We start from the raw sequence: 57671 nt of genomic DNA, 5'->3' as shown, positions 1-57671 counted from the left end.
CGTTGCGCGTGCCGAGAGTGAGGGCAAGCTCGGTCGCAAACTCGCGACGAAGGGCGCCAGCCACACCTCGCAGACCGATCCGTTGCTCGGTGAACTCGCCTATGAGCTGACCGGGATCGAGCCGCTGTCGCCGAAGATCGGTTTCTACAGCTCGGTCGACCGTGAGGCGTACTACCGTCCAGGTCACGCTCCGGTGCACGCGGTGGAGTACTGGACCAAGGGATTGCGGCACAGCGTCTGGTTCTCCCAGGCGGTGTCGAAGTCCGTCGAAAATGGTCATACCACCTTCCTGGAACTGTCGCCGAACCCGGCGGTGCTGATATCTGTTGCTGCGGTGACGTTCTCGGCCGGCATTCACGACGCAGAGCTCATCGAGACGCTGCGTCGGAAGGAAGACGAGAGCTACGGCGTGATCAACGCGCTCATGAAGCTCTATGTCCACGGGCATGCTGTCGATGTCGGAACCCTGTTCGGGCAGGGCGATTTCGCCCAGGTGCCGCGTACTCGCTTCGAGCGCAAGCCGTATTGGCTCACCGCGTCGATCTCGGGTGGTTCGGGCGAAGGCAGGATCCCAGGATCGCATGTGTCACTGCCCGACGGCCGCCACGTGTGGCAGGTGGCGGCGTCCGCGGCCACCGATCTGACCGAACTGGTCAAAGCTGCCGCCGGACAAGTTCTCACCGATGTACAGATCACTGCCATCGCGCCGCACGGCGAAGCGCTCGGCGCGACGACGTTCACCACGACCCTCGCCCCCCATCCGGGCGGTGGCGCCTTGCAGGTCCATGCCGCGCAAGGTGATTCGTTCCGGTTGCTGCTCGATGCCGTGGTCACGTCCGGTGCGGCGACGGCTCCTGCTGCGCCCGACTCGGCTGCGACCCGATCCGGCGCGGAGAAGTCCGGTTTCGTCGACAACTCTTTGACCACCGACCCGGAGGTGTCCGATGAGATCGGTGCCCGCTGGGATCCGGCGTCCGGTGAGAGCGTCGATGATCGACTGGCCACCATCGTCGCGGAGTCGATGGGTTACGAACCCGAGGATCTGCCTCGCGAGATCCCGTTGATCGAACTGGGCCTCGATTCCCTGATGGCGATGCGCATCAAGAACCGTGCCGAGTGGGAGTTCGACATCCCGCAGCTGCAGTTGCAGGCGATGCGAGATGCCAACCTGCAGGACGTCGTCAAGTTCGTCACCTACGCCGTGGAGCATCGGGATGAGGTGCAGGCGCTCGCCGCCGAGGCGGAGGGCAAGGGCGAACTCGACACCGCGGCGCTGGCGCAGCTGATCGAGGCCGGCGACACCAACGACGCAGGTGAACCCGAGGCGCAGGCACAGGCAGTCGCCGCCGCCGAAGCACAGCCGGAGGTACCCGAGATCGCCCCCGAGGGTGTCCCCGACGTTGTGGCCGCACCCGTCGCAAAGGCCGACGTCGCCCCGGCTCCGGCCAATCTGCAGAACCAGGCGGCGGTCGCGGCCGCGGCCGGCGCCGACGTGCCGCCCCGTGATGCCGCCGAGCGCCTCACCTTCGGGGTGTGGGCAGTGGTGACCGGTAAGTCGGCGGGAGGCATCTTCAATCCGCTGCCGGTCCTCGACGACGAGATGGCCGAGAAGCTGACCGCACGGCTCTCCGAGCGCGCCGGCGGCGAACTCGACATCGAGGACGTCATCGACGCCGACAACATCGAGACGATGTCGAACTATGTCCGCGAGCATCTCGAGGGTGGGCTCGTCGACGGATTCGTCCGCTACCTCCGTACGCCGGAGAAGTCGGACCGGACTCCGATTCTGGTGTTCCACCCGGCCGGCGGCTCGACCGCCGCGTACGAGGCACTGCTCAAACGACTTCCGGCCGACGTCCCCGTGATCGGTTTCGACCGTGTCGAGGGCACCATCGAGGAACGCGTGAAGCAGTACTATCCGAAACTCAAAGAGGTGCAGCCGGAAGGCCCGTACATCTTGGTCGGGTGGTCGCTCGGTGGCGCACTCGCGTATGGCGCCGCGCAGTTGCTGACCGAGGCGGGCGACGAGGTGTCGTTCGTCGGTCTGATCGATGTGGTCCGGCCCCGAGAGCCCATCGTCGACACCCCGGAGGCCAAGCGGGCCCGGCTCGAGCGGTACTACGAGTTCGCCAAGCGCACTTACGGTCTCGACGACGCGCCGTTGCCGATGGAGCGTCTCGTGGAAGCCGATGACGAGGGACAGTTCCGGATCATCATGGAGATGCTCGCGATGAGTGACGCCAAGATCCCCGGCGGGATCATCGAACATCAGCGCACCAGCTTCCTCGACAACCGGGCCCTGACCACCGTCGAGCCGACCAGGTTCGACGGCAAGGTCATCCTCTATCGGGCCGAGAAGATGCACGAGGGTGCCATCGAGTTGGAGCCCCAGTGGGCTGAGATCGATGAAGACGGCCGATGGGGTGAAGTCGTGGACGATCTCGAGATCGTCCACGTCGGTGGCGATCACCTCGGGATCGTCGACGAGCCGTACATCGGAATCATCGGCGCCGACCTGACCGCACGGCTCGACGAACTCGCAGGGAAAGTGACCAAAGATTGACTGACACGACCGCCGGGAAGCTCAAAGAGCTCCGCGAAAAGCTCGAGTCCGCAAAGGAACCCGGTGGCGACAAGGCCATCGCCAAGCGTGCCGCGAAAGGCATCGGGTCGCCGCGTGACCGCCTGAACATGCTGTTCGATCCCGGAACATTCGTCGAGATCGGCCAGCTGGCCAAGATGCCCGGTGCCGCAGACACCGGGTACGGCGACGGTGTGGTCACCGGCCACGGTTTCGTGAACGGCCGTCCCGTGGCGGCGTTCTCGCACGATCAAGCCGTCTTCGGCGGCACCGTCGGCGAGATGTTCGGCCGCAAGGTCGCAGCCATCATGGAGTGGGCGGGCAAGGTCGGCTGCCCGGTGGTCGGTATCAACGACTCGGCGGGCGCCCGCATCCAGGACGCGGTCACGTCGCTGGCCTGGTATGCGGAGATGGGTCGCCGTAGCGACCTGATCTCCGGTCTGGCTCCGCAGGTGTCGGTGATCCTCGGGAAGTGCGCGGGCGGTGCGGTGTACGGCCCGGCCAACACCGATGTCCTGGTCGGCGTCAAAGAACAGAGCTACATGTTCGTGACCGGACCCGATGTCCTGAAGCAGGTGACCGGCGAGGACGTCACCCCCGACGAGCTGGGTGGGTCGTTCAATCAGGCTCGCTGGGGCAATCTGCACCATCTCGCGGACGACGAGCAAGGCGCGTTCGACTGGGTGCGTGACTATCTCGAATACATGCCGTCGACCGTGCACGAACGGCCGCCGGTCATCAACCCCGGGCTCGAGCCCGAGATCACCGAGACCGATCTCTCGCTCAACACCTTCATGCCCGACAACGACAACGCCGGCTACGACATGCGCGACATCATCGTCCGGATCTTCGACGACGGATCGTTCCATGAGATCGGTGAGCTCTACGCGTCCAACATCTTGACAGGATTCTCCCGGATCGACGGGGCTTCGGTGGGTATCGTGGCCAACCAGCCGAATGTGATGTCCGGTGTGCTGGACACGGATTCGTCGGAGAAGGCGAGCCGGTTCGTCCGGCTGTGCAATGCCTACAACATCCCGCTGGTCTTCCTGGTGGACACCCCGGGAATCCTCCCGGGGCTGGAGGAGGAGCGGAAGGGCACGATCAGGCGATCAGGACGTTTCCTGTACGCCTACGTCGAGGCCGATGTCCCGAAGATCACCGTGGTGCTGCGTAAGGCGTACGGCGGCGCGTACGCGGTGATGGGAAGCAAGCAGCTCGGCGCCGACCTGAACTTCGCGTGGCCGACGGCGAAGATCGCCGTGATGGGCGCGGAGTCCGCGGCGGCGGTGCTGACCCGGCGACAGACCGAGAACGCGACGCCCGAGGAAGCCGACAAGATCCGGCAGGATTTCATCGACTTCTACAACACGGCGATGGCCACCCCGTACCTCGCGGCCGAGCGCGGCTACATCGACGCGGTCATCGAACCGGCGGAGACCCGCCTCGCACTCCGAAAAGCGTTGGCACAACTCAAGGACAAGCATGTGATCAGGTCGCCGCGCAAACACCTACTGATGCCCATCTAGCGATCCGTAGCCTCGCGAAACCCGACGGACTCCGGTCGGATCGGTTTAACTGATACGCACAGCGTGTGAGCCGATCCGCCGGTCGGCGAGTCACTCCCGGATGGGTGTGTCCCGCTCGACGTCCGAAGGAGTTCCCTGATGCGGTGGCCACGTCGTCGTTCCCCCTTCACCTACGGGTTGTGGGTGGTGTTGCTCGTGCTGGGTGCGCTGGTGGTCTCGGACTCGATCAAGCTCGGTACGAACCGGCAACCAACGGCGGACCCGTTCTACAGCTACAGCGGACCGCTCGTCGATGTCGAGCCGGGAACGGTGTTGCGCACGCGACCGATCGAACTCGCCATGGGTGATGTCAAGACTCACATCGCCGGAACCCAGGCGCTCTATCGATCGACGGACCAGCGCGGCAATCCCACCACGGCCGTGACGACGATGTTCCGCCCGGTCGAGGCCGGTCGGTCCCCGCGCATCATCTCGTACCACGTGGCGTACGACGCTCTGGGCGATGAATGCGATCCGTCGTATACGTTGCGGGGCAACAAGTCCAACGTGCTCTCCGAAGTCGCCGAGGCAGTGATCGCGGGGTATCTCGCCACCGGGCACACCGTCAGTGTGCCGGACTACGAGGGTCTGCGCGAGGGATGGACGGTCGGCAGGCAATCGGGATACAACGCCCTCGACGGGGTCCGGGCGACCGAGGCTGTACTGAAGCTCCCGGCCGACACCCCCGTCGGCCTGATCGGCTATTCAGGTGGGTCCGTGCCCACCGAGTGGGGAGCAGAGATGGCGCCGGGTTACGCGCCCGACCTGAACATCGTCGGGGCTGCGGCGGGTGGCCTGCCGGTGAACATGGTGCACAACTTGGCCTACGTCAGCGGAGCAAAGGATTGGGCGGGGGTCATCCCGGCTCTCATCGACGCGTACAGCCGGGTGTATGCCCTGGACACCGAATCGTTCCTGTCGCCGTACGGCGACAGGCTGACCGACACCGTGTCGAACCAGTGCGTCGCCGACTTCGCTCACAGCTACCCGGACCTCACCGACGCCGAGATGGTCAAGGCGCCGTACACCTCTTTGATGCAGGTCAAATCCATGGTGCAGGCAGCCAACGACAACATCATGGGCAACTCCGGTACCCCGCGGACGCCCATGTTCCTCGCCGTTGGTCAGTCCGACGAGACCGGTGATCAGGTGATGGTGACCGCTGACGTCCGGGGCCTCGCCCACGAGTACTGCTCGCGGGGGGTGTCGGTGGACTTCAAGGTGTATCAGGGAGATGACCACCGCGAGGCTTACGTCTCGTTCCAGCGGGATGCGGCGGTGTTCCTGTCGGAACGCTTCAGTGAGGTCCCACCTCCCGACAAGTGCGGGGAGATCGAGCCCGGCACCTCGCTGGATCCGTTGCCGGTACCCGTCGGCTAGCCAGTTCGGACACGGATGAGTGTGCTGGGCAGGCTCAGTCGGCGTCGTCCTCGTCGGGATGGCGGATGTTGCCTGCGAACATCACGCCGATCGCGAAACCCATGATCGGGAACAGGTAGGCCCAGGTGAAGCCGATGTCGGGTAGGTAGCCGTCGTCGCCGTCGACGAGTTCGGCGTTGTGCGGCACCAGCCACACGGTGGCCAGCACCGCGGCGCCACCCAGCGTGCATCCGGCGACGGTCATGATGCTGAGGAACTCGCTGCGGGTGGCGGGATCGAGGTGCCCGGTGAACCGCAGGGTCGCCCATCCGAAAACCCCGCCGCACAGCGCAAAGATAGGTGGGGTAAGCCAGATCAGCAGGGGTACCTTGAGGTTGAGATCCTGGCCTCGCGGAACATGGATCGTCGATTCGAGCCCGCTGACATCCGGTGCGATGAAATACCAGGCGACCACAGCGATGATCCCGATACCGAAACCCACCAGTGCTGCCTGCAGCCAGACGGCCCTCCTCAGCCGTGCGACCATCACCCGTCCTTCCGCTCCACCTCGGTACCTCGGCTCAGTGTTTCATGCGACCCAGCGGATCAGGCGAAGAAATGGATCGAGCTTCGCTTCGTCTCCGGTTCAGTAACCGACCGCCCTCATCGGCGCCGGCGACCACAGGCCGGAATGAGTACTCGTGCCCAGTTCGATCTCTGCGGGCTCGGCGGTCGCGATCTCGGTGAACTGCTGCAGCGAGCCCCAGTCCCGGCCCCAGTCGTTGCGCAGATAGGACGGGATGATGGTGGGCCGCAACATCGCCTGCGTGATGCCTAGCGGACCACCCGCATCGCCCGACATCCACGTCTGGCTGTTCTGCCTGGTGGCCTGGGCGTCGGGAAGAATGCGCCACTTGGGGACCTCGGTGACGCCGTACTTGACGGCCATCGGCTGCTGACATGGGAAGACCATGGCGGGCAACCAGTCGACGAGCACCGGATCGTTGGTGCCGACAAGGTCATTCAGGGTGCGCAAGGTGGTGATGCGCGGAGGCGTCACCGCCAGCCACTGATCGGGCGCCAGCGAGGTGTCCTTGGCGATGATCCGCACCACCGACGCGCCCGCGGGGGCATCGGAGAGCGGGAACCGCAGGTTACGCCAGATCGGTGGGTCACCGATGTCGATGGGCGTCATCTGGCCGACCGGTATCACGGTGTTCCCGGGCCCGGGACGGCCGAACTCGGCGATCAGTTCCTGTCCGGACTGCACGACGCCGTCGCCGTTCACCGCGGTGATCCGGCCGGCAGCCGACAGGGTCATCAGTGGAGCTCCCGGCGACGATTCCGGCATCTGATACCAGGACGACGTCAGGTTGCCACCGGCGGAGCCGAAGCTGCCGAGGACCGGGGTGTTGGCCGGATCCAGGCCGAACGGCAGTCGCACGGTCGAGCCGTTGACGCCCAGCGAACCCTGACCGCCTCCGGTGCCGGCCTCGTCGGCGTCGGTCGAGTCGTCATCGGAGCCTGCACCCGACTGGGCCGTGTTCTGGGCTGCAGCGGTGTCGCTGGACTCGGTGGCGTCGACGGATAGGTCATTCGGCACGCCGTTGGGCGTGAACCCGGTCGGGTCGGTACCAGCCAGCGCTTCGCCCGGGGTCAGGTCGGTCTGTCCCGCGACTGTGGCCGGCTGTAGCAGTCCGGTGTTCGGGTCCGGTTCCACGAGAACGTCGTTGGCCAGTGCGCAGATGTCGCCCCGCAGTGCGTCGACGTTCGAGTTCAGCCACGACCAGCTGTCTTTTTGCACGTACGCGGCTTTGGCGAACGAGGCCATCATGAACAGCACCATCAGACCCGAGAGCACCGGCATCGGCGAGAACGCGAAGCGGTGCAGGCGGCGCGATCCCTCGGTGCGTTGATCGGCGTCGACGTAGTCGTCGCGGAAGTGCTGCCACAGTCCGACCAGCGTGGTGGCCACGGCGATCACCAACACGATCCACGTGACGCGGATGCCTGCGATCTGCGGTGGCTGGTCCCACCAGGGGATGCCGTAGCTGGCCACGAACCACCAGCCGTTGGTGCCGGCGAACGACAAGGCCACGACGTAGAGGACGGCAGCGGCGAAGAAGGTGCGATTGCGCCTGCGCCGCAACAGCGCCGGTGCCATCATCGCACCGGCAGCCGCGGCGAGAGCAGCGCCGATACCGGCGTAGACGCCGAGGTGGTGCGTCCACTTCGTGGGGGTGAAGGCGAGGAAGAACATGAAGCCGAACACGCCCGCGACCAGACGCCAGGTAGGCCCCTTGGCGATGCCCATCGGCTTGCGCCGACGTAGCAGCATCAGCAGCACCACCATCAGGCACAGGAACGCCATCAGGATGCCGAACCGTCGGGACAGGGTGCCGTCGGCGGTCGGCAGCATCAGGTAGTAGTACCGGACCGGTTCTTGCCACCACTCGAGGGTCGGCCCGACCTCGGACGCCACCTGCGACGAGGTGAGAATCGTCGACAACGTCTGATCGGCAAAGATGTTGTACAGCACTGCGGTTCCGGCAGCCAGGATCGGCATCAGCAGGGGCAGGAGGCCGTCTCGGTGCCTGCGGGCCATGATCCGGCGCAGCAGAGGGCGGATACCGGCGAGCAGCAGAGCCACCGCCATCAGGCCACCGGGGGCGAGCGCCAGGGTGAACGCAGCGATCGTCGTGGCCAGGGCCAGTGGCAGCAATCGGCCGGTGGCGATCGAGCGGTCCACGGAGACCCAGGTCAGCAGAGCACCCACCGCCAGTGCGGGTTCGGGCCGCAGACCATTGTTGTAGGGCATCCAGATGGCGAGGAAGACGAAGGCTGCCGACCACAGGGCCGGTGTCGAATGGCGGACGGTCCGGCCCAGGCGTGGGATGACCTCTCGGGAGATCAGCCACCACCCGAGCAGGCCGAGTAGGAAGGCGGGCAAGCGCATCCACGGTGCCGACAGGCTGACCTGCGCCATCGCGGAGATCACCTGATAGTGCCAGCCGAAGGGGTCCTGTGGCACGCCGAAGTAGCGGTAGTAGTTGTCGACGTAGCCGGCCTCACCGGCGATGCGGCCGACCGTGAAGTTGTAGCCGTCGTCAGAAGTGTTGGAGCCCATCAGCCACCAGAACGCGAGCACCCCGAACACCACGACATCCGAGATCCGGATGGTCCACCAGCGGGCGGGCAGGAACCTGTGGTGACCGCGGCCGTCACGCGCGTCGAGCAAAGCCAATGCCACCAGCGACAGCACGGTCATCGCGATACCGATGACCAGGGACAGGAACTTCAGTGTGGTCGGGGTGGTGACGAAGCGGGTGTCGATGGTGGCGTTGAACTCGAGTCCCGCGGGTGAGGTGCCTTCGGGCAGTTCGGTGAAGACCCCGACGATCTGCGGGCGCAGGTTGGGGTCAGGGACGTTGAACGAGAGCTGACCTTCGCTGCCGCCGTCGACGATCTCACCGGAGGCGCCCTTGCCGTCGGCGTTGAAGATGATGCGGCAGTTCGGGTTCGCTTGCGCGGCAGCGCGATCGGCGGTGAGTAGCACCACGTCTCGACCGGTGACGGTGATGCTGTCGGAGGTGGCGCGGATGAACAGTCCACGAGAGGTCGCCTCGAGGCCGCCGGTGGGCAGGGTCGAGAGCAGCACACCGCCGTTTTCGGGCAGATCAGCTGCAGTCGAACACGGGACGGAAACCCTGATGTCGGTCGGCACGAACGACACGAGGGGCGCCGCGACATTGGTGACCGAATTGTTCTGCGGCCAATTGAGCTGCGCTGTCGTCTGTTTCACCGGCATGAGCGGGCTGAGACAGGCGAGCAGGAATCCGATGAGACCGGCGACGACCGCGACGATCTTGACGTTCCGGTAGCCGGGACCGGCGAATCCGCGCACGGATCGGTTTTTACTGATGGTGCTTGCCTTTTCACTCATTGCTCTGCGGCACCACTCTCAGGGAGCCGGTGCGGGCCCATCCCCATTTGGTCTCGGTGCCGGTGGTGATGTTCGCCGTCGGAGCGTCGGGCACCAGCGGGGTCAGTCGTTCCAGTGAGCCCCAGTCCCGGAACCAGTCGTCCTTCAGATAGGTGGCAACAGTGTTGGCGCTGGTCATCGATTCGCTCACCGCGAGGACACCGCCGTCTTCGGCGGCCTGCCAGGTCTTGGACTGCGATGCCGCGGTGGCGCGGTCCGGCAGAATCCGCCACTGCGGGATCTCGGCGACGCCGTCGGTGATGGCAAAGGGGCGCTGGCACGGGAACTGGCTTCCCACGCTGAGGTCGATCAGCGTCGGTGCCTGCGATCCGACGACCTCCTGCAGTGTCTGCAGTTGCGGAGCCCGCGGCGGTGTGATGGCCAGCCACTGTTTCGGGTTGACGTTGTTGTCCTTGGCGATGATCCGCATCGCCGTCGCCCCGGCGGGGACCTGATCCATCGGTATCCGCAGGTTGCGCCATGGCCGGTTCGGCTTGTCCGGCCCGGGATCGATCGGCCGGATCAACGGCCCGAGCTCGGTGAAGGATCCGTCGCCCCCGTCGGCGCCGAACTGCACCTGGAGCTGCTGGCCGAACGTCGACACGCCTTCTTCGTTGAGGGTGAAGACCGGGCCTGCGACGCTGAACACCAGCAGGGGCGAGGCGTCGCGGGCAGGCAACTCGTACCAGTCGGTCTCGAGGTTGGCCTCACCGCTGTCATAGCCGTAACTGCCCAGTACCGGGGTGGTCGCGGGGTCGAGGCCGAAAGGCAATGCGACCGTGGACCCGTTGACGGTCTCGGGGCCGACGCCACCGGTGATACCGGCCCCCGCACCCGACACCACGAACGGTTTGTTGAAGCTCGCCGAGACGTTCATCTGGCCCGGACGCGCCGATCCGGCTTCGGGGGTCAGGTCCGGTGCGACACCGTCGGGCGTGAATCCGACCGGATCCTCACCTGCCAGCGCCTCGGCCGCGGTGGCACCGCCCGCCGGGGTCAGCGTCCCCTGGTTCGGATCGGGTTCGGTGAGAACGGCATCGGCCATGGCGCAGCTGTTGCCGCGCAGGGTGTCGAGGTTGGAGCCCAGCACGGTGTACGCCGGGTAGCGCGACAATGCGGCCTTGGCGAACACCGCGAGCATGCAGATCACCATGAAGCCGGCGATCAACGCGATCGGAGTGGACGCGACGAACAGGCGGCGACGATCGGAGCGTGCTGTGCGATCGGCGCCGGTATCGGCATCCGGGTCGTGGGGACTGTGCGCGAGGCCCTTGTTCTCGACGTAGTCCAGACGCAGGTGCTGCCACACCGCGACCGCCCCGGCGATCACCGCGAGGACGAGGAAGAGCGTCGACACCTCACGGCCCGCGATCACCGGGGCCTTGTCGAACCACGAGATCCCGAAGTCGTACGCCCACGGCCAGGCATTCTCTCCGGCCATCGCGGCGGCGAGGGCGAACATCAGGCCTGCGACGAACACGGAGAGATTTCGTGTCGAGCGGGCCGCCGACTGGGCCACCGCGATGGTGGCCGTCGCCGCGAGCGCGGCGGCGAAACCGGCGAAGATGCCGAAATGGATGGTCCATTTGGTCGGGGTGAACATCATCAGCAACAGCGTGATGAGGGTGGCGCCGAGCACGCGCCACACCGGCCCGGGATCGATCGCACGGATCTTGCTGCGCCGCAACATGACAGCGAGTGTGACGAAGACGGAGGCGAGCAGCAGCAGGACGGGGACACGACGGGTCAGCGCGCCGTCATCGGTGGTGACGGTGAGGAAGTAGTAGCGCAGGTATTCCTGCCACCACGAGATGGTGGGTCCGACGATGTAGCGGGTGCGCACGGCATCGAACACGGTGGACAGCGTCTGGTCACGAAAGACGACCAGCACGACCAGCGATGCGGCGGCGATCGACGGGGCCATCAGAGACGCGAGCCGGAAGTATCGGATGCGGGGCTCGGTGGTCGGCGCGGGATCGCCGTGACGGTCTTCGCGACTGCGTTCGATCAGCACTCGCAGCATCGGACGGGCGCCGACGATCAGTACCGCGACGGCGATGACACCCTGCGGAGCCAGGGCCAGGGTGAACCCGGCGACCAGCGCGGCCAGCGCGGCCGGCAGCAATCGCCGGGTCGCGATGGCGTGTTCGACAGCCCACCAGGTCAGCAGCGACCCCAGGATGATGATCGACTCGCTCCGCAATCCACTCGCGAACGGCAGCCAGAAGGCAGTGAAGACCGCCGCTGCCGCCCACACGGCCCACACGCTGCGCCGGACACCGGCACCGAGCCGTGGCAGCAGCACCCGCGACAGGATGAACCAGGAGGCGAGCCCCGCCAGCAGGGACGGGATGTGCATCCACAGACCCGATGCGGACACCTGCGACCACATGGCCAGGAAGGAGTAGTACCAGTCGAAGGGCGCCTCGGCGATGCCATAGAAGCGGTAGTAGTTCGCGAGGTATCCCGCGCCCTCGGAGGCGCGGCCCATGTTGAGGATGTAGCCGTCGTCGGGCGATGCGGCGCCGAGGAGGTGCCAGACCACCAGAACGGCGGTGACCGCGAGGTCGCTGACGCGTGGGCGCAGGATCCGCTTCCACGACCGTTCACCGACGAGCCGGTGATATCCACCGATCCGGTCGAGCAGGGCCAGGCACACCAGGGAGGTGAGCACGGCGATGACACCGACGATCATGGCGAGCAATTTGATGACCGACGGCGTGCTGGCGAATCTGGTGTCGACGACGGTGGTCACCGAGAGGCCTTGCGTGGCAGCGGCATTGACGGCAGCGGTCGACAGGGACGTGAAGACGCCGTCGAACTCGGGACGCTGATCGATCCCGAGGGTGTTGGCCGGTCCGAGACCGACGAACTCGGCGCCGACGCCGCCGGGGCCCGACCAGATGTGCAGCTCGCGGCACTGCGGCGACCCCACCTCGGCGCGCGGGGCGCTGACGGCGAGTTCGTTGCGGAAGATCACCGAGACCGCGGACGGGGAGGCATTGACGACCAGAGCGTTCTGGTTGTAGCGCTGCGCTGCCTGCGGCATGGTCGCCAAGACCAGCCCGCCCTCGTCGCCGAGGGTGTCGATCAGCGCGCAGGGAATCCTCGCGTCGAATGTCTTCGGGGTCTGGGCGATGAGCGGAGCGGTGACCGATGCGGTCTCACTCGACAGGGTTTGACCCTGCGGCCAGTTGATCGTGGAGGTCGACTGATTGACGGGCAGCAACGGGGTGATCGCACACAACACGATTCCCACCAGACCCGCGAAAATTGCGGCCCAACGGACAGTCCCCGCACGGGGGATGTGAGAGGACACAGGCACGAGCAACGATGGTATTGCACAGACCTGAGAGACCTAACCTGCCCCGAGCGACCGGCCGATCGCACGCTCTGTTCACTGCAACAGCCCAGGTGAACGCGCGTGAACTCAGTACCGGATCGGCGCCGGACTCCACAGGCCCGACCGGGTGGCCTCACCGAGGTCGAGTTCTGCCACCTCTGCGGGCTCGCCGTAGGGCTCGTAGCGCACCAGTGAGCCCCAATCCCGGCCGATGTCACCTTCGAGGTACGAGGGCACCGTGGTCTTGTCCAGGGCGACCTCGATCCAGCCGAGCGGCCCACCACCGAATGCGTCCTGCCAGGCGCCGACGGCGGCGGACAGGTCAGCGCCGGGTGCGATCCGCCACTGCGGGATCTCGGCGACCCCGTTGAGGTGGTCGAACGGCCGCTGACACGGGAATGCCAGGCCGCTGGTCCAGTCGATCTGGACGGGATCGGTGCTGCCCACCATCGACTGCAGGGTCTGCAGTCGAGGCGACCTGGGCGGGGTGAGACCGATGAAACTGTCCTGCGCGAGGTTCTCGTCCTTGGCGACGATCCGGATCGCCGTGGTGTCTGCGGGGAACGAACTGCGGTAGGTCCGTAGATCGCGCCAGGACGGGCGCGGGCCCGGATCGATCAGGTCTACCTCGCCTGCCACCTCGAAGTCCTCGTTCGACGACCCCGAACCGGTCGAGTACTCCATCGTGACGTTCTCGATGTCGAACTGGCCGGCCACGGCCATGGTCACCAGGGGAGTGTCGGCAGCCTTCGGCGGCAAGCGGTACCAGGACGAGGTCAGGTAGGCGGGGAACTGGTTGTCCTGGGAGTAGCTGCCGAGCACGGGTGTCAGCGCGGGGTCGAGGCCGAAGGGCAGCTTCGCGGTACTGCCGTTGATCCCGGCCCGGTCGGTCTCACCGCCGCCGGTGCCGCCGGCGTTGGAATTGAGGACGTCGGGTGAGATCGCGACATTGCCGCCGAGCACACCGAGACTGCCCGCGCTGGCCGTCGAATCGAGGGTCAGGGGCAGACCGTTCGGGGTGAAACCGGACGTGGCCGTGGCGTCGGCGCCCGGCTCGGCCGGTCCGATGAGACCGCCCGAGATGTTGCCGTCGACGGGCGTGAGGATGTCGGCGGACGGGTCCGCTTCGACGAGCACCTTCTCGGCCATGCCGCAGGTGTCACCCTGCAGGGCGGCCACGTTGGAGGTGGGGATCGAGAACGACCCGCTCTGCTTCACGCCGGCACCGACCGCTGTGCCGATCTGGAACACGACGAGGAACGCACCCGCGACGGCCAGCGGTGCCGTGGCGAGGGTGCTGAACCAGCGGCGCCGTGAGGTGGTGCCGGTCTGGGCGGGGGTATCGGGCTTGAAGGGTTCTCGGAAGTGGAACCAGAACGCCACGAGCAGCGCAGCGGCACACAGGTACAGCAGAACGCTGCCCAGGGCGACCCCGAAGCGGACCGGTAACGCGCCCCACGGCATGCCCCAGTTGGAGTAGTAGAAGAAGGCATTCGGAGCGGTGAAGGCCAGGCCGGTGATGAACAGGACCAGTGCGATGAACAGCATCCGGTTGCGCCGGGCGTGCATCGCCCCTGCGCTGACCGCGATCGCGGCGATGGCAGCGAGCGCCGCGGCCAGGCCCGCGAACACACCGAACTGGTGGGTCCACTTCGTCGGCGTGAACATGAGGAAGATCAGGGACGCGAACGTGATCCCGACGATCCGCCGGGACGGGCCGAGTGCGGTGCCGGGGATGCGGCTCTTGCGGATCAGCATTGCGCCCGAGACGACCAGGCCGACGAGCATCGCGAGTACGGCGAAGCGCCGGGAGACCGATCCGTTGGCGGAGAACTCGAACAGAGCCGAGTACCGGTCGATCTCGTTGTACCAGTGCAGCGACGGGCCCAGGGCCGACTTCATGCGCGTCGATTGGGTGAAGGCGGCAAGGGTGAGGTCGGAGAACACGACGAAGATCACAAACGTGCCGGCGGCCAGTACGGGCGCGAGCATGGCGAGGTAGCTCTTGGCGTCCCCTCCGATCGCCTTGGCCCGTTTGATCAGTGCCATCACCATGGGCCGGGCGCCCGCGATGAGCGCTGCGACGGCCATCAGCCCGGTGGGGCCGGCCGCGAGACTGAACGCGCCGATGGTGCAGGCCACCGCGGCGGGCAGGGTTCGGCCGGTGGCGATCGCACGTTCCACCGAGCACCACGTCAGCAGCGCACCGAGGCAGATGATCGGCTCGGGACGCAGGCCGTTGTTGAACGGGAACCAGGAGGCGAGGAACACGAACGCAGCGGTCCACGGGACGATGCGGTTGACCGTGGCCGCACGACCGAGCCGGGGAAGTACCTCGTGAGAGATGATGAGCCACACCAAGATCCCGCAGAGCAGGGCAGGCAGTCGCATCCACGGGCTGGCCGTCGTGACGTGCGCCAGCCAACCGAACACCTGGTAGTACCAGCCGAAGGGTGCCTCGGGGGCGCCGTACCAGCGGTAGTAGTTTGCCGTGTAATCAGCATGTTCGGCCACCCGGGACATCGTCAGGATGTAGCCGTCGTCCGAGGTGTTGGGTCCGACGATGTGCCAGATCAGCAGGGCTCCGATGACGACGGCGTCGCGGGCGTTGAACTTCCACCAGCGCGCGGGCAGGAACCGGCGATGTTTGCGTCCGTCCGTGCCGTCGAGGACCGCGAGCGCACCGAGCGAGATGATCGTGCACAGCACGCCGATGGCGATGGCGAGCCACTTCAAGACGGTGGGTGCCGTGCTGTAGCGGTCATCGATCGTGGCGTGGGCCTCCAGGCCCGGGATGGATGAGGCCGCACCGGTCAGATCTGTGTAGATACCGGTCAGTTGCGGGCGCTGGTCACCATCGGTGATCTCGCCGACAACGGGTTGTCCCTCGGCGTTGGTCAGCCCCACGAACTCGGCGCGCACGGAGGTGGCGGTGGCCGTGACGACGATCTGCTGGCACTGCTGGTCCCGCATCTGGGCGAGGGTGGCCATCGCGACCGGCGTGTTGCGGACCACGACCTCCACCGACTGCCGGTCGAGCGCATCGGTCGCCTGGCCGGACTTACGGACGAACAGACCGCGGGCGACGGCCTTCTCGGCCTCCTTGGGCAGGGTCGAGACCAGTACGGACTGGCCGGGCGCGGTCAATTGATCGAGTGCCGTGCACGGAACGGAGATCTCGAGATCCACCGGCACATAGGAGACCAGTGGCGAGAGAACCGACTGCAATCTGTCCTGCTGAGGCCAATTGAGCTCTGCAGTGGTCTGGCTGACGGGCAGCAATGGCGTCGCCAGCGCGAGGAAGAGGCCGATCAGGCCGGTGACGATCGCGGCGATCTTCGCAAATCGGACTCTGTCACCACCGGATGGCGGCCGGGTCGTTCCAGTCGCTTTGTCAGTGGCGTCAGCAGGCACAAGGCAAGATGCTATCGCTCGCCGCGTGTGGCGATGGTCCGCGGTCACGCGCGGCGCCATACAGTTGCACGATGACCTCCAAGCCGCCCATCCTGCTGCTGAACGGACCGAACCTGAACACGCTCGGCGTCCGTCAGCCGGAGGTGTACGGAACAGCGACGCTCGACGACGCGGTGGCGCTGGCCACCGAGGCCGCCGACGAACTCGGCTGGACGATCGATGCGAGGCAGACCAACCATGAGGGCGAGATGCTCGAGTGGATCCATGCGGGGCGCGGAACCGTCGCCGGGATCGTCATCAACCCCGGGGCATGGACGCACACCTCGATCGCCCTCCGCGATGCGTTGTCGGTACCGGAGGTGCCTGTCATCGAGGTGCACATCAGCAACGTGCATGCCCGTGAGGAGTTTCGCCGTCACTCCTACGTATCCGGGATCGCGGCCGGCGTGATCGCAGGGTTCGGGATCCGTGGATACGAATTCGCGGTCCGCCATCTCGTCGATCTGATCGCTCGTGAGCCCGTAAAATAGATCGTCCGACTGAATATGTGATCAGCGTCACACATCGACCCTCCGGCGCAAGTCACAACGGACCGAACGCCCGCGATCGGCCCCGCGTCGGCCCAGTTCACCGGCTCGCCCAGTGAAACGCGGGAAGGGATCTGAAGCCCCCTCGGTTATGCTCCACCAGAACCAATGCGTCCACCGAGGCGTCGATTGGTGAACGTGATGTGTCGGGGCCGTTATCTGCGCGCGGTAGTTTCGCATTCGATCCCCGAAAGGCGGGTCGGGGCGTAGGAGTCGGTCAGCGGTTGGAGGATATATGCGGGAGGTCTTGTATGGCGCCCCGTGATAGCCGCCGCACCTTCGTCGAACCCCAGGGCCCCGCGGCCCCGCCGGGCCGGGTCGACTCGGGCGAGATAGACCTGGTCGCGCCGGACCTCGACCCCCACGAACTCGAAGCGTTCGAATCCGAGCTGAAGCAAACCGGGTTCCGCGCCGTTGTCACCAAGATCAACCGGTATCTGGCGCGCCCCCGCTGGTGGGTGGAGGTGCTGCTCCTGGGCGCCCTCTACGCCGTGTATTCGGTCATCCGCAACAGTGTCGGCGAAGTTGCCGACCAGGCCTACCGCAACGCCTATGACATTCTCCGCCTCGAGGACGCCTGGCATTTCGCGCTCGAGCGACCACTGAACGAACTGGTCCACACGACGTCGTGGCTCGCCAACATCGTCGCCCTGCAGTACGCGACGCTGCACTTCCTCGTCACGCCCGCCGTGCTGATCTGGCTGCTCTTCCGCCGCAAGGACTACTACCGCAAGGTCAGCGGCACCTTGGTGCTCTGCACCGGGCTCGCCCTGTTCGGTTTCTACTTCATGCCCACCGCGCCCCCGCGGCTCCTGCCCGGTGAGGGGTTCGTCGACGTGATGGCGCAGACCTCGTCCTGGGGCTGGTGGCCGGAATCCGGCGCCCCGGGCAGCGATGCCATCTCCAACCAGTTCGCAGCGATGCCGTCGCTGCACTGCGCCTGGGCGACCTGGTGCGGACTGGTGCTGTTCTTCCTCGCCAAATGGCAATGGCTGCGCATCTTGGGCCTGATCTACCCGTTCACCACGTACTTCGTGGTCATGGGGTCGGGCAACCACTTCATCTTGGATGTCGTCGCCGGGGTCGCGCTGCTCGCCGTCGCCGCCGCGATCGTCTACGCCCCCACACTTCTGCGATGGTGGCGCGGTAGATCTGCGAATGCGCCGGCCGGGGCGGGAGTCCCGATCGGATGAGCCTCTCGGTGGCCCTGCCGGCGATCCGCTGGCGGGGCCTGCTTCCGCTTGGGGTCGCGCTGATCGCCATCGTGGCGTTGTTTCTCACCCATCCCACCGTCGGTGACCTGCAGGCAGCGATCGCGCGGGAGGAAGCCGCTCGGTCCGGTGTCGGGCTGGGTTACTGGTTCGGCTGGTACGGCGGCGTCTCACCGGGCAGCTATTCGCTGATCGTTCCGGCCCTGTCGACCTTCACCGGTTCGCTGTTGCTGCTCTGCCTGGCGACCGCTGCGATCGCCTTGCTCGCCTTCCCCCTGTCCAAGGGGGCCACGCATCCCACCGTGCTGGTCTGGGCGATCACGCTGGCCGCAGTGCTGAACATGCTGTCCGGGCGGGTGGCTTTCGCGGTCGGCGGAGCCATCGCACTGGCGGCGATCGTCGCGTTCAAGAAGGGCTACCGATCGCTGACCGTCATCGGACTGCTCGTCGCAGGTCTGGCGAGCCCGCTCGCGCCTGCCTTCGTCGGTTTGGCTGTGCTCCCGTTCGCGGTCGGCCGCGACGACGCGGCCCGGCGGGCCTGGTGGGTGCTCGGTGGTGCGGCGCTGGGCGTTGGGGTCCCGTTCCTGATGTTCGGCAATCCGGGTTCACAGGGATTTCCGGCGACGACACTGTTCTGGGTCGCCGCGATCGCCGTCGGCACCGGGCTCGCACTGACTGTCCCCCCGGCGCGCTGGATCGTCCCCCTGGCGACCGCGGTCGCCATCATCATGTTCCTGGTACCGACCGGGATCGGCTCCAACCTCAGCCGGTTCTTCGCCCTCGTGCTGCCGTGCCTGTGCCTGTATTACTCACCGAAGTCCCTCAAGTTCTTGGCGATAGCGCTTGCGCCCGCACTCATCTACGCCACGTTCGTGGCGACCGCGGATCAGGTTGTCGGCGCCGACTCCGGCGAGAGCGACACGTCCTACACCCCCTTGCGCTCACAGTTGGTCGCCCAGCCGAACATCGCCAACCATCGGGTAGAACTCGTCGACGCCCAAACACACGCGGGCTCACACAAACTCGGCATGACCATCAATCTGGCGCGCGGCTGGGAAAACCAGTCTGACTCCCGGTTCAACCCGATCTTCTACGACGAGAACGCACTCACACCGCAGTCGTACCGGCTCTGGCTCGCGGAGAACGCGGTGGCCTTCGTGGCGGTGTCCGCCGATCCGCTGCGGCAGATGAAGGCCGAAGCGGCGCTGGTCGAGTCGGACCTGCCCTACCTGGAGCGGATCTGGGGCAACGACAAGTGGGAGCTCTACAAGGTCGACGATCCACAACCGATCGTGCCCGCGCCGCTCACCGTGGTGGAGTCGTCGCCCGCGAAGATGGTCCTCGACGTCCCGGACACCAAGATCCATCCAGTTCAGTTGCGCCACAACAAGTACCTCGTCGCCCGCAGCACCATCGACGAGAACCTCTACGCCTGCATCCAGACCACCCCGGACAACTGGATCACCCTGCAGGCCCCGCTACCCGGCCAATACATCCTGGAGGGGTTGCTCTCCGTACGTGGTGTGGTCGGGGCCCAGCCGCCAGATTGTGCGCCCAGCTAAGGCAGATATACACCGACTGGATGGTGTGCATTCTTGCCAGGGGTCCCGGCGCTGTGTTGAATTTGCTCGCTTCGCTCGCGTGGTCGGGCGGCCCTCAGCGCGTCGTCTTCCCTCTTCTTCGCATCGCTGCGCTCGCTCATCATCAGTCCAGACAACGCGGGGCCACCCGACCGTGGTGGTTCAGCCGGTGGTGGTTCCGTCGAGCGTGCCAATAATGCCGTCGAGCGTGCCCTTGACCGCCGTCGAGCGGGCTAGTTTCTCACAACGAGAACGAAGGGGCCGATGTTGGTGACCGTGAAGCGCGGATCGTCGAAGACGTTCTGATTGAACGTCACCGTGTAGCGGCGCACGTTCGGGTCGTTCGGGTAGACATCTTCGGCCAGTCTCAGGTCGTAACCTTCTGGGCTGTAACGGAACAGGAACACCGTGGGCGGACGCCAAGGCGCGGCGTCGAGTTGCTCGATCAGGCTGTCGGCGGTCTGTGCCTGCGACCAGGTCTCGATGGTGGCTGCTCGCTTGTCGAACTCTGCCAACGGATTCGCGTAGTGCGACGTCAGGCCCTGGAAGCCGAGGTACGGGTAGATGGAGAGGAAGCCGTAGTCCGCGGTGAGCACGACGACGTCGTCCTGCGGGCGACCGCCGGTCTGCTCGCCGATGGCCGCGCTGATCTCCGGGAAATACGACTGCGCGCCGGGCGGGCGTTGATCGGCGCGCACGCCGTAACCGTCGGTGTCGGTGTAAGCGACGGTGATCTCGGCGGCGAGGTGACTCGGAATGCTCTGCGCGACCGCGATTGCCGCGCCCGCCGCCAATACACCGACAACCGTGCGAACATCGCCGAAGCGCCGGACGGCGACGGCCGCGAGTTCGGCGAAGCCGTACACACCCGCCACCCCGAGCACCACGACCAGTACCGGTTCCATCCGGAACGAGAGCAGTGTGGTCCCCATCGCGGTCAATGCCATCGACAGCAGGCAGAACAGGTAGATGGCGAAGACCGTGATTCCGAAAGTCAAAGCCACCGTGCGGGTGCGGAACCGCAGGACGATCCAGACCAACCCGACCATCGTCAGGGCACCGATCAGGGACCAGTGCAGCATCGGCGTAGGCAGTACGGCACCCGAACTCGGCAGGTAGTGCTCGGCGGTGCCGCCGGAGGCGGGCTTGTTCTGCAGTCGCGCCCACAGGTACGGCGCCCACACGATGAGGGCGACAAGTCCGGCGACCACCGCCATGGCAACCAGTCGAGCAGCGTGGACCAGGACGGCTCGCCATCGTCTGGATCTGATCGCGGATGGCTGGGTTGCCTTGTTGGACAGCTCGAACCATGCGGACATGGCCAGGTACGCCGCCATCAACACGGCCGTCAGCGCATACAGGCCGGTGTAGAGCGTGTAGAAGGTGGCACTCAGTCCCAGGAACAGGCCGCCGGCGACGATCGCCGGCCTACTTCCCGAGCGCAGACCGTGCAGGATCGTGATCAGCATCGGTGCGCCGAGGATGACCAGGACAGCCGCGTACGGCTCCGGGCTGACGTACATCAGCGTCAGCACTGTGGACGCCAGGCTGACTGCGATCGCCCGGTCGGTACGGATCATGCGCTGCCACAGCGCCATCGCGATCGCGGCGGCGACCGCGATCGAGATGATCGCCCAGGGTTTGAATGCTTCCCATCCGGGTTGCCCGGTGAGACTCGCGTACCGGCCGCCCAGCCAGAACCAACCGGCCGGGTAATACGGCGGCAGGTCGGCGTACGTCATGTCTGCCAGATGCGGACTGTTGGTGAGCCGGGTGAGGTACTCGGTCCGGAACTGCTGGTCGACGGAGATGCCGAACAGGTACAGCTTCGTCGCGCCGAGCGGCATCGCCAGGGTCACCGCCGCGAAGGCCGAGATACCCACCCACGACAGGGGTTTGATCGCCCAGACGGCCTTACCGGTCCGCGAGAGCACCACTGCGATGAGCAGCAGCGCGATGGCCACCACCTGTCCGGTGGTGGTCAGCGCCGTCTCGACGTTCGACGAGTTGAACGCGGGCCAATCGACCCTGGCGATCACTGCCAGGCCGGCACCCGCGACGACGAGCGCGACGATGGCCGCGCCGATCAGGTTTCCGAGCGCTGACAGATGTTTCGGCATGGATCAGATGGGCAGCTTGCGGAAGATCGGGCGCGGGATGTGGCGCAGGATGATCATCACGAAGCGGAAGGGGCCCGGAGCCCAGACGAGCTCTTTGCCCTTGTCTGCCGACGCCACTGCGAGCTTGGCCACGTCTTCTTTATTGACCGTCAGCGGCGCTTCCTTCACGTGCGCGGACAACCGGGTGCGGACCATGCCCGGACGGATGACGAGAACGCGGATGTTGTATTCGCGCAGCGCTTCTCCAAGCCCGAGGTAGAAGCCGTCGAGGCCGGCCTTGGAGGATCCGTACACGAAGTTGCTGCGGCGCACACGCTCGCCGGCGACCGAACTCATCGCGATGATCTGACCGTGGCCCTGCTCGCGCATCTTCTCGCCGAGGAGCACACCGACGGACACCGCTGCGGTGTAGTTGATGTTCGCGGTGAACACTGCCTTGCGCTGGTCCTGCCACACCTCTTCGTCGACGCCCTGGACGCCGAAGGCGACGATTGCGACGTCGATGTCGCCGCCGGCGAATGCCTGCGCGATCACCGCCGGGTGGGTGTCGGGTGCGAGGGCGTCGAAGTCGATGCGCTCGACCGAGGAGGCGCCTGCCGCCTTGATCGTCTCGACCGCGGCATCGCCGGCGGGGTCGCCGGGCACGGTGGCCAGGACAACCCGCATCGGGCCCTTCTTGAGGTACTCGGAGGTGATCGCGAGCCCGATTTCGGAGCTGCCGCCGAGCACGAGGATCGACTTGGGTACGCCTACGGCGTTGATCATGAAGGTTCCTGTCTGAACTGAGAGTTGGAGGATCAGGCGAGTTCGAGGCGCCGGGCCATGTCGGAGATGAAGACTCCGGTGGGGTCGATCTTGCGGCGCGTGGCTATCCACGAATCGATCTGCGGGTACATCGCGTGGAAGTTCTGCGCCGAGGTGCGCGAGTCCTTGGCGGTGTAGAGCCGTCCACCCATCGCCATCACTCTGCGATCGAGCTCGTTGAGGTACTCGCCGAGTCCGCGTTTGACGGGGAAATCGAGGCACACGTTCCAACCCCGGAACGGGAAGCTCAGTGGCGCCTGGTTTCCCTCTCCGAAGAGTTTGATGACGTTCAGGAAGCTGACGTGCCCGGACGCCTGGACATCGGCGATGATCCGTTTGAACTCGTCCTCGTTGCCGGTGGGCACGATGAACTGGTACTGCGTGAACCCGCCTGTGCGTCCGTAGGCCCGATTCCACTCTCCGAAGATGTCGAGGATGTGGTAGAACTGCGCCAAATTCTTGACCTGACCGGTCTTGTTCGACCCCATCCGGTAGTAGGCCTCACCGACGATCGAGAAGTCGAACTTGTTGGCCAGACCGTTGGGGAAGATGTCCGGGAACGTCACCAGAGGCTTGCCGTTGAACTTCAGCGGATCCTTGCGGAGCTTGGCCGGCAACTCGTCCAGACGGGCCAGGTTGCCGCGGCTGAAGGAGCCGCGGCCGAGTTTCGGCGGCTTGCTGATCGAGTCGAACCAGCCCGAGGCGTACTCGTAGCCGTCTTCGAAGCCGTCTTCGAGGTGCAGTGCGATGGTCTCGTCGAGGCTGTTCGTGGTGGCGGTGTCGGCGATGAAGTAGGCGCTCTCGGTCCGCTTCATCTGGACTTTGGCCCGCAGGATGATGCCCGTCAGGCCGATGCCGGCAATTGTCGCCCAGAAGAGCTCGCCTGTGGGGTCGTCCGAGCTGCCGCCGGGGGTGAGCGTGAGGATGCGCCCGTCGGCCACCAGGAGCGTGATCTCGAGCACATGCTGTCCGAACGTGCCGGCGCTGTGATGGTTCTTGCCGTGGATGTCGTGGGCGATGGCGCCGCCGATGGTGACCTGCCGGGTACCGGGGAGCACGGGTACCCAGAGTCCGAACGGCAGGGCGACGGCCATGAGCTCGTCGAGGGAGACGCCGGCGTCGAGATCGACGACCCCGGTGGCGTCGTCGATCGAGTGGATCCGCTTGAGCAGCGTCATGTCGACGGTCAGACCGCCGATGTTCTGCGCGGACTCGTTGTAGGAGCGTCCCAGGCCGCGGGCGATGACGCCCCGGCGAAGGTAGGACGGCTTGTCGGCGTTTGCGTCCGCGACCTGCGCGACAGCCTTGGCGATCACCTCGACATCGGGTGTCGCCAGCACGTGACCCTCGATCGGCGTCGTGCGGCTCCAGCCGACGAGCTTGCGGGTTTCAATGGGCAATTCAGCGGTAGACATCGGAGCAGAGCCTACCGGTCCGGAGACGAAGCGAAGCGGAGCTCGACCCTTTGGCGGAGACGAAGCGAAGCGGAGCTCGACCCTTCGGCGGAGACGAAGCGAAGCGGAGCTCGACTTGGGTACTCGCGATATGACAACGAGCGGTGTAAGAATCCTGCTATGACCTCACGATCTGTGTTCATCACCGGAGCCGCCGCCGGAATCGGCCGCCACACCGCTTTGACTTTCGCCCGCAAGGGCTACTCCATCGGGGCATACGACATCGACGAGGCGGGGCTGGCAACGCTCGCGGACGAGGTGAAGGCTGTCGGCGCGCAGATTCTCACCGGTCATCTCGACGTCACGGACGCCGACGAGTTCTCCGCCCGACTCGACGAGTTCGCCGCGTCCCATGGCGGTCGACTCGACGTCTTGATCAACAATGCGGGGATTCTGCTGGCAGGCGCCTTCGAGGAGATCCCGCTGGCGGCCCAGCACAAGCAGATCGACATCAACATCAAGGGCGTCACCAACGGCTGCCACAGCGCATATCGCCACCTCAAGGCGACCCCCGGCTCGGTCGTGGTGAACATCGCCTCTGCATCGGCGATCTACGGCCAGGCCGAACTGGCGAGTTACAGCGCCACGAAGTTCTACGTGCGGGGGCTGACCGAGGCCCTCGACATCGAGTGGGGTCCGCAGGGCATCCGGGTCGTCGCGATGTGGCCGCTGTTCGTCCAGACCGCGATGACGGCGAACGTCTCCACCGGCACCACCAACTCGCTCGGCATCAAGTTGGGTCCGCAGGACGTGGCCGACGCGATCCTCGCCGCAGTCGAGGAGAGCAAGGTCGACAAACTCATCCACCGGGTGCACTACGCCGTCGGCAATCAGACGCGGGCGATGTCACTCGGGTCGCGGTTCTCGCCTGCCTGGCTGACGCGGGTGGTCAACAAGAAGCTCGCCGAGCCGCACTGAGCGGGCGATCACGTCTGGAGCACGGCAGCGGCCGCGTTGTAACCGGGAATGCCGCTGACCCCGCCGCCTCGCCGTGCTCCGGCGCCCGCGATCAACAGTCGCGGGTGCCCGGTCTCGACACCCCAGGTGCCGACCTCACCGTCGGTCTCGGCCCATGGCCATTGCAGCGGTCGGTGGAAGATGTTCCCGCCGGGGAGTCCGACGGCGTCCTGGAGTTCGAGCGGTGACTTCGCCTCGATGCACGGGGCGCCTGTGGCATCGATCGCGATCACGTCGGAGATCGGTTCGGCCAGTACCGAATCGAGCGCGGCAAGGGTCGCTGCGACGGCTTCGTCCTTGGCCCCTGGCCGGGTGAAGACGCCGGGCGGCATGTGTAGGCCGAAGAGGGTGAGCGTGTGCATGTCGGCGAGTTCTGGGCCGAGGATGCTGGGGTCGGAAAGTGTGTGGCAGTAGATCTCGCTGGGCGGGTGGGACGGGATCTGCCCGCCGGCGGCCTCTCGGTACGCCCGGGCCAGCGCGTCGAAACCCTCGTGGATGTGGAAGGTTCCGGAGAACGCGGCACCCGCCGGCGTCGTCGTGTCACGGAGCCGGGGCAGTCTGCGCAGCAACACGTTGATCTTGAGCTGCGCGCCGTGCGGCGCGGGGTCCGCGCCGAGCGGCTCGTCGAGGAGTCCGTCGAGAACGGCTGGGGCGCAGGCAGCCAAAATGTGGTCGGCGGTGGCGCCCCCGCCCCGCCATCCGACGCGACCGGTATCCGGGTCGACGGCCGTGACCTCTACCCCGGTGCGGATCTCGGCACCCGCTGCCACGGCGGCGGCGGCCAGCGCCCCGGATACTGCACCCATCCCGCCGACCGGCACGTCCCAGTCCCCGGTGCCGCCACCGATGAGGTGGTAGAGCAGGCAGATGTTCTGCCGCAGCGACGGCTCGTGCATGTCCGCGAAGGTGCCGATCAGGCCGTCGGTGGCCACGATTCCGCGCACGGTGTCGTCGGCGAAGGTGTCGGCGATGATCTTTCCGGCGGGCTGCGTCGTCAGCCTTTCCCACAGATCCAGGGCATCCAGATCGGCTCCGGCGATCGAGGCCATCTCGTCGGCATCGACGAGCGGGCGCAGCAGGGTCGGGAAAACGCCCTCGGCGATGCTCGCCATCGAGCCGTAAAAGCGTTGCCACGCAGCGAAGTCCGCATCGGAGCCTGTTGCCGCCCGAAACGACGCCGCGGTCGCGGAGTCATCGGCGGTGTCGATGAGGATGCCGCGCGTGGGATCTGCGGGGATCGGGGTGTACGACGAGTAGCGTCGCCGGATCAGCGTGATGTCGAGGCCGAGATCGGTGATGATCTGCCGCGGCATCAGCGACACCAGGTACGAGTAACGCGACAGTCTGGCGTCCATACCGGGGAATGGCCTTGCCGACACCGTCGCGCCCCCGAGGTGATCGGATCGTTCCAATACCAGCACCTTGCGTCCCGCCCGCGCCAGATAGGCCGCAGCGGTCAAGCCGTTGTGGCCTGCGCCGATCACGATGTCGTCATAGGACTGCATGGTGATCATGATGCCGCCACATCGTCGGCTGCGTATCGCATCGACCGTGTCGACGATGACGTTGTCCGGTTTCGAGTGTTTCGGAGAGTTTTGTTCAGTGTTTATTTATGAACGTAACGTTCATTCTCTGTGTTCGAGTAGTGTGTTTATTGAATTGCATTGACGCTGATCGGAGGATTGCCGAATGAGTACCTGGGGAATCGGGGCCTTCGACAACGACGACGCTGCCGCGTGGGCCGCGGAGTTCAACACTTCCTCCTTCGCAGAGCGTGTCAACGTGGTACGAACGGCGTTGAGGGTCGTTCTGGAACACGATCACATCGCCGAGGAGTTCGCGGCGATCGCTGCTGCGACCACGGTGGCGTCGAGCTTGCCGGGCGGGCCGCTGTTGGCGCCCGATTACGGTCCGAGTGCAGATCTGATCGAGCAGTTCGTAGTACCGGTCGACCTCGCTGAGCTGGCGATTCGTGCGCTGACGCGGATCAGGGCTGGTCATTCGGAGTGGTGGGGTCTGTGGTCGAGGGCGGGCGTACTCGACGACGCGCTCGCGGTCATCGACGCTGTCCTCGACGAGCTCGAGCTGCGTACGGCGATGCCGGAGCACGTTGCTCTGAGCGCGTGATATTCGGGCGCTTCAGAAGTGTTTCTCTCAGGCGGCGGTTAAAAGGGATCGAGATAATTCTGTGATAGATGCCGAGGCGGCGTGGGTTACGTAGCAGCGGTCACAGTCCACGTAGTTTCTGCAGCAACGGTTCGGCGGCTTCTGCCAAGAACTCGTCTTGGCTGTCGCCGCCGATTTGGACCAGCGCAACATCGGTGAAGCCCGCGTCGATGAACGGCTTGACGCTGTGGGCCAATTCATCGAGATCGGGCCCGCAGGCTATCGACGACGCCACGTCTTCAGGGCGAACGAACTGCGTTGCACCGGCAAATGATGCGGTCGTCGGCAGGTCGGCGTTCACGCGCCAGCCTCCCGCGAACCAACGGAACTGATCGTGTGCACGAGCGATTGCCGCTTCTTTGGAGCGATCCCAGCAGATGGGGATCTGGCCGATCTTGCGCGACGGGCCGTCGTGCACCTCGTCCCAGTGCGAGACCAGCGACTGCTCGGGGTCGGTGGCGATCAAATGATCGGCCAGCGGCGCGAGTTGCTCCACAGATTTCTCGCCGGACACTGCGATACCGATCGGGATGCCTTCGTCGGGCAGATCCCAGATGCGGGACGAGTCGACGCGAAAATGGTCTCCCTCATAGGTGACCAGGTCCCCGGCGTGCAGGGCCTTGATGATCTGGACTGCCTCGACCAGCATGTCGTGACGCTCGTCCACGGCAGGCCACCGCTGACCCACGGTGTGCTCGTTCAGATTCTCTCCGGACCCGAGGCCGAGGATGAAGCGTCCGTCGGCGAGGAGTTGCATGGTCGCGGCCTTCTGGGCGACGACTGCGGGGTGATACCGGATGCTCGGCGCGGTCACGTACGTCGCGAGTTCGACGCGCTCAGTGGCGTGGGCGACCGCACCCAGCACACTCCAGGCGTACGGGGCGTGGCCCTGCGAGACCAGCCAGGGCGAGTAGTGATCGCTCGAGACCTCGAAGTCGAAGCCTGCCTTCTCGCCGGCCACCGCGTAACGCACCAGGTCTTTGGGCCCGCTTTGTTCCGTCATCAGTGTGTATCCGAAGCGCATATCCCACGGAGTTCCCCGTCGGCGCCTGCCCAAACCACGTGATTGCCGACGCCGCCCGTACGCCCGGGCCCAAAGCTTGTAACGTGTGTCACATTACTTCGAGACACGGGCATCACTGCACCGACGAGAACCCCCAGGAGTGCCCATGCCGTATATGCCGATCACCGAATCAATGTTCTTGTTGGCCGAGTCGCGGGAGCATCCGATGCACGTCGGCGGGCTACAGCTCTTCGAACCGGCCGAGGGCTCGGACGATCTCGGTGAGCAGATGTTCGCGGCCTTCCAATCGCAGACCGAGGTCCACAAGCTGTTCCGCAAACGCCCGGCCTCGCCGGTGGGTTTGATGGGAACGGTCCGCTGGAGTTACGACTCGGACGTCGACTTCGAATACCACGTCCGGCGCACGGTGTTGCCGCGTCCAGGGCGGGTACGCGAGCTGCTGCGTTATGTCTCGGCGAATCACGGTGCGATGCTGGATCGGCATCGGCCGATGTGGGAGCTGCACCTGATCGAGGGTCTGGCGGATGGACGCATCGCGCTGTACACGAAGATCCACCACTCACTGGTCGACGGGGTGTCCGCGCTGAAGCTGCTGGAAAAGACGCTGTCGCCGGATGCTGAGGCCCGATCTGGCCGTGCCCCTTGGGATCCGGAGTTGTTCGTCAGACGACCCAAGCTGGACTCCACATCCGACGAGGTGTCGCGGAGCATCCTGTCGGAAGGTTGGAAGGTCGCCGGCGAGCTGGCCGGCTTCGCCCCCGCGACCGCCCGCGTAGGGATACGGGCGGTGCGCGATCACAATCTGAAGTTGCCGCTCCAGGCGCCGCGCACCATGTTGAACGTGCCGATCGGTGGGGCCCGCCGCTTCGCCGCCGAGCAATGGTCGGCGACGCGGTTGAAGGCTGTTGCGGCCGCGCTCGACATCACGATGAACGACGTGGTGATGGCGATGTGCGCCGGTGCGCTGCGCTCGTACCTCATCGATCAGAACGCGCTGCCAGAACAGCCCTTGATCGCGATGATGCCGGTGTCGATGCACGCCAAGGACAGCGATTCGTCCGAGGGCAATGCGGTGACTGCGATCCTCGCGAATCTGGCCACCGATCAGCCCGACCCCGAGCGCAGACTGGCGACGCTCGTCGATTCGACGCGGTCGAGCAAACAGGTCATCCGGGAACTGAGTCCGTTGCAGGCGCTGGGCTTCGGCGCCGTTGTCGCAGCCCCCTTGGCGCTGTCGACGTTGCCGGGCTTCGTCCGGTACACCCCGCCGCCGTTCAACGTCATCATCTCCAATGTTCCTGGGCCGCAGAAGGACATGTACTGGAACGGCGCCAAACTCGACGGCGTGTACCCGGCGTCGATCGCCCTGGACGGTCAGGCGCTGAACATCACGGTGGCCACCAACGGCGACAAGGTGAACTTCGGACTCACCGGTGCACGCGCAGAGGTGCCGAGTCTGCAGCGACTGCTGACCCACCTCGACACCGCGCTCGAGGAGCTTGAAAAGCTCTGCGACATCAGCGCCTAGCTCACATGTGATTCCCTCCTCGCGGAGGCGACACAATGGGAACGACTACGTCCGCGTACCTACGAGAGGACCTCATGGCCACCCCGACCATCTCTGCCTTCCTCACCGCTCTGAGTTCCGGCGACCTCGAGGTCATCGACCTGACCACACCGCTCAGCCCCGACACCCCGGCCCTGCGGCTGCCTGAGCCGTTCGTCAACCTCATCGACTTCAGCCTCGAAGAGGTGAGCGCCTACAACGAGCCGGGCCCGTTCTGGCGGCACAACAACATCCACACCGGTGAGCACATCGGCACCCACATCGACGCGCCGGTCCACTGGATAACCGGTCGAGACGGCGACGACGTCTCGCAGATCCCGGTGTCGCGACTGATCGGGCCGGCGGCGGTTCTCGATCTCACCGAAAAGGTCGCCGGCGATCCCGACTACCTCCTCACCATCGCCGACGTCGAGGAGTGGGAGAGCACGTTCGGCCGGCTGGCCGCAGGTGCCTGGCTGCTGCTGCGTACCGGATGGGAATCACGGGGCCATTCGCAGGACGCGTTCCTGGGTATCGACGACACCGGCTCGCACACCCCGGGTGTCGCTGTCGACTGCGCCGAGTGGCTGGCGGGCGAGCGCGACATCACCGGTCTCGGTGTGGAGACCGTCGGCGTCGACGCCGGGCTCGCCGGCGGCTTCGATCCTGCCTTCCCGGTGCACAACTACTTCCTCGGCAACGACAAGTACGGCCTCACCTCACTGCGTAACCTGGGTCGCTTGCCGGCCACCGGCGCGATGATCGTGGTGAGCCCGCTGCCCATCGTCGGCGGTACGGGCAGTCCGTCTCGCGTGCTCGCTGTCGTCGACAACGCTGCGCCGGAGGAGATCGGCGTCGGCCAGGCCGGGGCGTGAGCGCCTACGGACCCACTGTCGCCGACGTCGTCGGCCGAGTCCTCGCCGACCTCGGGGCCGGTCACTGTTTCGGCGTGGTCGGCAGTGGCAACTTCGTGATGACCAATGCGCTGCGCGCGGGCGGGGTCGCGTTCACGGCGGCCCGCCACGAGGGCGGTGCCGCGACGATGGCCGATGCCTACTCGCGGATGTCATCGCGCGTCGGAGTGGTGTCGTTGCATCAAGGTTGCGGGCTCACCAACGCGATGACCGGCATCACCGAGGCCGCGAAGAGTCGGACCCCGATGATCGTCCTCACGGCCGACAGCCCGGCCGCGGCGCTGCGTTCCAACTTTCGCATCGACCAGGAAGCGCTCACGAGGAGCGTCGGCGCGGTGAGTGACCGGGTGTACTCGGCCGACACCGTGGTCGCCGACGTCACGCGTGCCTACCGCACCGCTGTCACCGCGCGGCGCACCGTGGTCCTCAATGTGGCCATCGACGTGGCTGCGATGGCGGCGTCGGTGGACGGGCCGGTGGTGGCGTCGTTCGAGCCACCGAAGGTGCGCGCATCGGCAGAGGCGGTGAGCGCATTGGTCGATGAGATCTCGTCGTCTCGGCGGCCGGTGTTCGTTGCCGGGCGGGGGGCGCGTGCCGCCGGCTCGGCGATCTCCGAACTCGCCGTGGCGACAGGTGCATTGGTGGCAACCTCCGCGGTGGCGAACGGACTGTTCGCCGCCGACCCGTTCAACCTCGGTATCTCTGGTGGGTTCTCCTCGCCCACCACCGCCGAGCTGATCTCCGGCGCCGACCTGATCGTCGGCTGGGGATGTGCGCTCAATCAGTGGACCATGCGCCACGGCAAGCTGATCGGCGCCGACACCCGGGTGGTGCAGATCGATGACGAGGTGGATGGGATCGGTGCACACCGTTCGGTGGCGCTCGGGGTGGTGGGCGATTGTGGGCTGACGGCTGCTGATGTGCTCGACGAGTGCCGGCGCCGTGGGCCGCAGGGCCGCACGAGGTACCGGACCGATGAGGTACGTACACGGATCGCGGAATCATCGCGCTGGCGCGATGTTCCGGTCGACGACATCTCCACCGACGAACACATCGATCCCCGCACGCTGTCGATCGCGCTCGACGAGATATTGCCTGCCGACCGAGTGGTGGCGATCGACTCCGGCAATTTCATGGGCTATCCATCGACCCACCTCTCGGTGCCCGACGAAAACGGTTTCTGCTTCACGCAGGCCTATCAGTCGATCGGCCTCGGCCTGTACACCGCTATCGGTGCTGCTCTCGCGCAACCTGATCGGCTACCGGTGCTCGGAACAGGCGACGGCGGATTCCTGATGAGCATCTCAGAACTCGAGACCGCGGTACGGCTCGGTTTGCCACTGGTGATGATCGTCTACAACGACTCGGCGTACGGGGCCGAGGTGCACCACTTCGTCGGCGGAGACGACACCACCGTGACCTTCCCGGACAACGACATCGCCGCTGTTGCAGAGGGGTTCGGTGCCCAGGGTGTCACTGTTCGTACCATTGGAGACCTGGATGCGGTACGTGCGTGGGTCGACGGCTACGCATCCGGTGCTGCGCGGCCGCTGGTGATCGACGCCAAGATCGCCGACGACGGCGGGTCGTGGTGGCTGGCGGAGGCGTTCGCGGGGCACTGACGCGGCGCAGAGCGTCTGGGCGGATATCGACCTGGCAGGATGGACGCCAACCGACCCCGAGGAGCTTCAATGGCAGGGCATCGCATCTTCACCACGAGCTTCGCCAGCATCTATCCGCACTACGTGGCCAAGGCAGAGCGAAAAGACCACACCAGCGACGAAGTCGATCAGGTCATCTGCTGGCTTACCGGGTACGACCCCGCCGGCCTCCGGCAGGTGATCGAGGACGAGACCGATCTGCAGACGTTCTTCGCGCAGGCACCCGCCTTCAACCCGAACGCCGAACGCATCACCGGCGTGATCTGCGGACATCGCGTCGAGGAGATCGAGGACCCACTGATGCAGAAGATCCGGTACATGGACAAGCTCGTCGACGAGGTTGCCAGGGGCAAGAAGATGAGCTCGATCCTGCGGGAGTGACGCAGTTCAATCCGTGATGTTGCCGACGATCGAATCGACGATGTCGGCCGATCTCACAGCGATGTTCGACAGCAGCGTCGCGGTGAGTCCATGGGAGTGTTCCACGCCGCCGTTGAGGTACACGTTGCCTTGTCGGTCGGTGGGCCGCCGGATGCGGTAGTCCCGCGAGACCTGGGGCAGCCCGGAGTCGTCGAAGCAGAATTCCTTCTCGGGCTCGGCCAGCAGCTCGCGTAGGTCGATCGAACGAAACCCGGTGGCGTACACCACCGCGTCTGCGGTGGCGGTCTGGGTTGTGGTGGTGGGCAGGTGGTCGATCCTCACCCGCACACCATCGCTGGTCTCCTCGGTCTTCTCCGCATCGAGACGTGAGGCGCCGTGGATGAACAGTCGGCGATTGCCATGCACCTTCTCCTGGTATTCCCGCGCGTACAGCTCGGCGATGACCTCGGAGTCCACGGCGGAGTAGTTGGTGCTGCGGTGGTAGTCCAGCAACCGCTCGCGTACCTCGACGGGGGCCTCGTGGAAGTCGTCGACCGCATCGGGGTCGAACACCCGGTTCGCGTAGGGGCTGTCGTCGGCTGGGGTGTACCCGTACTTGCCGAAGACCGCGTGCACGTGCGCCTGGGGATAGGTGTCGTGGAGGTACGTCGTGATCTCGGCGGCGCTCTGCCCTGCGCCGACGACCACAAATCGCTGGTGGACCAGGTCGGGAAGTTCGTCGAGCCTCCCGAGTAGGCCGTAGCTGTGCCACTGGCGAACGGACGGTGAGACATGTGCGGGTAGCGCGGGGGTGATCCCGCCGCCGACCACCACGTTGCGTGCGCGGACGGTGCCGGCCGCCCCGTCCTGATCCTCGATGTGGACCAGGAACTCGTCACCGTCTGCTTCGATCCGGGTGACCGAGGTGTTGTAGGTGACCTTGTCCTCGACCTGTCCCGCGGCCCATCCCAGGTAGTCGGAGAACTCGGCGCGCGAGGGAAAGAATGTCTGATGGTTGATGAAGTCGACCAGCCGGCCCCGCGTGCACAGATAGTTGATGAAGGTGAAACGGCTCTGCGGATTCCGCAGGGTGACCAGGTCTTTGAGGAAGGCCACCTGCATCTGCGCTCCCGGGATCAGCATGTCCGGATGCCAGGCGAAGGAATCCTTGTTGTCATAGAAGTGGGCGCTGAGCGGAAGTCCGGGGTGGGTCTCGTTGTGCTCGGAGACGGTGATGGCCAGGGCCAGATTGCTTGGGCCGAAACCGATCCCGACGAGGTCTACGGTGGAAGTGTCGTGCGACATGCCGATCAGCCCTTCATGGGAGGCGAGTGGGTCTGCGTGTTCGGGCGGTCAGCGCGCAAGCGCGGCCTCGGTCATCCGCTGCAGGTAACGGTGGTTGAGTCTCGACCGAGTGATCAGGATGACGAAGTCGGCCATGTCGAAGTCCGAGTCGTAGGACGGCGGACCGCACACGGCGCCGCCGATCCTCATGCAGCCCTGCACCATCGGCGGGATCTTGACACCACGGCCGGGATCGGCGATGTCGTCGAGGCCTCGGCCGTCGACGAAGACGGGGTTCTTCGGTGTCACCTGCAACTCCGGATCTGCCACGTTGAGGCCGAAGGCGAAGTCGCGGACCCGGCGGACCAGTGACCCGCGGGGGCCGCCATCTTCCATGCGGACCGAGGCGCAGCCGATGGCGTACTCGTAGCCGTTGAGTTCCTGATACTTCAGGACGCCGGCCCAGAGCAGACCCATCACTGCGCCGCTACGGTGCTCGGAGTGCACTGCGGCGCGGCCCAATTCGAACAACGTCGGGCGTGCGGCATCGAGACCATCACCGAAATCGAAGATGGTGTCGGTGAAATATCCGCCCGCTGCCTTGGCCCCGTGTGGCGGGAGGAGTCGGAAGCAGCCCACCACCTCGCCGGTGGCCTCCGACCGGGCCACCATGTGATCGCAGTGAGCATCGAACTGATCGATGTCGATCATCTCGCCGGTGTGTTCGCCGCGCACCGCATTGGGCAGAGACGCGCCCATTTCATCGGCGAACAACTTGTAGCGCAATCGTTCCGCGTGCTCGATATCGGTGGGGTCGGTGGTCAGACTGATGGAGTAGCCGTTGTCATTGGCTGCTGGAATGAGCGGGGTGACCGTCATGGAGTTCCCTTTCTGGGGCTGCTGCAGATGCGGATCGGTGACGATCAGCACGGATGAGGCCGTAGACGACAAGCGTGAACACCGTCGCGGCGGTCGCCGCCGCGAGCAGTGCGGCCTGCAGGCCGGCGGCGGACGAATCGCGGATCAGCCGGGTGATCTCGGTCAGCGCGGCGCTGTACTGCTCCGGGATGAACGACAGAATCTGTAGGCCGGCGCCCGATCCCAGACCGTCGGTGATGGCGGCCGAGTCCGAGGCGGGGACGTCGACAGGGACGCCTCCGACCGTCAGCGACCCCAGATCGTCCCTGGCGCTCGCGGTGGCGAAGTGGGTGAACAATGCGCCCATACCGGCGATCCCGATCACGGTGCCGACCTGTCTTGCGGTGCTGACGACACCGGTCGCCATCCCGGCATCGGCTTCGCGGACGAACGTCAGGGCCGCATCGGAGGCGATGGCACTCATCATGCCCACGCCCAAACCGGCAACGACCATCCCGGTGATGAAGTGTGTCCAACCGGTGTCGGCGGAAATGCCCGTCATCGCCCAGAGTCCCGCGGCGATTAGTGCCGTCGAGAGCGGAACCACCTGATGCATCGGCAATTTGCGGGTGATGACCATCCCCAGCGGTGCGCCGATCACGCAGGCGATGGTCAGCGGCAGCGCGCGGACCCCGGCCTCGAACGGGGTGAACTGCAGCGTGTTCATGAAATACAGGGCGAGATAGTTGGTTGCGGCGATCAGGGTGCCCGAGGTGATGAACGCCGCGAGTGACACCCCGGCGAAACCAGGTCTGCGCACCACCGACAGATCCATCAGTGGATCGCTCACCCGCAGTTCCCAGACCACGAAGGCGATGGCGAACAGCGCTGCGAGGGCGAACAATCCGAGGATCAGTGGTGAGGTCCACCCCTTGGCGTTGCCTTCGATGATCGCGTACACCGCGGCGACCAGGGTGATGCTCAACGTGACGGTTCCCACGACGTCGACCCGCCGGGTGGTGTCACCCAGTGACTCGTTGACCCGCATCAGTGCGAACACCAGCGCTATCGCACCGATCGGGATGTTCACGAGAAAGATCGATGGCCAGCCGAACGCATCCACGAGTGCGCCGCCGAGGAGTGGTCCGGCAGCACTGCCTGCGCCCATCACCGCGCCGTAGATGGCGATCGCGGTGGAGCGGCCTGTGCCTGCGGGGTAGACGGCCGCGATCATGGGCAGCGAGACACCCAGCATGATCGCACCGCCGAGGCCCTGCACCACACGAACCGCATCGAGGACGGTGATGCTGCCGGCAAGTGCACAACCGATCGATGCGGCCACGAACAGGATGAGGCCACCGACGTACATCCGCTTGCGGCCCAGGCGATCTCCGAGCGTCGCCGCGGTGAGCAGGAACGCAGCCATGGGCAGGGCGTAGCCGTCGACGACCCATTGCAGGCCACTGAGGTCCGCAGACAGGTCGGACTGGATGTCGGCGAGCGCCGCCGAGACGATCGTCATGTCCAGGAGCAACATGAACACGCCGAGGCACACCACGATCAGGGTGGTGCGGGCGTGCGGAGCAACGCCGCCCGGTGAGGGTGGCGGTGGAGTGTGGTCTGGGGCGCGGTGACTCACCGGCCGCTCGGTCCCGCGGTCTGCGCCGCGCGAGGATCGGGCGCGCGTGCGCGGATCTCGACAAATTCGGTCAAATCGGCCACCCCCGTTTGGATCTGGCATCGGGCCACGACGTGTGCTGTCGTGATCCCATGGACATCCGGTCCTGAGGCATTCGAGACCCTGGAGATATCAGATGGGTCGGCGTGAAAAATCGTCGTGAATTACTTACCGGTCATTCCCTGAGATACGCGTGCAGGTTTTCGCACCAGGGAGATCAACGCATGATCGTGTTCATGAAACGGGTGGCGTCGCTGATCGACGCCGACATGGCGGTGAAGTGGTCGTCTGCCGGGTAGACGTGGACTTCCACCGGCTCGCGGGCGGCCAGCATCTCGACAACCAGCGAGGCCGGGAACGGAATCGGCACGTCGATGTCGAGCAGACCGTGACCCAAGAACACCGGGCGGTCATATCCCGTCGCAGGTGTCTGCATGTGCTGTCGCAGCGCACCGTATGCATCGGGCAGGGATGCCACCGGCTTGGCGAAGGCCTGCCGTAGATCGCGGCCGTCCATGAGGTTCTTGAACGAGGTCAGGCACATCGTCTCAGCGGTATCGGCGAGTCGGCGACCCAGCGGTGTGAGTACGCCGTCCACGTCGAGATCAGGGCGCGCATCGCGCAGTCCGGCCACGATGTACATCGCGTAGGTGGTCAGACCGGCCGGCAGTATCACCGGCGGGAACTCGGGTCCACCGAATTGCACCAACCACTCGATGTTCGCGGGGGTGCCCGTGCCGACGACACCGCGGTAGTCCAGCGGTGATCCGGCGTCGAGTTCTGTGGCGCGCCTGCCCGCGTTCAACGCCGCGCCTGCACCCTGTGACTGGCCGGTGATCGCGTACTTCGGTGAGAGGGGCAAACCCATCTGATGGGTCGCCTTGACAGAATCGATGATCGATGTCGCCTGCACCTGTGAATTCAGGTAGCTCATGAGTCCGGGTGTGCCCTGACCGGCGTAGTCGGTGCCCACGATGGCGTATCCCTGGGCGAGCCAGTGTTCGATCAACGTCAGCACACGTGTTCCGAGCGGGTTCGCCGAGGGCGTGCAGTCGTCGCCCAGTCCGACGGTGCCGTGAGCCCAGGCGACCACCGGCCATCCTCCTACCGGCGCCTGGCCGCGCGGGACGTAGACGAAAGCGGTGCTGGTCGCGCGGTCGGAATGCTGGTTCGGCGTGGAGTAGAGAATTCGGAAAGCGCTCCCGACCGGCGCGTCCACCAACGCGGGGTCCATCGGCACCGATCGGATCAGCATGCCGGGCAGGTCGGGGATAGGGCCGTTGTACTGCCGGGCATCGAGCCCGGACCAGCGAGGCTGGTCCCCGACTGTCGGGGCGGGCGCGGCAGCGGCGGTCGCAGGCGCAGCCAGCAACAAAAGGGACAACATGAGGACGAGAAGCCTGGCACCCACATCTCGACGGTAGGCGATCGAAGCACCGTACGTCAGGCATCCGAGAACAGAAGCTAGGGTGTCGGGGTGTCAGATGAGCGGGCCGACGAGCACCGAACGCATGAGCAATTCGGATCTGCCCATGCACCGATGCCGATCGAAGTGCCATTCGATGATCAAGAGGCCTCGACCGACGTCGATCTGAAGACCCAGCTCGTCCGGTTCGTCATCACCGGCGCCGGTTCGGGCATCCTCGACTTCGGCCTGACGCTGCTGCTGCAGTACGTGTTCGGAGCTCCTGAGTGGGCCGCAAAGGCGGTCGGCTTCGTCTGCGGGACCACCATGGCGTACCTCATCAACCGACGCTGGACGTTCCGTGCCGAGCCGAGCGCCGCCCGCTTCTTCGCGGTCGCTGTGTTGTATCTGGTGACGTTCGCGGTGCAGGTCGGCATCTACACGGGCCTCTCGCGGTTGTGGGACGAGCAGATCCACTGGAGCCTGCTCGCCTTCGTGATCGCGCAGGGGACCGCGACCGTCATCAATTTCGTGGTCCAGCGGGCGGTCATCTTCAAGATCCGGTGACCCGGCCCCGCACACGCGCCACCTCTACGAAGACGCGCCAGAAATAGGTGGCGCGTCCTCGTATTTCCGGCGCGTTTGTGGGCGGGCGGGCTACAGCGTGTTGACCCAGGCGAGGCGGTCCGAGGACAGCGAGAACGTGTCCTCGAACAACACGACGTAGGTTCCGGCCGGTGACCCCTGTCGGGAGTCGAAGCAGACATCTCCTGCGGTCTGCCCGCCCGGCGCGATCTCCCCTGAGTTCAGTGGTTCCCGCTCGGGGGCGAAGGTCGCGTCGCGGATGGTCCCCGTGGCGTCCTGCAGGCTCCAGTCGATGTAGCTGTTGAAGTCGTTCTGCTTGTCGCCGACGTTCTTGATGGTGACGGTGCTGCAGAGGTAGTTGCCGAACGTGGTGTTGACCGGAGTCAGTGGGGCGACGGTGTATTCGAGGTTGTCGCGGGTGATGGTGTCACCGCCGAGTGCCACGGTGTCGTCGTCGAGTTTGCCCGGGAACCCCGGTCCCGCAGCCTCAGCCGCGGTGCTGGTCCCGGAAGCCTTTGTGACGCTTGTTTCTTCGTCACCACCCATACTGCCCGCGAGAATCGCGGTGCAGGCACCGATGAGCAGGACGGGGACGCCGATCACGATCCAGGGCCACACCTTCCGCTTCTTCTTCTGCGGCGGGTAGGGCGCTGCGCCATACGGCTGATTGGTCCCGTGGGGCTGGTTGTAGGGCTGCTGGTCTCCGGGCTGACCTGGGTTGGTCATGGCGAATCCTCCTCGGCTGGGGGTTGTTGGCGTGGTGTGAACAGCACACCCGAGCGACCGGCAGGTCCGCCTCGGCCGATGGGTCGGCCCGCCTCATCCTTTCGGTCGGATGTCCCGCCAGGTCCGACCTTCCGGCCGATCGTGGAGAGTCAGAGAGGGTGCGTAGCCTCCAAGCGTGAGTGAAACTTCCGGAGAGACGATTCGTCGCCGGCTCTGGACCACCGGAGCGGTGAGCTTGAGTGTGTTCTGCACGCTCGGCGCTCTCGTGCTCACTCAGGCCTCGGGAAACGTACCGATCTGGAATTACACGGTGGGGCTGCTCCTGAATCTCCTCGCGGCCGCCGCGTTGGTGTGGCGACATCGTTACCCCACCTATGTGCTGGCGCTGTCAGTGGCAGGTCCACTCTTCTTCTCGACCGACGCCACCGCTGCGTTGATCGCGCTGTACGCGCTTGCCAGGTCACAGCGCGGGCTGCGGTTGGCGGCTGCCGCGGGCGCGGTGTACCTCGCCTGTGCGATATCGCTGACATACGACGCATTTCGTACCCGGGACAACTCGGTCCTGACGATGCGTCAGACGCCGGCTGAGGGAATGCCGAGGCTGGAATGGGGAATCCCATTGTGGATTCCCTGGGTAGCAGGAGCAGGGCTCGTGGGAATCGTTGTGACAGTCGCGGTCCTGCGGCACACCCAGGTGCAGCTCGCCCGCGCCGAACTCAGCCGAGACCGCGCGACCAAACAGACCGATGTGATGCGTGACGAGATGATCCGCACCGAGGAACGCACGCGCATCGCCCGCGACATGCACGACACCCTGGCTGCGAGCCTGAGCCGCATCTCGTTGCTCGCCGGGGCGGTGCAGGTGGGAGGTACCGACAACCCGGAGAAGATAGTCACCAATGCGTCGATGATCCGGTCCACGGCTCATGAGGCGCTCGATGAACTCAAGAGCATTGTCGGGGTGCTCCGAGGCTCGGTGCCTGCTCAGCGGGGTGGCCAACAGGGGATCGACGGCATCGCCGAGCTGATTCAGTCAGCTCGTGCGGCGGGTCAGCACGCCACGCTGTTCACCGACTTGCGTCCCGGCACGGTGGGCACGGTCTCCGGACACGTCACCTTTCGTGTGGTGCAGGAGTCGCTGACCAACGCCCAGAAATACGCGGCAGACCAGACCATCAACATCGCGATCACCGGCGCCGACATCTACGGCGTCCGGATCAATACGCGCAACAAACTCAGTTCCCGACCGCCGACGGTTCCGCCCGGATCGCGGACCGGGCTCCCGGGGCTGGCCGAACAGGCCCACAACATCGGCGGTACGTTCCAGGCCGGTGTGCTCGGCGACGAGTTCGTCCTGGACTGCTGGTTGCCCTGGCACGCGTGAGGATGCGAAGGCGGTGTCGGCGCCACCGTTTATCCTGACCTCACCATGACCAGAACCCACGTGATCACCGTGCTGATCGCCGACGATGATCCCTTCGTGCGTCGAGGCGTCTCGGACATCTTCGCCGCGACCGATGACATCGTGGTGGTCGCCGATGTCGACGACGGTGATCAGGTGCCGGGGGCCGTTGCCAGACATCGACCGCATGTGGTGCTGATGGACTTGAAGATGAAGCGGGTCGGCGGCCTCGACGCCACCCGGCAGCTGCTCGCGCACCCGTCCCCGCCGAAGGTGATCGCGATGACCGCCATGGACGTCGATGATCTCGTGGTCCAAGCGGTTTCGGCCGGTGCGCACAGCTTCTTGAGCAAAGACGAGCCGCCGCAGACCTTTCAGCAATCGGTGCGCGCCGTCGCTGCTGGCAACACGCTGTTCAGTGAGGAGTCCCTGCGCCGGATCGTGTCGGCAGGGTCGACCCAGGTCAGCGCGCCGGCGGCCGATCTGTCGGCGCTGAGTCCTCGTGAACTGGACGTGCTGCGCGCGTTGGCGACGGGTGCGTCCAATGCGGATATCGCCGCGACCCTGTACCTGAGTGAGACCACCGTGAAGACCCATATATCGGCGATGTTCACCAAACTCGGAACCCAGAACCGCGTGCAGGCCGCGCTTTGTGCCTTTCGCGCTCAGCTGGTTTCCTGATCCGCCGGGTCGCGGATCAGCCGTTGACCTTGCTGATCACCGAATCGGCGAACATGTTGAGGTTGTCGATCTTCTTCTGCAGCGGCTCGGTGTCGTTGCCGATGATGTACGGGATGCGGAAGCCAACGATCACATCGGTGATCCCTTTGTCTTCCAGTCGCTTACAGCCGTCGGGCGTGTAGGCGTCATAGGAGATGACATGGATCTCGAAGGGATCGTTGAGCTTGCCCTCGCCCTTCCGGATGTCCTGGATCTTGTCGAGTAGGGCATCGAGCTCCTCGGGCTGCCCACCGCCGTGCATCCAGCCGTCACCGCGGACTACTGCTCGCTTCAAGGCGAGGTCGGCGTGCCCGCCGACGAGGAGTGGGATCGGTTTGCTGGGTGCAGGTGTCATCTTGATCTTCGGGATGTCGTAGAACTCACCGTGGAACTCGAAGTATTCACCGGTGCTCAGGCCCCGAATGATGTCCATGCACTCGTTCATCCGCTTACCGCGTCGTTTGTAGTCGACGCCCATGATGTCGTAGTCCTCGGCCCACGGGCTGGTCCCGACACCGAGGGCGAAGCGGTTGTTCGTCAGGGTCGCCACGGACATGGCTTGTTTGGCGACGAGGGCCGGCGGTCGGATGGGGAGTTTGAGGACGAACGGGTTGAACCGGATCTTCTCGGTGACTGCACCCATCGCGGCTGCCATCACGAAGGTCTCGATGAATGCTTTGTCTTCGAGGAACTCCCGGTTGCCGTCCTCGGTGTACGGGTACGTCGAGTCGGATTCCTCGGGGTATGCGATCGAGTCCGGGATGGTGAATCCCTCATAGCCGGCCGCTTCTGCGGCCTTGGCCAGCGGCAGGTAATAACTCGGATCGGTCATCGCCTCGGCGAAGGTGAACCGCATGCAGATCCTCCTAGATTCGTTCCCTTCTCGATAGTAGAACACGTTCTAGTTTGGCTGGGGATCGAATCGCTCACTTGCCAGCGGAGAAGGTCATCACGTCGTAGGTCATCGGCATCTCGTCTTTACGCTCCGGATCGGACACCGGTGGTCCGTAGGCGGGCGGGTTGCCGGTCGTGATCAGCGCCTCGATCGCGTCATCGCCCGCGACCACGTTGTCGAGGGTGAAGGAGTCGATGACGAAAGGTAAGCCGTTGGACGCCAGCGGGTCCGGGCCGTCCATGACATGGAGGTGGAGATGGGGCGCGTCGGTGTTGCCGGTATTGCCTAGCAGGCCGATCATGTCTCCCGTCGTGAGGTCCTGACCCACCTTGATCGCCGACATACTGCCCGGTTGCATGTGGGCGTACAAGACGTAGTGACCATTGCCGATGTCTTGGACGATGTGATTCCCGGCGTATTGGTCTACGGGCAATCCGGTGGGCGTGACACTCGGGATCTGCTCATTCAGACCGTCGACGACCGCAACGACCTTGCCGTCGGCGACGGCGTAGATGTCGGTTCCGAAATAGGCGTAGCTCGAGGTCTGGGTGACGTCGCCGGTGAAGAGCCGGCCCTCGGCATCGAGCTTCACGAAGTCGATCGCAAAGCGTTCTGGCGCATGATATTCCCCGTTCAGGGGGCTGACAGCCGTCCGGTGGGCGGTCATACCACAGCATCCGTTGCCGTCCAGCCAGCCCGCTCCGTCCAGTGGTGGGGCGATCGTCACCGGCGTCTTGTCCTGGACTGGGGTGAGCGAGGACACGGTCATCGTCTTGGTCACCAGCGGCAGATCTTCCTGAGCGACCTCGACACTGATCTCATTCTCGATCTGGGTCGGGGTTTCCGCCTCGGCGGGGACGGAGGCGTCGATCCAGATGCGAGAGCCCTGGCCCGGCGTGAGTGTGGTGCTCAGCTCGGTCGCGCCGAACGGGCGCATCCATTGCCCGACCTGGTCGCCCTGGAGCTCGACGAGCACCTCGTCCCCGGCCGAGGCGGTCACTCCGGTGATCGTCGTCGGTTGGGACAGGGTGTTGGTCACCGTGAGCTCGTACGCCATGTGGACTCGGTTATCGGTACCGAGTACTGGGATCGGGTCCGCGAGGGTCGACACGACCACCGCTGTGATCTTCGCGGGTGTCGTCTCGGTTATCGGCGGGGAGCCGGTTGACGACGATCCGGAAGTGTTGTCGGACTCGGAATCAGAGCAAGAAACAAGCGCCAGAGTGGCCACACACGCGATACCCAAGAGTTTGACGGTCGGTCTCATCGACCGAATCTAACGCGTCACTGCAGGTCATGAACCTGTTTTGATCAAGGTTTTCGGAATCGTTCGCGTCTGCCGAGCGACTGTAAGCGCAGCCATTCGCGGAAGCCTGCGACGTCTCGTTGCTGAACCAGGAAATACCAGCCGAAGCGGGCGTACTCCTGCGGGAGAAGCTTGCGCATCCCGGGACGACTCATGAGGTAGCCGCGGTTGCGATAGGTGAAGAAGCGTTTGGTCTCGTTGTCCGGGTACTGCGTGTGCATCCGTCCACCGAGGATCGGCCGGAACTCGTCGGTGCCGTCCGGGTGCAGGTACGCCGTGGTCAGGCAGGTCCCGAAGTCGAGACCTGAGCGGGCCAGTCGCCGGTGCATCTCGACCTCGTCGCCGCGGACGAACAGACGCAGGTCCGGCACGCCGACCGCGTCGATGGCGGCGGCGGAGAACAGGGCGCCGTTCATCAGCGACGCTATCCCGGGCAGCAGCTCTGAGGTCTCGCCGTTCTCGAACAGCTCCGACCGCTTGCGTCGCCAGACCAGGCCACGGCGTAGCGGGAAGGCAAGGGTGTCAGGATCGTTGATGTTGCAGACGACGGGGGACACCTCGGAAAGGCGATGAGAGACGGCGCAATCGAGCAGTGTGCTCAAAACCTCGGGGCCTTCGGGCCTGCCGTCGTCATCGGCGCACCAGACCCAATCCGCACCCAGAGCGAGCGCCTGTAGCATGCCGAGAGCAAACCCGCCGGCCCCGCCGAGGTTGTGCTTCGATCCGATGTACGTGACGGGAATCGACTGCGCGGCAACCAGTTCCGCGACTGCGGTGTCGTTGTCGTTGTCGACGACGATGAGGTGATCGACCGGCCGGCTCTGTGAGGTGAGGATCGTGAGGGATTGGCGCAGCAGTTCCAGTCGTTTGTGGGTCACGACCACGGCGACGATTCGCGCGTCAGCGTTGCCGTTCGGCCCAGCGTCAGCCATCCCGTTTGACCTCGGCCATGACCTCGCGCACGTGGCGGGCGGCGTCGGGCCCCTCGTAGGCGTGCACCACTTCTTCGATACCGCCGTCCATGCGGATGGTGCCGTGATCGATCCACAGCGCCCGGTCGCACAGCTGCGCGAGGAACTCGTTGGAGTGGCTGGCGAATACCAGGATGCCGGATCGCTTCACCAGCTCCTCCAGCCGGACCCTGGCCTTCTTCATGAATTCGGCGTCGACGGCACCGATGCCCTCGTCGAGGATCAGGATCTCGGGGTCGATCGAGGTGACCACACCGAGCGCGACACGGACCCGCATGCCGGTCGAGTAGGTACGCAGCGGCATCGCCAGATAGTCGCCCAGCTCTGTGAACTCGGCGATGTCGTCCATCTTCTTGAGCATCTCGCGCCGGCTCATGCCGAGGAACATGCCACGGATGACGATGTTCTCGTACCCGGAGATCTCGGGGTCCATGCCGACCCCGAGGTCGAACACGGGTGCCACGCGACCGCGGATGGAGCACGAACCCCGGGTCGGTTCGTAGATTCCCGAGAGCAGGCGGAGCAGCGTCGACTTGCCGGCGCCGTTGTGGCCGACGAGTCCGATCCGGTCGCCGTGTTCGAGGTGCAGGTTGACCTGTTTGAGCGCCTCGACCACCACGACGTTGGATTCGTTGGCGCCGATCACACCTCCGGCACGACCGAGTACCGACTTCTTGATGGACCTGGTCTTGGCGTCGAAGATGGGGAAATCGACGCAGGCGTCCCAGGTATCGACTCGGACTGAACTCATGACCTCACACCCAATACGCAACGCGAGCACGGTAATTACGCAAAATCATCAACGCCAGGACCCAGCCGCCAATGGTGCACGCGATGACGATCAACCAGTGGTAGAGCGCCACTGACTCACCGAGCAGCGGCCCACGGGTGATCTCGAGGTAGTGGTACATCGGGTTGATCTGGACCAGCTTGACGCGGCTCGAGTCGGCACCGACGTTCTTCTCGAGATCGGTGGCGCTCCAGATGATCGGCGTCATGAAGAAAACGAGTTGGACTGCAGTGGCGAGCAATTGGCCGATGTCGCGGAACCTGGTGGACAGGATGCCGAACACGATCGAGACCCACACCGCGTTGAGGACCAACAGCGCGATGCCGGGTAGCACCAGCACCACTGTCCAGTTCACCGGCTGCGGAAAAATGATCAGCAACACGGCGTACAGCGGGATGTTGTGAGCGAAGATGATCAGCTGCCGCCAGGTGAGGCGGTAGACGTGCACGCTGAGCGGGGCGGGTATCTGTTTGATCAGCCCCTCGTTGGTGGTGAAGAGCTCGGCGCCTTCGAGGATCGATCCCGAGATGAAGCCCCAGAAGATGAAGCCGAGCATGACGTACGGCAGGAAGCTGCTGATCTCGTTGCCGAACAGCTGGGAGTAGAGCAAACCCATCGCGACGGCGGTGACCGCGGTGGCGATGGTGATCCACAGTGGACCCAGCAGCGAGCGGCGATAGCGCTGCTTGATGTCCTGCCAGCCGAGGAGCAGCCAGAGTTCGGACTGCCGGAACCCCGACGACAGATCACCGAAGGCCCTGCGAAAAGTCCGTGAATCGGACTCCGCTGGTGGCGGACGCACCGGCTCGGGATCGACAGCTGTTGACACGAGAGACGACCCTACCGCGAAGACCGAGGTGTCAGAGATACTGCCCGGTGCCGGGGACTCCGTGCTGCCCGGGCTGCCCGCCACCCAGCTGGCCTGTCGGGAGCTGTCCCTGACGCATCTGCTCGAGCTGCGCGCGGGCCGCCATCTGCTGGGCGAACAGCGCGGTCTGGATGCCGTGGAAGAGCCCTTCGAGCCAGCCGACGAGCTGGGCTTGGGCGATTCGGAGCTCGGCATCCGATGGGGTGACGTCATCGGTGAACGGCAGCGCGAGCCGCTCGAGTTCCTCACGCAGTTCGGGCGCGAGGCCGTCCTCGAGTTCGCGGATCGAGGAGCGGTGGATCTCCTTCAGGCGGACGCGGCTCGCCTCGTCGAGCGGAGCGGCGCGCACCTCTTCCAGCAGCTGTTTGATCATGGTGCCGATTCGCATGACCTTTGCGGGCTGCTCGACCATGTCGGCGACGCCTTGCTGCTCGTCGCCGCCGGTCTGTTCAGAGTCCGAGGACGGGACGACAACGATGCCCTCGCCGCCGTCAGAGGGGGAACCTTGGCTGAAAATATCGTCGACCATGCTTCCCATTGTCCAGATGCGGCTGTTCCGGTCCACAGCAGCCCCGCCTTCCCTGAAAGCCAAGATCCGTTGCCGGGTGTGAGGTCAGAGAGACGGTCTAAGGTGGCTGCCATGGCTTATGACGTCGCACGGGTTCGGGGACTGTTCCCGTCACTCGGCGATGGTTGGATCCACCTCGATCCGCAGGCAGGCATGCAGATCCCGGATTCGGTGGCCACCACCGTGTCCAAGGCGTTCCGCGGGCTGGTCTCCGAGCCCGGCGGCATCTATCCCGCTGCCAAGCAGTCGGCGGGAATCATCGATGCGGCCCGGCAGGCCGTCGCCGATCTCGTGAACGCGGACCCGCGCGGTGTGGTGCTCGGACCGTCGCGAGGACACCTCCTCAACGTGCTCGCGGAGTGCTTGAACACCCGGGTGTGGCTGGGCTCGGAGGTGGTGGTCAGCCGACTCGACGACGAGGCGAACGTCCTGCCGTGGCTGCGTGCCGCCGATCGATTCGGCGCGAAGGTCCGGTGGGCAGAGGTCGACATCGAGAACGGTGAACTCCCGGTCTGGCAGTACGAGGGGTTGGTGAGTCGCGCGACCAGCGTCGTGGCGATGCCGCTGGCGTCCTCCACCATCGGCACCGTCGTCGACGTCGCCACGGCGGCAGCGGCAGTGCATGCCGTCGACGGGCTGCTGGTGGTGGATGCGACGAGCGCAGCCGCGTACCTGCCACTCGACATCGAACAACTCGGCGCCGATGTCCTGGTGGTGAGCGCGTCCCGGTGGGGTGGCCCGTCGACCGCGGCGTTGGTGTTCCGGAATCCCGAATTGTTGTCGCGGGTGCGATCGATGTCACTCAAACCTGACGCCGAGGGACCGGAGAAACTCGAGGTGGACGGCCACCAACACGCACTGTTGGCCGGACTGGTCGCCTCGATCGAACATTTGGCGGGTCTGGACGAATCGTCGACCGGTACCCGGCGCGAGCGTCTGGTCCAGTCGATGACCGGTCTGGCCGATTACTCGCAGCGTTTGTTGCAGTACCTGCTGCACTCTCTGCGGCAGTTGAACCTGGTCTCTGTCGTGGGTGAAGCGCAGTCGCGGATCCCGGCCGTCAGCTTCACCGTGTCGGGTGTGACAGCAGACAAGGTGGTGCGACGGCTGGCCGACAACGGGATCTGTGCGCTGGCTGACGTCAACAGCCGGGTGCTCACCGGCATCGGGGTGGGTGATGTCGGCGGCGCCGTCACCATCGGGCTCGGGCCGTACACCACGCCCTATGAGGTCGACCAGCTCGTTCGGACCCTGGGTTCCCTCGGCTGAGACCAACCTCGCCACCACATTCGTCCCGCTGCGGTACCGCCGAGGGTAGATTTCCCTCGGCGGCACCACTGGGGGCCGAATGTGGTGGTCACAGTGTCAGTAGAACTTTCCCGGTGACCTTGCCGGAGTCCAGCAAAGCGTGGGCCTTGGCGGCCTCTCCGAGCGGAAACGTCGCTCCGACAACGGGTTTGACCCTGCCTGCCGCGATCATCGGCCAGGTGGTCGCGACCGTGTCGGCGACGATGGCGGCCTTGTCCTCCAGGTCTCGGCCCCGAAGCGCTGTCGCGTGGATCGTTCCGCGTTTCGTGAGTAGTGCGCCGAGATTCACCTCGGCCTTCACCCCGCCCTGCATGCCGATGACCACGAGCCGACCGTCTTTGGCCAGTGCGGATACGTTGCGGGCCAGATACTTTGCGCCGATAATATCGAGGATGACGTCGGCGCCACCGTGCGACTTGATCACCTCGAGGAAGTCGTCGTCGTGGTAGTTGATGGTGATGTCCGCACCGAGATCACGGCAGAGATCGAGTTTGTCAGAAGACCCAGCGGTCACGGCCACGGTCGCGCCCAACTCCTTCGCCCACTGGATGGCGTGGGTACCGATGCCGCTCGCCCCACCGTGCAGGAGTACCAGTTCACCCGGCTGCAGGTGCGCAGTGCGCTTCAGGTTCGACAGGACCGTGCAGGCCACCTCCGGGAGTGCCGCGGCCTCGACCAGGTTCACGCCATCGGGAACCGGCAGCACGTGGCCGGCCGGAACCGCGACGTATTCGGCATAGCCGCCGCCGGCGAGCAGGGCGCAGACTTCTTGTCCGGGTGACCACGAGTCGACGTCGGGGCCGAGTTCGTCGATGGTTCCGGAAGCCTCCATGCCGATGATGTCGCTGGCGCCAGGCGGGGGCGGGTAATTGCCCTGGCGCTGGAGCAGGTCGGCGCGGTTGACACCGGCGGCAGCGACCTTGATGAGGACTTCCCCCGGTCCGGGACGCGGCTTGTCTACTTCCGTCCCCACCAGGTTCTCCGGTGGACCGAACTCTCTGACCGTCATTGCTCGCATGCTGCCCATGCTCCACTGATACCGCAGTTGTGACACTCTGTGTCGAATAGTGGCTCCAACCGGCTAGGTTGCGAGGAGTAACCTCAGAGTTTGTAAAACTTGATCGCCGACTGATGTGGACTATGACAGAGGATTCAGCTGTGCCGTGGCTCGACGACACCGAACAGATCGCGTGGCGGTCGTTCATGAACGGCACTCAACGCCTATTCGACGCCATCAACGACGCGCTCGTCGAAACGTCCGGCCTCACCTTTGCCGACTACCGGATCCTGGTGCTGTTGTCCGAGAACGATCAACTACGCATGAGTGCACTGGCTGACGGGGCGCTGAGTACGAAGAGCACCATCTCCCGCAGGGTTGCTCGGCTGGCCGAGGCAGGGTTCGTCGAACGCCTGGCCAAAGATCACGACAAAGACGCACGCAACAGGGTCTGTCGCATCACCCCTGCCGGCCGGGACAAACTGCACGAAGCGGCAAAGGGGCACGTCGTCGCCGTACGGACCTACCTGCTTGATCACCTCGACGACCACGAGCGTGACGCCATGGGAACCACATTCTCGAAGGTTGATACATGGCTGCGTGACAACCCGCAGAACCGCGTCAAGTAGTCTGCTGTCCGGACGAACAAACAGCGTTTGACGTCCGAAGGAAGCGTGGCAGAGCGGCCGAATGCACTCGCCTTGAAAGCGAGCGTGGGTGAAACCACCGGGGGTTCAAATCCCTCCGCTTCCGCCAGATCGTCTTTTGTTGGCTAACGCGTCCAGTTGTGCAGCTGGACGCGCACGTTTTGTGGGAGCACCCGTACACAACTTCGCCGCTCTGCATTCTCTGTTGCGGCTAGCGCATCGGAGGACTGCTGATGGTTGGACGGTGACGGCCACGAAGTCGGGTGAGGCGGTTCGGTCTGTCCCGCCGCTCAATCAATCACCCTGGACGCGTGAGGGTTCGTGGACATCACCGGCTCTGCGGCGATCGCGGGTTCGGGTGGCAAGCCAGTGCAAGCCGGTAGCCTGCGGCTGGTGTTGCAGGTCGGGTGAAACACGGATGTGACTGGTGGTGCGCAGGTGGGGATTCAGGGTGGGCCGAACGCAGCCCTGAACGTTTCGTGGCCGCCTGCGGTGAATATCGGTGTGACGGTGATGCCGTCGTTCTCGGCGTCGCTGAAGCCGGGAACGATCACCGATGTGGAGCTGGGTCTGAAGTCGCTGCAGGAGGCGAACGCCGCGATTTCGGTGAGTGGTATCCACGTGAAAGTGGATGGCTGCCTGGGGCCCGTGGCGCTGCGAGCGCAGGTCACGGTCGCGATCGCGACGCCGACGTTGGATTCGACGATCAAGGTGTACGGACAGCCGCACTACCTGTAAAGCGTTGGCACGCTGTGCTATCGAGTTCAGCGGCCGCCAGTCGATTCTCGTTTGGTTGCGTTTCTTGATCGTCCTGGGGAGGACTTTGTTATGACCACGACTGTTCCTGGTGCAGGTTCGTCCCGGCATACTGCTACCGCTGAGGACGCGGCCCGTTCGCAGCATCTGTCGCGGCGGCCCTCGTTGAATGCGGGTGATGCCAGCGACGACGATGTCGCTGCGGTAACGCACGGCCCGAACGCTGATACACCCGGTGTCGCGCCCAGGGTGATCAAAGCGGTGTCTTTCTTTGTCGGCTGCGCGCTACTGGTGGCCTGTGCGTTTGCTCTGGATCGACTGGGGGAATGGTCAGCCGATTACGGCCGAGTGTGGGTGTTCCTTGCTTTCATTCTGGTGATGTCCCTTGGTGGACAGGGGTTTTGGGCTGGTTCTGACGCCGCGATCGGCTGGGTCAAAGACCAGGTCAGGCGATAACGGGGATGGCACGAGCAGGCGCGGGTCAAGGCATGCAGGGCGGCAGCGGTAGGCGCTGGACGGCGGGTGTGCTGGCGGCAGTAACGGCAGCGGGCGCGACAGCGGTCGTGTGGGCCGGTTTGCTGATTGGTGGTGCTGGGCCGGCGCAGGCTGATGCGTTGTGTGACCAGCTTCGTGCGCAGTACGGGCCGGGGTGGCCGTGTGTGTCTGTTCCGCCTCCGCAGACGGTGACGCCGCCGTCGGTCGGGGAAGCCCCTGGAGCTCCGCAGATTGGTGGCAGTGGCCCGCAGGCCGGTGCTGGTGGTTTGAACCCTGGGCCGGGAAACGGAACACCGATTGTTCCCGTCCCGGGCGGTGACGGCGGAAACGGCGGTGGCGGCACGCAGCTACCCGCCGCACCAAACACTCCTGGCCAGCCAGGGTTAACGACTGCACCTGCACAGGCGCCGACCGTGCCGCCGGCTACCGACACGACGTCCGCTGTGCAGGCACCGCCAGGCACTCCGAGCGACGGCCTGAAGATCAACACACCAGACGCAGTTACCCGACAGCATGTGGAGCAGGTTGAGCAGTTCTCGCCTGCTGATCCGTCCGATGGTGATGATTCCGAGAATCCGTTGGCGGCGTGTGTGGTTGGTGGCGCGGCAGCGTTGACGGCGGCGCATCCGCGGGCTGGTCAGGTGGCGCGTCGTTCGCTGGGTGGGTTGAGTGGTGGTGGTTCGACGTTGTCGGCTGGTCCTGCCTCGAGTGCGGGGCGGATGTCGCGCTCTGGTGTCCGGCTGGCGTCGGCACCCGCCCCCGGGTCAGGTCCTGGTGCCGCTGCCACGGCTGTACTACCGAAAACTCCGAGTGCTCCTGAGAGCGGCGTTATGACAGAGCCGCCGGATACTTCGGTCGCCAATCCGCCGACATCAGGGCCTGAAGGTGGTGGGAATGATCCTGGCACATCGAACCTGGGAGAAGGTGGCGGCCCTGGTGAGGGTCAAGGGAACCAGGGAACCGGTGCACCATCTGGTGAGCCTGCTGTTCCGGTTGCTCCCGTCCCGGTCGCACCCATCGAACCCGAAGAGCCCTCAGACGACGAAGACATCGAAGCCACACCCATCTTCTTCCTCGTCGATGACACCCTAGCGGCTCTAGTAGTGGCAGGCTTTTTCGCTGTCATTTTGGCGGCGATTATGGCGGAGTATGGCTATCAGTGGATGCGTGATCACCCCGACCAACTGCCGGGCATGGTCGAGGATCGTCTCCCCGGTGGCATCTCGGCAGGGTTGGATAAGATCCGCGATGCCATCAATTCCTGGTTTTCAGATAACGATCCGGGCAACAGCGGTGCGGTAAGCAGTGCGAACGAGCCGCCTCCGCATGGGATTACTGGACGCACAAAGCATGGTGATGAACAAATCAATGGACGAGACGGAGGACGCGGGGTCAAGGACGAAGCTGTAAACGACGCTGTGACCAGCCCCGTCGCGCCACCAATCCGCGAAGTCGATCACCAAGGAAGGGTCAGCTGGGTGTACGAGGGCAAGGACGCGAAAGTCGTGCTCAACCCCACCGGCAAAGTCGTCACGGCGATTCCGAAGAACAGCAACGCGGTCAGAAATCCTCAGTAAGGAGGTTCAGGCACTATGGGAAAATTCTTGAAGTCGCTTCAGGCAGATGAGCGTGACCTTCTTGTCGAGATACTCACTCGAAGGGAGCCGCAGCTGCTCTTCGAGATCGGGTACTGGGAAGTTCCGTCGAAAGAGCAGCGCGAAGCGATCGCGAGCGTGGTGGGACTAGAGCAGGCCCGCTGGCTGGACGATGACTGGGAGCCAACCGAGTACGCAAGTCGAATCAACGATCTGCTCATCTCAATCCTTGAGAAGTGGCCATTGCTCTAGTTGGTGACGAGGTCCCCCTTGAACGAACTTTCCGAACTGTTAATGCAGGTCAACCCGTCTTTCCAGGAGGTAGTTAGTTTCGCTACTGGGGTTTGAATGCCATGACGTTGCTTCCGCCAGATCGTCTTTTGTTGGCTAACGCGTCCAGTTGTGCAGCTGGACGCGCACGTTTTGTGGGAGCACCCGTACGCAACCGCATTGAGCCGAGCTGACCGCGTTCACTCCCTCCGCTGGGCAAGATCCCGTTGTCCCTTGGCGGACGGTGGTTTTGGGCTGGTGCTGACGCCGCGATCGGCTGGGTCAAAGACCAGGTCAGGCGATAACGGGGATGGCACGAGCAGGCGCGGGTGCTACTGGTGGCCTGTGCGTTTGCTCTGGATCGACTGGGGGAATGGTCAAACCGGCCCACACGACCGCTGTCGCGCCCGCTGCCGTTACTGCCGCCAGTACACCCGCCGTGGCTAAAGGAAGGGACGTGGTGCTCGCCAAGGCGGATGGAGAGTTTGTAACGATTCTCAAGGATGGCGTAGACAATGGTTGGTTCAACGGCGCGAGGATCGTCCGATGATTCGAAATGAGCATGTGCTTCACGAATTCGCACAGCGATGCGATGCCGGAGAGCGTGTTATTGCAATTCGGCGTCTATTCTATGCTCTTGATGGTTCGATTGACAGGCGCGAGGGGCCGATCGAGATAAGTCTGGAGGACAGCACATTCTTCTTTGAGTCAGGCGCTGATGGTGAGGCGCTGGCCGTCGATTCTGGTGTCTGGGAAGATCCTTTTTCGGGCGAATTGTCAGATGAGAACCGCGCCTTTGTTGACGATCACGGCAAGTGGATTGCATTAGATATTATTGAAGGTGATCCTGAGTTCTTCTTGGTTGGAGAGACCATTGATCGTGTGCTTCCGATCGTTACGAACAATGCGATTGTCGGCGCGGGATTAGTCGCGGGATCGAAGATGTTGGTGATTCGTTTGGCGTTCGATGAGACGTTCGTCGAAGTTACCGATAAGGATTAACGTGCATGTGCCGATAGGGAACTTGCCTGGTGATCTTGTGTCAGTAAACCCGACGTCCCGCCTCTCTTCTGCCACTTAGACACTTCTACTTCTGACGGAAGGGGTACGGGGGGAAACGTGGAACGCCCAGAGGCGATTAGATACCCTGAGCGTCGATCCGAAGTCGTGGCCGCCGTTCGCATGCTTGCTAGTGCCCGAGAGAGTCGCTTTGCGCTCGCTAACGGTCCGCGTGGTGATTTGGACTATTGCGTCCATATCCTCTTCGACGACACCTACGCCATCTCTGATCCGCTCATGGCGGTCGGAGTAATTTTATTCGAAAACGAAGTCGCTAGCCTCGAAGTACTTCGGGACGTATTGGGCCCGCTGATCGATGAACTCGGTGATGTCGAGGACGAGACGTACCTTGCTGATCCACGATGGAGCAAGGTCGAGGCGGCGGCGAATAGCGCCGCGACCCAGATGCGGACGAACATGCCGCCACTCTGACCTAGACTCCCAACACCGATCATCGCGGTTCGAGTCGCACTCCTAGATGTGTCCTCGCAGGCCAGACCATCTTTCCAGAAGGTAGTTAGTTTCGCTGCTGGGGTTTGAACGCCATGGCGTTGCTTCCGCCGATTCGCCTCGCCTGTTTACGCAGGTTGGGCGTCATTCTGCCTTGATCGTCAGCAGCCTTGGTGCTCGCTGCCCACAATTTGCCCGCACGCGTTGCGGAAGCTGCCTGATGCAGGCGATTTCAACGGCGTCGAGATCGTCGTCTAAGAAGTCTGCGTAGGTGTCCAAAGTCGTCGCCGCGGAGGCGCTACCCCAAACACAGTCACCCAACTGCGCGTGGAGCAGGTCGAGCAGTTCCCACCCGCCGATCCGTCCGATGGTGATGAATCAGATACTCGATCTGACTGTGTAGTCGGCACTCGCATCAGCCATCTGCGATACATGCGCACTCAACGACGTTCCTTGTCGTGTAACACGTACGCTAACAGCAACGCCCGCCGCTCTCGTTCGTCGGAAGTGTCAGGCGGAAACCTTCCCACCGCGAACTCAACATAGTCCTTGAGTCGCGAACTCTTCGTCCACTTCTTCTCCGGCGCAAGTACCTTCAGGAGTGACAGCAACTCGCCTTTGATCATTGGGGTGGACATCTGCCACGCCGGTCTCTGCTCATCGCTCAACTCGATCTCACAATCGCATCGGGCCCGGCCCAGCGCGGGCGTGTTCGCTATTGCGAAATATTTTCTTGCGCCCAGAAATATGGAGCTCTGCGAATGGCCATCCAAGCAGGCATCGTCCCCCGACGGTCATCCACTTGCTACGTACATTCGTTGGAGTCCAGCGCCCGCATCGCCGAACACGTCGTCGGTTAGCGCAGTGTTTCCGGAACCAGGGACACTGGTGTGAATTGTGTGTCTTCGGCAGTCGCTCCGGAGGAGAGGATGCCGACCACGTCGCCGTCTGCGTCACGAATACCTGATCCGCTGTCGCCGCTGACCGAGTGGATGTTGGTTCCGATGCTCAGCGTCGACTGGGTCAGAAAGAACGGGGGTGCCAGCGAGAACCCGTGTGCGGTGCGAAGTGTGAGATTGGGATCGGTCACGGTGCCGACGGTCTTTCCGGTGCTGATCCCGTCTTTGCTCACTGCCTGGCCCTGATAGAAGCCCGGACTCCAATCGATCGGGTCAACCGCTGCGCGTACATCCGGAGCCAAGGTGATGACAGCGATATCTGCCTGCCTGCTGATGAGATTGGCTGTGATCGTTCCGATCTGGTCGCCACTGGAGTCAAAGACCGCTTCGCCGGTGGTGCCGCAGTGAGCAGCGGTCAGCGCGGTTGTTGGCGAGACCACAGCACCCAATGTGCACGAGGCCACGGTGATCAACGTTTCCTCGATGTTGATTTCCATCCCCGAACTCACCGACACCGGAGCCGCCTGGGCCACCGACACGGGCAACGACACGGCACCCAATGCCGTAATGACCGCGGCTGCGCCGCCTATGGCGACGCGACGTGTGACAGACATGAGTTCCCCCTCGGTTCGACGAGCACAGTGGCTGTCCGGTGTCCGCGGATCATGCAGCTCGCTCAATGGACAGCGAGATCACGATAGCAAACTCGACATTCAGAGAAGTGGCGTTGTGTTGCCTATCACATCGCGAACGGTCCGAATGCACCAGTCTTCGGCTCACAAGCGAACGTAGGGAGACTCCTCAGCACTGAGACCTTGGTAGTTGCACAACGGAATTGGTGGAGTCATCAAAGTCACCGGACCACTGAAGAGTCAATGGGCGGCATGAGTGCCGCCGGCCTTCTCGGTTTGACGATCTTTTGTGCGCCCATGAGTAGGCAGCCAATGATGAGGATGGGCGCGAGGAGGACCAGCGCGATGGTTTTGGCCCGCTGCCAGCGGTAACCGCTGAGAGCGACAGCAAAGCAAACCACTCTCGGCGGACACTCAGATGTGGTTGCGCGGGTTCGGCAGGGGTCGTGTCGGAAAACATCGGCGGTGTGCCTCCGGTAAAGGTCGGTCTGTCGCACGCTCAAAAGCGATGGCTGATGGTTGATCTGGCATCGCCCGACCGCTGACGGTCAAGACAGGCACTCCCGCTCAGTCGTGGGCTTGGTCTCATGGCGTCCAGGGAGTGCTTACCCGCAGAGGGATTCGTCGAAGGCTGCGCGATCGGAGCTGCGGATGCGCACGCTAGGGAGACTAGGAGCCTGCCTGGAATGTGCGCTGCCAACCGCCAGCCGGTGCGTAATCGCGGTAGCTCTCCAAGAAATCGGCGACGTTGTGACCGACGAGTGGCCAGTCTTCGCGGTCGTCGATCGGAGTGGCCAGACGAAGGGCGCTTCGCTCTGGGTCGTAGAAGAGTCGATCCGGCTCCGTTTCGAAAAGACCTACGACGACGTCACCGGGGTGGTAGAACCGGTCGTCCACCTCGTCCAATTGACGCAACCGATCAGTCTCTGCGCGACTCTCGGAGGGCGAAAGCATCGTCATTCCGCAGGAACCCTTCGAGAAATACAGTTGCGCACGGCGAGTGGTAGCCCACAGTGAAGCGAGCTCGTGTGGAGATCCGTCTGGGAAGCTACGTTCAACTTCGTCTGCGCTCGCCGGCGGCTCGTAGCTCGTGACGGCAAGGTACGTTGCGGTGCCGCCGTCGTGCGGGATCTCGACGTAGGAATCCAAGATTCGGACGATCTCAGGGTTAGACATAGTCCCTCTGCCAGTGGGTGAGTACCCACGTTGTGAGCTGCATGGTCCTAAGGGTGGCAGCATCGGTCTAGTAATCGTTATCTGCATCTTACGATCACTAGAACACGGTTGCGTCTGTGGGAACTAGGTCGCACACTAACTGCAATCGCGCAATCTGGCGGCACGCGCCTGTCGGCGACGTTGCGGAACGCCTGGGTGGCAAACCCGCGGCTCGCAGTGAGGTGCCCTCCGTGAGATGCGAGGCTTTCGTCGTAGCTAGCCGGACCGGCACGGCGTCGGACGGCGCTGCGCACGGCAGCACCGGATCGAGCCTGTGGGACGGTCTTGTTAAGTGAACAGTGTGTTGAGGTGGCCTTTTGTCAGAGACGCTGCCGGAAAGGATTTTCTCGTGGGTAATCGCGCATAGATCAGTAGTGACAAGGGGGCGGGCTAGCACTGGCCGATTTTGACGTCGTACAAGGTGGGGGATTCCAGCGAACGAGTCAGTCACTCACCACTTGCCGTGGTGCTTCGCTCAGGGCTGCCTGCAGGTCAGGGCACTGCGACTGATGGGGAAGCGACAAATGGCAGAGAACCTTCCCGTGAGATTGGGAAAGCCCAGGTCGCCCGTTACCTTCTTCATAGTCCTCGGAATCGGGGGCTGCGGTCGCCAGACCTGGTATGACTTCTTGCCCCTGTCATCCATGATCCGGGGGGTGGT

General features: G+C 64.6%; 45 protein-coding genes and 1 tRNA gene (1 of these 46 running past the window's edge). 23 read left to right on the top strand and 23 right to left on the bottom strand.

What is annotated here, in order from left to right; translation table 11 throughout:
- The 3 genes from pks13 to DFR67_RS07590 all read left to right on the top strand — a co-directional run.
- Positions 1–2563, top strand: partial view of a polyketide synthase Pks13 gene (gene pks13 / locus DFR67_RS07600; protein ID WP_110468878.1) — the end only. Its footprint begins 2759 nt before the window's first position; only the last 2563 of its 5322 coding nucleotides appear in the window; its start codon lies beyond the left edge, outside the window; the stop codon is at positions 2561–2563.
- A complete protein-coding gene (locus DFR67_RS07595; protein ID WP_110468877.1) occupies positions 2560–4110 on the top strand; it encodes an acyl-CoA carboxylase subunit beta in 1551 nt (516 codons plus the stop codon). The genes pks13 and DFR67_RS07595 overlap by 4 nt, the downstream gene beginning before the upstream one ends.
- Before the next feature lie 138 nt (positions 4111–4248).
- Positions 4249–5529: a lipase family protein gene (locus DFR67_RS07590; protein WP_110468875.1), complete on the top strand. Its 1281-nt coding sequence runs from the start codon at positions 4249–4251 to the stop codon at positions 5527–5529.
- A 34-nt stretch (positions 5530–5563) separates the two neighbouring features.
- Here the strand turns inward: DFR67_RS07590 and DFR67_RS07585 are convergent, their stop codons facing one another.
- The 4 genes from DFR67_RS07585 to DFR67_RS07570 form a co-directional block, all read right to left on the bottom strand.
- Positions 5564–6055, bottom strand: coding sequence for a hypothetical protein (locus DFR67_RS07585; RefSeq protein WP_110468874.1), 492 nt, complete (start codon positions 6053–6055; stop codon positions 5564–5566).
- A 99-nt stretch (positions 6056–6154) separates the two neighbouring features.
- Positions 6155–9451, bottom strand: coding sequence for an arabinosyltransferase domain-containing protein (locus DFR67_RS07580; RefSeq protein WP_110468873.1), 3297 nt, complete (start codon positions 9449–9451; stop codon positions 6155–6157).
- Positions 9444–12815 carry an arabinosyltransferase domain-containing protein gene (locus DFR67_RS07575; RefSeq protein ID WP_110468871.1) on the bottom strand — a complete coding sequence of 1124 codons (3372 nt, stop codon included), beginning with the start codon at positions 12813–12815 and terminating at the stop codon, positions 9444–9446. Before DFR67_RS07575 ends, DFR67_RS07580 begins: the two co-directional genes overlap by 8 nt.
- Before the next feature lie 105 nt (positions 12816–12920).
- Positions 12921–16295, bottom strand: coding sequence for an arabinosyltransferase domain-containing protein (locus DFR67_RS07570; RefSeq protein WP_425451257.1), 3375 nt, complete (start codon positions 16293–16295; stop codon positions 12921–12923).
- 23 nt (positions 16296–16318) lie between these two features.
- Between DFR67_RS07570 and aroQ the strand changes: the two genes are divergently transcribed.
- The 3 genes from aroQ to DFR67_RS07555 all read left to right on the top strand — a co-directional run bounded on the left by aroQ (position 16319) and on the right by DFR67_RS07555 (position 19607).
- Positions 16319–16777, top strand: coding sequence for a type II 3-dehydroquinate dehydratase (gene aroQ / locus DFR67_RS07565; protein WP_110468868.1), 459 nt, complete (start codon positions 16319–16321; stop codon positions 16775–16777).
- Between the two features lie 308 nt (positions 16778–17085).
- Positions 17086–18027, top strand: a complete 942-nt coding sequence (locus tag DFR67_RS07560; RefSeq protein ID WP_110468867.1) for a phosphatase PAP2 family protein — start codon at positions 17086–17088, stop codon at positions 18025–18027.
- On the top strand, positions 18024–19607 hold the full coding sequence (locus DFR67_RS07555; RefSeq protein ID WP_110468865.1) for a hypothetical protein: 1584 nt from the start codon (positions 18024–18026) through the stop codon (positions 19605–19607). Before DFR67_RS07560 ends, DFR67_RS07555 begins: the two co-directional genes overlap by 4 nt.
- A 251-nt stretch (positions 19608–19858) precedes the next feature.
- On the opposite strand, the gene DFR67_RS07550 is transcribed toward DFR67_RS07555, so the two are convergent.
- From DFR67_RS07550 to dprE1, 3 genes are read right to left on the bottom strand one after another with little or no spacing between them, the layout of a single operon-like run.
- Entirely contained in the window at positions 19859–21745 is a 1887-nt protein-coding gene (locus tag DFR67_RS07550; RefSeq protein ID WP_110468864.1) for a galactan 5-O-arabinofuranosyltransferase, read from the bottom strand.
- Between the two features lie 3 nt (positions 21746–21748).
- On the bottom strand, positions 21749–22510 hold the full coding sequence (gene dprE2, locus DFR67_RS07545) for a decaprenylphospho-beta-D-erythro-pentofuranosid-2-ulose 2-reductase (protein ID WP_084836400.1): 762 nt from the start codon (positions 22508–22510) through the stop codon (positions 21749–21751).
- Positions 22511–22542: 32 nt separating this feature from the next.
- The gene (dprE1, locus tag DFR67_RS07540) at positions 22543–23964 is read right to left on the bottom strand and encodes a decaprenylphosphoryl-beta-D-ribose oxidase (protein ID WP_110468862.1); all 1422 of its coding nucleotides are present in this window, start codon (positions 23962–23964) and stop codon (positions 22543–22545) included.
- A gap of 159 nt (positions 23965–24123) precedes the next feature.
- Here dprE1 and DFR67_RS07535 point away from each other — a divergent pair, with 159 nt between their 5' ends.
- Positions 24124–24921: an SDR family oxidoreductase gene (locus DFR67_RS07535; protein WP_110468861.1), complete on the top strand. Its 798-nt coding sequence runs from the start codon at positions 24124–24126 to the stop codon at positions 24919–24921.
- 8 nt (positions 24922–24929) lie between these two features.
- Here DFR67_RS07535 and DFR67_RS07530 read toward each other — a convergent pair whose 3' ends face one another.
- Positions 24930–26474 carry a phytoene desaturase family protein gene (locus DFR67_RS07530; RefSeq protein WP_425451256.1) on the bottom strand — a complete coding sequence of 515 codons (1545 nt, stop codon included), beginning with the start codon at positions 26472–26474 and terminating at the stop codon, positions 24930–24932.
- A 175-nt stretch (positions 26475–26649) separates the two neighbouring features.
- Between DFR67_RS07530 and DFR67_RS07525 the strand changes: the two genes are divergently transcribed.
- Entirely contained in the window at positions 26650–27087 is a 438-nt protein-coding gene (locus tag DFR67_RS07525) for a DUF4259 domain-containing protein (RefSeq protein ID WP_110468860.1), read from the top strand.
- Between the two features lie 100 nt (positions 27088–27187).
- On the opposite strand, the gene DFR67_RS07520 is transcribed toward DFR67_RS07525, so the two are convergent.
- Positions 27188–28129 carry a TIGR03557 family F420-dependent LLM class oxidoreductase gene (locus tag DFR67_RS07520; RefSeq protein WP_245937806.1) on the bottom strand — a complete coding sequence of 314 codons (942 nt, stop codon included), beginning with the start codon at positions 28127–28129 and terminating at the stop codon, positions 27188–27190.
- 166 nt (positions 28130–28295) lie between these two features.
- Here DFR67_RS07520 and DFR67_RS07515 point away from each other — a divergent pair, with 166 nt between their 5' ends.
- The 4 genes from DFR67_RS07515 to DFR67_RS07500 all read left to right on the top strand — a co-directional run bounded on the left by DFR67_RS07515 (position 28296) and on the right by DFR67_RS07500 (position 32652).
- Entirely contained in the window at positions 28296–29678 is a 1383-nt protein-coding gene (locus DFR67_RS07515) for a WS/DGAT/MGAT family O-acyltransferase (RefSeq protein WP_110468857.1), read from the top strand.
- Positions 29679–29752: 74 nt separating this feature from the next.
- Complete coding sequence (locus tag DFR67_RS07510; RefSeq protein ID WP_110468855.1) at positions 29753–30571, top strand: cyclase family protein; 819 nt, start codon at positions 29753–29755, stop codon at positions 30569–30571.
- On the top strand, positions 30568–32232 hold the full coding sequence (locus DFR67_RS07505; protein ID WP_110468853.1) for a thiamine pyrophosphate-binding protein: 1665 nt from the start codon (positions 30568–30570) through the stop codon (positions 32230–32232). Before DFR67_RS07510 ends, DFR67_RS07505 begins: the two co-directional genes overlap by 4 nt.
- A 69-nt stretch (positions 32233–32301) precedes the next feature.
- Positions 32302–32652: a DUF2200 domain-containing protein gene (locus DFR67_RS07500; protein WP_110468851.1), complete on the top strand. Its 351-nt coding sequence runs from the start codon at positions 32302–32304 to the stop codon at positions 32650–32652.
- A gap of 6 nt (positions 32653–32658) precedes the next feature.
- On the opposite strand, the gene DFR67_RS07495 is transcribed toward DFR67_RS07500, so the two are convergent.
- From DFR67_RS07495 to DFR67_RS07480, 4 genes are all read right to left on the bottom strand, one after another.
- Positions 32659–33936, bottom strand: a complete 1278-nt coding sequence (locus DFR67_RS07495) for a lysine N(6)-hydroxylase/L-ornithine N(5)-oxygenase family protein (protein WP_110468849.1) — start codon at positions 33934–33936, stop codon at positions 32659–32661.
- Positions 33937–33984: 48 nt separating this feature from the next.
- Positions 33985–34794: a GNAT family N-acetyltransferase gene (locus DFR67_RS07490; RefSeq protein ID WP_110468847.1), complete on the bottom strand. Its 810-nt coding sequence runs from the start codon at positions 34792–34794 to the stop codon at positions 33985–33987.
- Positions 34760–36412, bottom strand: coding sequence for an MFS transporter (locus DFR67_RS07485; protein ID WP_245937805.1), 1653 nt, complete (start codon positions 36410–36412; stop codon positions 34760–34762). Before DFR67_RS07485 ends, DFR67_RS07490 begins: the two co-directional genes overlap by 35 nt.
- Positions 36413–36668: 256 nt before the next feature.
- Complete coding sequence (locus DFR67_RS07480; protein WP_110469221.1) at positions 36669–37838, bottom strand: lipase family protein; 1170 nt, start codon at positions 37836–37838, stop codon at positions 36669–36671.
- 153 nt (positions 37839–37991) lie between these two features.
- Between DFR67_RS07480 and DFR67_RS07475 the strand changes: the two genes are divergently transcribed.
- Entirely contained in the window at positions 37992–38423 is a 432-nt protein-coding gene (locus DFR67_RS07475; RefSeq protein WP_110469220.1) for a GtrA family protein, read from the top strand.
- Positions 38424–38513: 90 nt separating this feature from the next.
- On the opposite strand, the gene DFR67_RS07470 is transcribed toward DFR67_RS07475, so the two are convergent.
- A complete protein-coding gene (locus DFR67_RS07470) occupies positions 38514–39167 on the bottom strand; it encodes a DUF4352 domain-containing protein (RefSeq protein WP_110468843.1) in 654 nt (217 codons plus the stop codon).
- A gap of 175 nt (positions 39168–39342) precedes the next feature.
- Here DFR67_RS07470 and DFR67_RS07465 point away from each other — a divergent pair, with 175 nt between their 5' ends.
- Both DFR67_RS07465 and DFR67_RS07460 read left to right on the top strand, forming a co-directional pair.
- On the top strand, positions 39343–40551 hold the full coding sequence (locus DFR67_RS07465; RefSeq protein ID WP_245937803.1) for a sensor histidine kinase: 1209 nt from the start codon (positions 39343–39345) through the stop codon (positions 40549–40551).
- Between the two features lie 45 nt (positions 40552–40596).
- Complete coding sequence (locus tag DFR67_RS07460; RefSeq protein WP_110468839.1) at positions 40597–41250, top strand: response regulator; 654 nt, start codon at positions 40597–40599, stop codon at positions 41248–41250.
- Positions 41251–41266: 16 nt separating this feature from the next.
- On the opposite strand, the gene DFR67_RS07455 is transcribed toward DFR67_RS07460, so the two are convergent.
- The 6 genes from DFR67_RS07455 to DFR67_RS07430 all read right to left on the bottom strand — a co-directional run bounded on the left by DFR67_RS07455 (position 41267) and on the right by DFR67_RS07430 (position 46648).
- Positions 41267–42145 (bottom strand): LLM class flavin-dependent oxidoreductase, encoded by an 879-nt coding sequence (locus DFR67_RS07455; protein WP_110468837.1) that lies wholly within the window; start codon positions 42143–42145, stop codon positions 41267–41269.
- 70 nt (positions 42146–42215) lie between these two features.
- Positions 42216–43451 carry a M23 family metallopeptidase gene (locus tag DFR67_RS07450; protein ID WP_110468835.1) on the bottom strand — a complete coding sequence of 412 codons (1236 nt, stop codon included), beginning with the start codon at positions 43449–43451 and terminating at the stop codon, positions 42216–42218.
- Between the two features lie 44 nt (positions 43452–43495).
- Entirely contained in the window at positions 43496–44422 is a 927-nt protein-coding gene (gene glfT1, locus DFR67_RS07445; protein WP_110468833.1) for a galactofuranosyltransferase GlfT1, read from the bottom strand.
- Positions 44415–45212 carry a galactan export ABC transporter ATP-binding subunit Wzt/RfbE gene (gene wzt, locus DFR67_RS07440; RefSeq protein WP_110468832.1) on the bottom strand — a complete coding sequence of 266 codons (798 nt, stop codon included), beginning with the start codon at positions 45210–45212 and terminating at the stop codon, positions 44415–44417. The genes glfT1 and wzt overlap by 8 nt, the downstream gene beginning before the upstream one ends.
- 4 nt (positions 45213–45216) lie before the next feature.
- Positions 45217–46080, bottom strand: a complete 864-nt coding sequence (wzm, locus tag DFR67_RS07435; protein WP_110468830.1) for a galactan export ABC transporter permease subunit Wzm/RfbD — start codon at positions 46078–46080, stop codon at positions 45217–45219.
- Positions 46081–46111: 31 nt separating this feature from the next.
- Positions 46112–46648 (bottom strand): bacterial proteasome activator family protein, encoded by a 537-nt coding sequence (locus DFR67_RS07430; RefSeq protein ID WP_110469219.1) that lies wholly within the window; start codon positions 46646–46648, stop codon positions 46112–46114.
- 111 nt (positions 46649–46759) lie between these two features.
- Here DFR67_RS07430 and DFR67_RS07425 point away from each other — a divergent pair, with 111 nt between their 5' ends.
- A complete protein-coding gene (locus tag DFR67_RS07425) occupies positions 46760–47956 on the top strand; it encodes a cysteine desulfurase-like protein (protein ID WP_110468828.1) in 1197 nt (398 codons plus the stop codon).
- Positions 47957–48044: 88 nt separating this feature from the next.
- Here DFR67_RS07425 and DFR67_RS07420 read toward each other — a convergent pair whose 3' ends face one another.
- Positions 48045–49013 (bottom strand): NAD(P)H-quinone oxidoreductase, encoded by a 969-nt coding sequence (locus DFR67_RS07420; protein WP_110469218.1) that lies wholly within the window; start codon positions 49011–49013, stop codon positions 48045–48047.
- Positions 49014–49135: 122 nt separating this feature from the next.
- Here DFR67_RS07420 and DFR67_RS07415 point away from each other — a divergent pair, with 122 nt between their 5' ends.
- The 7 genes from DFR67_RS07415 to DFR67_RS07380 all read left to right on the top strand — a co-directional run bounded on the left by DFR67_RS07415 (position 49136) and on the right by DFR67_RS07380 (position 54246).
- On the top strand, positions 49136–49621 hold the full coding sequence (locus DFR67_RS07415) for a MarR family winged helix-turn-helix transcriptional regulator (protein WP_158539920.1): 486 nt from the start codon (positions 49136–49138) through the stop codon (positions 49619–49621).
- A 39-nt stretch (positions 49622–49660) separates the two neighbouring features.
- A tRNA-Ser gene (locus DFR67_RS07410) sits at positions 49661–49748 on the top strand.
- A gap of 329 nt (positions 49749–50077) precedes the next feature.
- Positions 50078–50377 (top strand): MspA family porin, encoded by a 300-nt coding sequence (locus DFR67_RS31075; RefSeq protein WP_158539919.1) that lies wholly within the window; start codon positions 50078–50080, stop codon positions 50375–50377.
- Between the two features lie 1343 nt (positions 50378–51720).
- Positions 51721–52467 carry a hypothetical protein gene (locus DFR67_RS30200; protein WP_146240397.1) on the top strand — a complete coding sequence of 249 codons (747 nt, stop codon included), beginning with the start codon at positions 51721–51723 and terminating at the stop codon, positions 52465–52467.
- A 15-nt stretch (positions 52468–52482) separates the two neighbouring features.
- Positions 52483–52737, top strand: a complete 255-nt coding sequence (locus DFR67_RS07390; protein ID WP_110468819.1) for a hypothetical protein — start codon at positions 52483–52485, stop codon at positions 52735–52737.
- Between the two features lie 564 nt (positions 52738–53301).
- Positions 53302–53757 (top strand): hypothetical protein, encoded by a 456-nt coding sequence (locus DFR67_RS07385; RefSeq protein WP_110468817.1) that lies wholly within the window; start codon positions 53302–53304, stop codon positions 53755–53757.
- A 117-nt stretch (positions 53758–53874) separates the two neighbouring features.
- On the top strand, positions 53875–54246 hold the full coding sequence (locus DFR67_RS07380; protein WP_146240396.1) for an SCO4402 family protein: 372 nt from the start codon (positions 53875–53877) through the stop codon (positions 54244–54246).
- Between the two features lie 874 nt (positions 54247–55120).
- Here DFR67_RS07380 and DFR67_RS07370 read toward each other — a convergent pair.
- Entirely contained in the window at positions 55121–55777 is a 657-nt protein-coding gene (locus DFR67_RS07370) for a trypsin-like serine protease (protein WP_110468811.1), read from the bottom strand.
- 687 nt (positions 55778–56464) lie between these two features.
- On the bottom strand, positions 56465–56971 hold the full coding sequence (locus DFR67_RS07365) for a hypothetical protein (protein ID WP_110468809.1): 507 nt from the start codon (positions 56969–56971) through the stop codon (positions 56465–56467).
- Positions 56972–57671: the final 700 nt, after the last annotated feature.

The organism is Williamsia limnetica, assembly GCF_003217475.1.
In the GTDB taxonomy this organism is placed as follows: domain Bacteria; phylum Actinomycetota; class Actinomycetes; order Mycobacteriales; family Mycobacteriaceae; genus Williamsia; species Williamsia limnetica.
The sequence above is the reverse complement of the archived record's forward strand: the minus strand, read 5'-3'. Positions and strand labels throughout refer to the sequence as shown.

Bases quoted from the DNA above. Each gene is read 5' to 3' on its own strand.
- DFR67_RS30200 (WP_146240397.1), top strand. From the start codon at position 51,721: ATGACAGAGCCGCCGGATACTTCGGTCGCCAATCCGCCGACATCAGGG.
- DFR67_RS07525 (WP_110468860.1), top strand. From the start codon at position 26,650: ATGAGTACCTGGGGAATCGGGGCCTTCGACAACGACGACGCTGCCGCG.
- DFR67_RS07520 (WP_245937806.1), bottom strand. From the start codon at position 28,129: ATGACGGAACAAAGCGGGCCCAAAGACCTGGTGCGTTACGCGGTGGCC.
- DFR67_RS07560 (WP_110468867.1), top strand. From the start codon at position 17,086: ATGGCGCCCCGTGATAGCCGCCGCACCTTCGTCGAACCCCAGGGCCCC.
- DFR67_RS07365 (WP_110468809.1), bottom strand. From the start codon at position 56,971: ATGTCTAACCCTGAGATCGTCCGAATCTTGGATTCCTACGTCGAGATC.
- DFR67_RS07530 (WP_425451256.1), bottom strand. From the start codon at position 26,474: ATGATCACCATGCAGTCCTATGACGACATCGTGATCGGCGCAGGCCAC.
- DFR67_RS07430 (WP_110469219.1), bottom strand. From the start codon at position 46,648: ATGGTCGACGATATTTTCAGCCAAGGTTCCCCCTCTGACGGCGGCGAG.
- DFR67_RS07420 (WP_110469218.1), bottom strand. From the start codon at position 49,013: ATGCGAGCAATGACGGTCAGAGAGTTCGGTCCACCGGAGAACCTGGTG.
- DFR67_RS07390 (WP_110468819.1), top strand. From the start codon at position 52,483: ATGGGAAAATTCTTGAAGTCGCTTCAGGCAGATGAGCGTGACCTTCTT.
- DFR67_RS07510 (WP_110468855.1), top strand. From the start codon at position 29,753: ATGGCCACCCCGACCATCTCTGCCTTCCTCACCGCTCTGAGTTCCGGC.
- DFR67_RS07425 (WP_110468828.1), top strand. From the start codon at position 46,760: ATGGCTTATGACGTCGCACGGGTTCGGGGACTGTTCCCGTCACTCGGC.
- DFR67_RS07475 (WP_110469220.1), top strand. From the start codon at position 37,992: ATGCCGATCGAAGTGCCATTCGATGATCAAGAGGCCTCGACCGACGTC.
- DFR67_RS07515 (WP_110468857.1), top strand. From the start codon at position 28,296: ATGCCGTATATGCCGATCACCGAATCAATGTTCTTGTTGGCCGAGTCG.
- dprE1 (WP_110468862.1), bottom strand. From the start codon at position 23,964: ATGTCTACCGCTGAATTGCCCATTGAAACCCGCAAGCTCGTCGGCTGG.
- aroQ (WP_110468868.1), top strand. From the start codon at position 16,319: ATGACCTCCAAGCCGCCCATCCTGCTGCTGAACGGACCGAACCTGAAC.
- DFR67_RS07460 (WP_110468839.1), top strand. From the start codon at position 40,597: ATGACCAGAACCCACGTGATCACCGTGCTGATCGCCGACGATGATCCC.
- DFR67_RS07450 (WP_110468835.1), bottom strand. From the start codon at position 43,451: ATGAGACCGACCGTCAAACTCTTGGGTATCGCGTGTGTGGCCACTCTG.
- DFR67_RS07500 (WP_110468851.1), top strand. From the start codon at position 32,302: ATGGCAGGGCATCGCATCTTCACCACGAGCTTCGCCAGCATCTATCCG.
- wzt (WP_110468832.1), bottom strand. From the start codon at position 45,212: ATGAGTTCAGTCCGAGTCGATACCTGGGACGCCTGCGTCGATTTCCCC.
- DFR67_RS07550 (WP_110468864.1), bottom strand. From the start codon at position 21,745: ATGCCGAAACATCTGTCAGCGCTCGGAAACCTGATCGGCGCGGCCATC.
- DFR67_RS07490 (WP_110468847.1), bottom strand. From the start codon at position 34,794: ATGACGGTCACCCCGCTCATTCCAGCAGCCAATGACAACGGCTACTCC.
- DFR67_RS07555 (WP_110468865.1), top strand. From the start codon at position 18,024: ATGAGCCTCTCGGTGGCCCTGCCGGCGATCCGCTGGCGGGGCCTGCTT.
- DFR67_RS07585 (WP_110468874.1), bottom strand. From the start codon at position 6,055: ATGGTCGCACGGCTGAGGAGGGCCGTCTGGCTGCAGGCAGCACTGGTG.
- DFR67_RS07370 (WP_110468811.1), bottom strand. From the start codon at position 55,777: ATGTCTGTCACACGTCGCGTCGCCATAGGCGGCGCAGCCGCGGTCATT.
- dprE2 (WP_084836400.1), bottom strand. From the start codon at position 22,510: ATGATCAACGCCGTAGGCGTACCCAAGTCGATCCTCGTGCTCGGCGGC.
- glfT1 (WP_110468833.1), bottom strand. From the start codon at position 44,422: ATGGCTGACGCTGGGCCGAACGGCAACGCTGACGCGCGAATCGTCGCC.
- DFR67_RS07495 (WP_110468849.1), bottom strand. From the start codon at position 33,936: ATGTCGCACGACACTTCCACCGTAGACCTCGTCGGGATCGGTTTCGGC.
- DFR67_RS07590 (WP_110468875.1), top strand. From the start codon at position 4,249: ATGCGGTGGCCACGTCGTCGTTCCCCCTTCACCTACGGGTTGTGGGTG.
- DFR67_RS07480 (WP_110469221.1), bottom strand. From the start codon at position 37,838: ATGTTGTCCCTTTTGTTGCTGGCTGCGCCTGCGACCGCCGCTGCCGCG.
- DFR67_RS07455 (WP_110468837.1), bottom strand. From the start codon at position 42,145: ATGCGGTTCACCTTCGCCGAGGCGATGACCGATCCGAGTTATTACCTG.
- DFR67_RS07470 (WP_110468843.1), bottom strand. From the start codon at position 39,167: ATGACCAACCCAGGTCAGCCCGGAGACCAGCAGCCCTACAACCAGCCC.
- DFR67_RS07580 (WP_110468873.1), bottom strand. From the start codon at position 9,451: ATGAGTGAAAAGGCAAGCACCATCAGTAAAAACCGATCCGTGCGCGGA.
- DFR67_RS07385 (WP_110468817.1), top strand. From the start codon at position 53,302: ATGATTCGAAATGAGCATGTGCTTCACGAATTCGCACAGCGATGCGAT.
- DFR67_RS07535 (WP_110468861.1), top strand. From the start codon at position 24,124: ATGACCTCACGATCTGTGTTCATCACCGGAGCCGCCGCCGGAATCGGC.
- DFR67_RS07415 (WP_158539920.1), top strand. From the start codon at position 49,136: ATGACAGAGGATTCAGCTGTGCCGTGGCTCGACGACACCGAACAGATC.